This window comes from Streptomyces sp. NPDC006463, assembly GCF_042870715.1.
Taxonomy (GTDB): domain Bacteria; phylum Actinomycetota; class Actinomycetes; order Streptomycetales; family Streptomycetaceae; genus Streptomyces.
Genome location: NZ_JBIAHP010000017.1, coordinates 57672 through 112178, shown reverse-complemented (window position 1 = coordinate 112178; position 54507 = coordinate 57672). Strand labels below are relative to the sequence as shown.

At 71.0% G+C, this 54507-nt stretch carries 53 protein-coding genes and 2 tRNA genes (2 of these 55 running past the window's edge); 16 read left to right on the top strand and 39 right to left on the bottom strand.

Annotated features, from left to right (window positions below; all coding sequences use genetic code 11):
• Positions 1 to 63, top strand: a tRNA-Leu gene (locus ACFYOB_RS28065) (it extends 21 nt beyond the left edge of the window).
• Positions 64 to 123: 60 nt separating this feature from the next.
• Here the strand turns inward: ACFYOB_RS28065 and rdgB are convergent.
• The 4 genes from rdgB to ACFYOB_RS28045 all read right to left on the bottom strand — a co-directional run bounded on the left by rdgB (position 124) and on the right by ACFYOB_RS28045 (position 2341).
• The gene (gene rdgB / locus ACFYOB_RS28060; protein ID WP_388564029.1) at positions 124 to 738 is read right to left on the bottom strand and encodes an RdgB/HAM1 family non-canonical purine NTP pyrophosphatase; all 615 of its coding nucleotides are present in this window, start codon (positions 736 to 738) and stop codon (positions 124 to 126) included.
• A gap of 31 nt (positions 739 to 769) precedes the next feature.
• Positions 770 to 1150: a hypothetical protein gene (locus ACFYOB_RS28055; protein ID WP_388564027.1), complete on the bottom strand. Its 381-nt coding sequence runs from the start codon at positions 1148 to 1150 to the stop codon at positions 770 to 772.
• A 131-nt stretch (positions 1151 to 1281) separates the two neighbouring features.
• The gene (rph, locus tag ACFYOB_RS28050; protein WP_030717976.1) at positions 1282 to 2007 is read right to left on the bottom strand and encodes a ribonuclease PH; all 726 of its coding nucleotides are present in this window, start codon (positions 2005 to 2007) and stop codon (positions 1282 to 1284) included.
• A 100-nt stretch (positions 2008 to 2107) separates the two neighbouring features.
• Entirely contained in the window at positions 2108 to 2341 is a 234-nt protein-coding gene (locus ACFYOB_RS28045; protein ID WP_388564025.1) for a glucose PTS transporter subunit EIIB, read from the bottom strand.
• Positions 2342 to 2594: 253 nt separating this feature from the next.
• Here ACFYOB_RS28045 and ACFYOB_RS28040 point away from each other — a divergent pair, with 253 nt between their 5' ends.
• Together ACFYOB_RS28040 and ACFYOB_RS28035 are read left to right on the top strand one after the other, a co-directional pair.
• Positions 2595 to 3896 (top strand): PTS transporter subunit EIIC, encoded by a 1302-nt coding sequence (locus tag ACFYOB_RS28040; protein ID WP_388564023.1) that lies wholly within the window; start codon positions 2595 to 2597, stop codon positions 3894 to 3896.
• A gap of 345 nt (positions 3897 to 4241) precedes the next feature.
• The gene (locus ACFYOB_RS28035; RefSeq protein WP_388564128.1) at positions 4242 to 5453 is read left to right on the top strand and encodes a PTS transporter subunit EIIC; all 1212 of its coding nucleotides are present in this window, start codon (positions 4242 to 4244) and stop codon (positions 5451 to 5453) included.
• Positions 5454 to 5552: 99 nt separating this feature from the next.
• Here the strand turns inward: ACFYOB_RS28035 and ACFYOB_RS28030 are convergent, their stop codons facing one another.
• Positions 5553 to 6305 carry an MBL fold metallo-hydrolase gene (locus ACFYOB_RS28030; RefSeq protein WP_388564022.1) on the bottom strand — a complete coding sequence of 251 codons (753 nt, stop codon included), beginning with the start codon at positions 6303 to 6305 and terminating at the stop codon, positions 5553 to 5555.
• A 205-nt stretch (positions 6306 to 6510) separates the two neighbouring features.
• Here ACFYOB_RS28030 and ACFYOB_RS28025 point away from each other — a divergent pair, with 205 nt between their 5' ends.
• Positions 6511 to 6930: a hypothetical protein gene (locus ACFYOB_RS28025; RefSeq protein WP_388564020.1), complete on the top strand. Its 420-nt coding sequence runs from the start codon at positions 6511 to 6513 to the stop codon at positions 6928 to 6930.
• Positions 6927 to 7274 carry a DUF488 domain-containing protein gene (locus tag ACFYOB_RS28020; protein ID WP_388564018.1) on the top strand — a complete coding sequence of 116 codons (348 nt, stop codon included), beginning with the start codon at positions 6927 to 6929 and terminating at the stop codon, positions 7272 to 7274. Before ACFYOB_RS28025 ends, ACFYOB_RS28020 begins: the two co-directional genes overlap by 4 nt.
• A 134-nt stretch (positions 7275 to 7408) precedes the next feature.
• Here ACFYOB_RS28020 and ACFYOB_RS28015 read toward each other — a convergent pair whose 3' ends face one another.
• The 7 genes from ACFYOB_RS28015 to clpS all read right to left on the bottom strand — a co-directional run bounded on the left by ACFYOB_RS28015 (position 7409) and on the right by clpS (position 12108).
• Positions 7409 to 8359: a PLP-dependent cysteine synthase family protein gene (locus ACFYOB_RS28015; protein ID WP_388564016.1), complete on the bottom strand. Its 951-nt coding sequence runs from the start codon at positions 8357 to 8359 to the stop codon at positions 7409 to 7411.
• Complete coding sequence (locus ACFYOB_RS28010; protein WP_376680119.1) at positions 8359 to 8646, bottom strand: MoaD/ThiS family protein; 288 nt, start codon at positions 8644 to 8646, stop codon at positions 8359 to 8361. Before ACFYOB_RS28010 ends, ACFYOB_RS28015 begins: the two co-directional genes overlap by 1 nt.
• 89 nt (positions 8647 to 8735) lie before the next feature.
• Positions 8736 to 8843, bottom strand: a complete 108-nt coding sequence (locus tag ACFYOB_RS28005; protein WP_388564014.1) for a putative leader peptide — start codon at positions 8841 to 8843, stop codon at positions 8736 to 8738.
• Positions 8844 to 8920: 77 nt separating this feature from the next.
• Positions 8921 to 9343 (bottom strand): M67 family metallopeptidase, encoded by a 423-nt coding sequence (locus ACFYOB_RS28000; RefSeq protein WP_328925924.1) that lies wholly within the window; start codon positions 9341 to 9343, stop codon positions 8921 to 8923.
• A 77-nt stretch (positions 9344 to 9420) separates the two neighbouring features.
• The gene (locus tag ACFYOB_RS27995; protein ID WP_388564011.1) at positions 9421 to 10863 is read right to left on the bottom strand and encodes an amino acid permease; all 1443 of its coding nucleotides are present in this window, start codon (positions 10861 to 10863) and stop codon (positions 9421 to 9423) included.
• 319 nt (positions 10864 to 11182) lie between these two features.
• Entirely contained in the window at positions 11183 to 11794 is a 612-nt protein-coding gene (locus tag ACFYOB_RS27990) for a DUF2017 domain-containing protein (RefSeq protein ID WP_388564009.1), read from the bottom strand.
• The gene (clpS, locus tag ACFYOB_RS27985) at positions 11794 to 12108 is read right to left on the bottom strand and encodes an ATP-dependent Clp protease adapter ClpS (protein ID WP_328925927.1); all 315 of its coding nucleotides are present in this window, start codon (positions 12106 to 12108) and stop codon (positions 11794 to 11796) included. Before clpS ends, ACFYOB_RS27990 begins: the two co-directional genes overlap by 1 nt.
• Before the next feature lie 80 nt (positions 12109 to 12188).
• Between clpS and ACFYOB_RS27980 the strand changes: the two genes are divergently transcribed.
• Positions 12189 to 13517, top strand: a complete 1329-nt coding sequence (locus ACFYOB_RS27980; protein WP_388564007.1) for a nicotinate phosphoribosyltransferase — start codon at positions 12189 to 12191, stop codon at positions 13515 to 13517.
• Positions 13518 to 13606: 89 nt separating this feature from the next.
• Positions 13607 to 14200, top strand: coding sequence for an isochorismatase family protein (locus ACFYOB_RS27975; protein WP_388564005.1), 594 nt, complete (start codon positions 13607 to 13609; stop codon positions 14198 to 14200).
• Here the strand turns inward: ACFYOB_RS27975 and ACFYOB_RS27970 are convergent.
• A complete protein-coding gene (locus tag ACFYOB_RS27970) occupies positions 14197 to 14511 on the bottom strand; it encodes a hypothetical protein (RefSeq protein ID WP_388564003.1) in 315 nt (104 codons plus the stop codon). The genes ACFYOB_RS27975 and ACFYOB_RS27970 overlap by 4 nt on opposite strands.
• Before the next feature lie 112 nt (positions 14512 to 14623).
• Positions 14624 to 16978, bottom strand: a complete 2355-nt coding sequence (locus ACFYOB_RS27965; protein ID WP_388564126.1) for an immune inhibitor A domain-containing protein — start codon at positions 16976 to 16978, stop codon at positions 14624 to 14626.
• Between the two features lie 473 nt (positions 16979 to 17451).
• Between ACFYOB_RS27965 and ACFYOB_RS27960 the strand changes: the two genes are divergently transcribed.
• On the top strand, positions 17452 to 17799 hold the full coding sequence (locus ACFYOB_RS27960) for a hypothetical protein (protein ID WP_388564001.1): 348 nt from the start codon (positions 17452 to 17454) through the stop codon (positions 17797 to 17799).
• Between the two features lie 13 nt (positions 17800 to 17812).
• Here ACFYOB_RS27960 and ACFYOB_RS27955 read toward each other — a convergent pair whose 3' ends face one another.
• On the bottom strand, positions 17813 to 18526 hold the full coding sequence (locus ACFYOB_RS27955) for an RDD family protein (protein WP_388563999.1): 714 nt from the start codon (positions 18524 to 18526) through the stop codon (positions 17813 to 17815).
• 99 nt (positions 18527 to 18625) lie between these two features.
• Positions 18626 to 20125 carry an RDD family protein gene (locus ACFYOB_RS27950; RefSeq protein ID WP_388563997.1) on the bottom strand — a complete coding sequence of 500 codons (1500 nt, stop codon included), beginning with the start codon at positions 20123 to 20125 and terminating at the stop codon, positions 18626 to 18628.
• A 256-nt stretch (positions 20126 to 20381) separates the two neighbouring features.
• Between ACFYOB_RS27950 and ACFYOB_RS27945 the strand changes: the two genes are divergently transcribed.
• Positions 20382 to 20861 carry an SsgA family sporulation/cell division regulator gene (locus ACFYOB_RS27945; RefSeq protein WP_388563995.1) on the top strand — a complete coding sequence of 160 codons (480 nt, stop codon included), beginning with the start codon at positions 20382 to 20384 and terminating at the stop codon, positions 20859 to 20861.
• Between the two features lie 5 nt (positions 20862 to 20866).
• On the opposite strand, the gene ACFYOB_RS27940 is transcribed toward ACFYOB_RS27945, so the two are convergent.
• Entirely contained in the window at positions 20867 to 22249 is a 1383-nt protein-coding gene (locus ACFYOB_RS27940) for an FAD-binding oxidoreductase (protein WP_388563993.1), read from the bottom strand.
• A 96-nt stretch (positions 22250 to 22345) separates the two neighbouring features.
• On the opposite strand from ACFYOB_RS27940, the gene ACFYOB_RS27935 reads away from it, so the two are divergent.
• Positions 22346 to 23893 (top strand): tetratricopeptide repeat protein, encoded by a 1548-nt coding sequence (locus ACFYOB_RS27935; RefSeq protein ID WP_388563991.1) that lies wholly within the window; start codon positions 22346 to 22348, stop codon positions 23891 to 23893.
• 45 nt (positions 23894 to 23938) lie between these two features.
• Here ACFYOB_RS27935 and hppD read toward each other — a convergent pair whose 3' ends face one another.
• The gene (hppD, locus tag ACFYOB_RS27930; protein WP_388563989.1) at positions 23939 to 25084 is read right to left on the bottom strand and encodes a 4-hydroxyphenylpyruvate dioxygenase; all 1146 of its coding nucleotides are present in this window, start codon (positions 25082 to 25084) and stop codon (positions 23939 to 23941) included.
• Positions 25085 to 25217: 133 nt separating this feature from the next.
• On the opposite strand from hppD, the gene ACFYOB_RS27925 reads away from it, so the two are divergent.
• From ACFYOB_RS27925 to ACFYOB_RS27910, 4 genes are all read left to right on the top strand, one after another.
• On the top strand, positions 25218 to 25703 hold the full coding sequence (locus tag ACFYOB_RS27925; RefSeq protein ID WP_388563987.1) for an Lrp/AsnC family transcriptional regulator: 486 nt from the start codon (positions 25218 to 25220) through the stop codon (positions 25701 to 25703).
• Positions 25704 to 25720: 17 nt separating this feature from the next.
• Positions 25721 to 26221, top strand: a complete 501-nt coding sequence (locus ACFYOB_RS27920; RefSeq protein WP_388563985.1) for a hypothetical protein — start codon at positions 25721 to 25723, stop codon at positions 26219 to 26221.
• Between the two features lie 110 nt (positions 26222 to 26331).
• Positions 26332 to 26934 carry an ArsR/SmtB family transcription factor gene (locus ACFYOB_RS27915; RefSeq protein ID WP_388563983.1) on the top strand — a complete coding sequence of 201 codons (603 nt, stop codon included), beginning with the start codon at positions 26332 to 26334 and terminating at the stop codon, positions 26932 to 26934.
• Positions 26931 to 28226, top strand: coding sequence for an MFS transporter (locus ACFYOB_RS27910; protein WP_388563981.1), 1296 nt, complete (start codon positions 26931 to 26933; stop codon positions 28224 to 28226). Before ACFYOB_RS27915 ends, ACFYOB_RS27910 begins: the two co-directional genes overlap by 4 nt.
• On the opposite strand, the gene ACFYOB_RS27905 is transcribed toward ACFYOB_RS27910, so the two are convergent.
• From ACFYOB_RS27905 to ACFYOB_RS27880, 6 genes are all read right to left on the bottom strand, one after another.
• Positions 28156 to 28953, bottom strand: a complete 798-nt coding sequence (locus tag ACFYOB_RS27905) for a PDZ domain-containing protein (RefSeq protein ID WP_388563979.1) — start codon at positions 28951 to 28953, stop codon at positions 28156 to 28158. The genes ACFYOB_RS27910 and ACFYOB_RS27905 overlap by 71 nt on opposite strands.
• A 145-nt stretch (positions 28954 to 29098) precedes the next feature.
• A complete protein-coding gene (locus tag ACFYOB_RS27900; protein ID WP_069920456.1) occupies positions 29099 to 29740 on the bottom strand; it encodes an IclR family transcriptional regulator in 642 nt (213 codons plus the stop codon).
• Between the two features lie 316 nt (positions 29741 to 30056).
• On the bottom strand, positions 30057 to 31841 hold the full coding sequence (locus ACFYOB_RS27895) for a DEAD/DEAH box helicase (protein ID WP_328925942.1): 1785 nt from the start codon (positions 31839 to 31841) through the stop codon (positions 30057 to 30059).
• A 149-nt stretch (positions 31842 to 31990) separates the two neighbouring features.
• Entirely contained in the window at positions 31991 to 32362 is a 372-nt protein-coding gene (locus tag ACFYOB_RS27890) for a type II toxin-antitoxin system death-on-curing family toxin (RefSeq protein ID WP_388563977.1), read from the bottom strand.
• On the bottom strand, positions 32359 to 32556 hold the full coding sequence (locus tag ACFYOB_RS27885) for a plasmid mobilization protein (protein ID WP_365921590.1): 198 nt from the start codon (positions 32554 to 32556) through the stop codon (positions 32359 to 32361). Before ACFYOB_RS27885 ends, ACFYOB_RS27890 begins: the two co-directional genes overlap by 4 nt.
• A gap of 32 nt (positions 32557 to 32588) precedes the next feature.
• Entirely contained in the window at positions 32589 to 34052 is a 1464-nt protein-coding gene (locus ACFYOB_RS27880; protein ID WP_388563974.1) for an MFS transporter, read from the bottom strand.
• Between the two features lie 171 nt (positions 34053 to 34223).
• On the opposite strand from ACFYOB_RS27880, the gene ACFYOB_RS27875 reads away from it, so the two are divergent.
• A tRNA-Cys gene (locus ACFYOB_RS27875) sits at positions 34224 to 34295 on the top strand.
• 81 nt (positions 34296 to 34376) lie between these two features.
• On the opposite strand, the gene ACFYOB_RS27870 is transcribed toward ACFYOB_RS27875, so the two are convergent.
• The 12 genes from ACFYOB_RS27870 to ACFYOB_RS27815 form a co-directional block, all read right to left on the bottom strand.
• On the bottom strand, positions 34377 to 35045 hold the full coding sequence (locus tag ACFYOB_RS27870) for a hypothetical protein (RefSeq protein WP_388563972.1): 669 nt from the start codon (positions 35043 to 35045) through the stop codon (positions 34377 to 34379).
• A 118-nt stretch (positions 35046 to 35163) separates the two neighbouring features.
• The gene (locus tag ACFYOB_RS27865) at positions 35164 to 37479 is read right to left on the bottom strand and encodes a hypothetical protein (RefSeq protein ID WP_388563970.1); all 2316 of its coding nucleotides are present in this window, start codon (positions 37477 to 37479) and stop codon (positions 35164 to 35166) included.
• 8 nt (positions 37480 to 37487) lie between these two features.
• The gene (locus ACFYOB_RS27860; protein ID WP_388563968.1) at positions 37488 to 37910 is read right to left on the bottom strand and encodes a hypothetical protein; all 423 of its coding nucleotides are present in this window, start codon (positions 37908 to 37910) and stop codon (positions 37488 to 37490) included.
• Between the two features lie 48 nt (positions 37911 to 37958).
• On the bottom strand, positions 37959 to 39137 hold the full coding sequence (gene mycP / locus ACFYOB_RS27855) for a type VII secretion-associated serine protease mycosin (RefSeq protein WP_388563966.1): 1179 nt from the start codon (positions 39135 to 39137) through the stop codon (positions 37959 to 37961).
• A 21-nt stretch (positions 39138 to 39158) separates the two neighbouring features.
• Positions 39159 to 40571, bottom strand: a complete 1413-nt coding sequence (locus ACFYOB_RS27850) for a hypothetical protein (RefSeq protein ID WP_388563964.1) — start codon at positions 40569 to 40571, stop codon at positions 39159 to 39161.
• Positions 40571 to 41095 (bottom strand): hypothetical protein, encoded by a 525-nt coding sequence (locus ACFYOB_RS27845; protein ID WP_388563962.1) that lies wholly within the window; start codon positions 41093 to 41095, stop codon positions 40571 to 40573. The genes ACFYOB_RS27850 and ACFYOB_RS27845 overlap by 1 nt, the downstream gene beginning before the upstream one ends.
• Before the next feature lie 184 nt (positions 41096 to 41279).
• Positions 41280 to 43580 carry a xanthine dehydrogenase family protein molybdopterin-binding subunit gene (locus tag ACFYOB_RS27840; RefSeq protein ID WP_388564124.1) on the bottom strand — a complete coding sequence of 767 codons (2301 nt, stop codon included), beginning with the start codon at positions 43578 to 43580 and terminating at the stop codon, positions 41280 to 41282.
• A 35-nt stretch (positions 43581 to 43615) separates the two neighbouring features.
• Positions 43616 to 45631, bottom strand: coding sequence for a 2Fe-2S iron-sulfur cluster-binding protein (locus ACFYOB_RS27835; RefSeq protein WP_388563960.1), 2016 nt, complete (start codon positions 45629 to 45631; stop codon positions 43616 to 43618).
• Positions 45628 to 46518, bottom strand: a complete 891-nt coding sequence (locus ACFYOB_RS27830; protein WP_388563958.1) for an FAD binding domain-containing protein — start codon at positions 46516 to 46518, stop codon at positions 45628 to 45630. The genes ACFYOB_RS27835 and ACFYOB_RS27830 overlap by 4 nt, the downstream gene beginning before the upstream one ends.
• Before the next feature lie 247 nt (positions 46519 to 46765).
• Positions 46766 to 48496 (bottom strand): beta-N-acetylhexosaminidase, encoded by a 1731-nt coding sequence (locus ACFYOB_RS27825; protein WP_388563956.1) that lies wholly within the window; start codon positions 48494 to 48496, stop codon positions 46766 to 46768.
• Positions 48497 to 48641: 145 nt separating this feature from the next.
• Positions 48642 to 48923, bottom strand: coding sequence for a DUF3039 domain-containing protein (locus tag ACFYOB_RS27820; RefSeq protein ID WP_328925954.1), 282 nt, complete (start codon positions 48921 to 48923; stop codon positions 48642 to 48644).
• A gap of 28 nt (positions 48924 to 48951) precedes the next feature.
• Positions 48952 to 49512, bottom strand: coding sequence for a YqgE/AlgH family protein (locus tag ACFYOB_RS27815; protein ID WP_388563953.1), 561 nt, complete (start codon positions 49510 to 49512; stop codon positions 48952 to 48954).
• Between the two features lie 263 nt (positions 49513 to 49775).
• Here ACFYOB_RS27815 and murA point away from each other — a divergent pair, with 263 nt between their 5' ends.
• Positions 49776 to 51122, top strand: a complete 1347-nt coding sequence (gene murA, locus ACFYOB_RS27810; RefSeq protein ID WP_328925956.1) for a UDP-N-acetylglucosamine 1-carboxyvinyltransferase — start codon at positions 49776 to 49778, stop codon at positions 51120 to 51122.
• A gap of 295 nt (positions 51123 to 51417) precedes the next feature.
• On the opposite strand, the gene ACFYOB_RS27805 is transcribed toward murA, so the two are convergent.
• From ACFYOB_RS27805 to ACFYOB_RS27795, 3 genes are all read right to left on the bottom strand, one after another.
• Positions 51418 to 51699: an HU family DNA-binding protein gene (locus ACFYOB_RS27805; protein WP_007264399.1), complete on the bottom strand. Its 282-nt coding sequence runs from the start codon at positions 51697 to 51699 to the stop codon at positions 51418 to 51420.
• 400 nt (positions 51700 to 52099) lie between these two features.
• Positions 52100 to 53503, bottom strand: a complete 1404-nt coding sequence (locus ACFYOB_RS27800; protein ID WP_328925957.1) for an NAD-dependent malic enzyme — start codon at positions 53501 to 53503, stop codon at positions 52100 to 52102.
• Between the two features lie 436 nt (positions 53504 to 53939).
• Positions 53940 to 54507 carry the end of a HelD family protein gene (locus ACFYOB_RS27795; RefSeq protein ID WP_388563950.1) on the bottom strand. The gene runs 1739 nt beyond the window's last position, so 568 of the gene's 2307 nt are visible here — the last part of the coding sequence; the start codon falls outside the window, past its right edge; it ends in the stop codon at positions 53940 to 53942.

The window sequence follows — 54507 nt, the reverse complement described above, 5'->3', positions numbered from 1 at the left end:
GTCACGCTTGGTTTAGGTCCAAGTGGGGTAAAACCCGTGGGGGTTCGAGTCCCCCCAACCGCACGTCAACGCCGAGGGCCCCGTACGCAGCCGTGTACGGGGCCCTCGGCGTGGCGGTCGGCGTCAGCCCAGCAGTTCCCGGACCACCGGGACGAGGGCGCGGAAGGCCTGGCCTCGGTGGGAGATGGCGTTCTTTTCCGCCGGGGTGAGCTCCGCGCAGGTGCGGGACTCGCCCAGCGGCTGGAGGATCGGGTCGTAGCCGAAGCCGCCCGTGCCCGACGGGGTGTGGCGCAGGGTGCCCAGGAGGCGGCCCTCGACGACGCGTTCGGTGCCGTCCGGGAGGGCCAGGGCCGCCGCGCAGAAGAAGTGGGCTCCGCGGTGCTCGTCGGAGATGTCCGACAGCTGGGCGAGGAGGAGGTCCAGGTTCGCCTTGTCGTCGCCGTGGGCGCCCGCCCAGCGGGCCGAGAAGATGCCGGGGGCGCCGTTCAGGACGTCCACGCACAGGCCGGAGTCGTCGGCGACCGCCGGGAGGCCGGTGGCGCGGGCCAGGGCGTGGGCCTTGAGGAGGGCGTTCTCGGCGAAGGTGACACCGGTTTCCTTGACGTCCGGGATCTCGGGGTACGCGTCCGCGCCGACCAGCTCGTGCGGCAGGCCGGCGTCGGACAGGATGGCGTGGAGTTCGGCGATCTTGCCCGCGTTGCGGGTCGCGAGGATGAGGCGGCTGGGCGTGGAGGTCATGGCCCCCATTATTTCCGGCCCGGCGGCCGCGTCAGCCCGGGGTGCAGACCTTGGAGATCTCGCTCGCCGCGTCGGCGACCGGCTGGATGTCCGGGGTGGCGTCGCCGTTCTGGATGGCGGTGCGGACGTTCTTGACCGCCGTGTTCATCGAGTCGATGGCCTTGCCCAGGTCGGCGTTGTCCGTCTGGTCGCCGATCTTCTTGAGGTTCGTCTCGATCTGGTTGAGCGCGTTCTGGGCGTCCTGCGGGCTGTTGCCCGCCTGGGAGACCGCCTGCTGGAGGTCGTTCGCGCCGTCCGTGATGGCCACCGCCGTGTTCGCGCAGTCCATCGCCGTGGAGATCGCGTCACAGGAGGTCAGGGCCGGGACGGTGAGTACGGCCGCCACGGCTACGGCGGCTATGCGGAGCTTCATTCGGGTCCCCCAGGAAGACGTGGATGCGTGGATCGTGACTGCGTGCATGCGTGGAGCGAGGACGGGCGCACGGCTTCGACACCGTGCGCCCGTACCAGGACGGACGCGAATCCGCGCGCCGCGGTTGCCGCTTACAGTTCCAGCGCGCCCAGCTGGATGGCTTCCAGGTCCGCGCAGCCGCCGGCGGCGAGGTCGAGGAGGGCGTTCAGTTCCTTGCGGTCGAAGGGCTCGCCCTCGGCGGTGCCCTGGACCTCGACGAAGCGGCCGTCGCCGGTGCAGACCACGTTCATGTCGGTCTCGGCGCGCACGTCCTCCTCGTAGCAGAGGTCGAGGAGCGGGACGCCGTCGACGATGCCGACGCTGACGGCGGCGACGGTGCCGGTGAGCGGCTTGCGGCCGGCCTTGATGAGCTTCTTCTGCTGGCCCCAGGCGACGGCGTCGGCGAGGGCGACGTAGGCGCCGGTGATCGCGGCGGTGCGGGTGCCGCCGTCGGCCTGGAGGACGTCGCAGTCCAGGACGATGGTGTTCTCGCCGAGGGCCTTGTAGTCGATGACGGCGCGCAGGGAGCGTCCGATGAGGCGGGAGATCTCGTGGGTGCGGCCGCCGATCTTGCCGCGGACGGATTCGCGGTCGCCGCGGGTGTTGGTGGAGCGGGGCAGCATCGAGTACTCGGAGGTGACCCAGCCTTCGCCGCTGCCCTTGCGCCAGCGCGGGACGCCTTCGGTGAAGGAGGCGGTGCAGAAGACCTTGGTGTCTCCGAAGGAGATGAGGACGGAGCCCTCGGCGTGCTTGCTCCATCCGCGTTCGATGGTGACCGGGCGGAGCTGTTCGGGCGTACGGCCGTCGATGCGAGACATGGTTCCGAGCCTAGCCCCTGGAGGAGTACGCGAAGACCCCGTCCGGGTGTATCCGGAACGGGGTCTTGTCGTTCGGCGGGCGAGCCTTGTGGGGCTCAACTCACATCATGTCTTCGATCTCGCCGGCGATCGGGTCGGCGTCGGTGCCGATGACGACCTGGATCGCGGTGCCCATCTTGACGACGCCGTGGGCGCCGGCGGCCTTCAGGGCGGCCTCGTCGACGAGGTCGGGGTTGTGGACCTCGGTGCGCAGGCGGGTGATGCAGCCTTCGACCTCGTCGATGTTGTCGATGCCGCCGAGCCCGGCGACGATCTTCTCAGCCTTGGTGGCCATGTGTTTCTCCTTGGGGGTCCCCCCGGACGGAGTCTGGGGGAGTTACGAAGAACGAGTCTCGGCAGTCGTATCCGGATGCCCACCTGCGTGATCCGCTTTGCCACGGTAACGCACGGTTGGCCCATCTATGCGAGCGCATGACTGCCGTCTGCCGAATCATGACGATCAGCAGCAGCCTGCCCCACGACTGGTCTACACCAGTGTGCCGCACGTGCCGCAACTGCCAAAAACGGGCCGGTCAGGGAGGACGTCGATGAGCGCGAGCAGCGCTGCAGCAGCGCCGCAGCCGAAGTGGTGGAACGGGGTGTTCCAGGGGCTGCAGAAGATGGGGCGGAGCCTTCAGCTGCCGATCGCCGTACTGCCCGCCGCCGGCATCCTGAACCGCCTGGGCCAGCCCGACGTGTTCGGCGCGAAAGGCCTCGGCTGGACGGACGTCGCCAAGGTGATGGCGGGCGCGGGCGGGGCGCTGCTGGATCCCGACCTCGGGCTGCCGCTCCTCTTCTGCATCGGCGTCGCGATCGGCATGGCGAAGAAGGCGGACGGTTCGACGGCGCTGGCGGCGGTGGCGGGCTTCCTCGTCTACCGCGGGGTGCTGCACGCGTTCCAGAAGCCCTGCCCGGCGGGGACCAAGGACATCGGGGGCGGCTGCCTGGGTCCGAACGACACCTTCGTGTCGTACACGTACCAGAATCCCGGGGTCTTCGGCGGCATCATCATGGGCCTACTGGCGGCCTGGTTCTGGCAGCGCTACCACCGGGTGAAGCTGGTGGACTGGCTGGGCTTCTTCAACGGGCGCCGGCTGGTCCCGATCATCATGTCGTTCGTCGCGATCGGGTTCGCGGCCCTGTGCCTGTGGATCTGGCCGCCGGTCGGTGACGCGCTGGAGAGCTTCTCCGACTGGCTGGTGGGGCTGGGTTCGTGGGGCGCCGGGGTCTTCGGTGTCGCGAACCGGGCGCTGCTGGTGATCGGCCTGCACCAGTTCCTGAACGTGCCGGTGTGGTTCCAGTTCGGCAGCTACACCACGCCGGACGGCAAGGTGGTGCACGGCGACATCAACATGTTCCTCAACGGCGACCCGGAGGCCGGGCAGTTCCTGTCCGGGTTCTTCCCCATCATGATGTTCGCCCTCCCGGCGGCGGCACTGGCGATCACCCATTGCTCGAAGCCCCGTCGGCGCAAGGAGGTCGGCGGCCTGATGCTGTCCGTCGCCCTGACGTCCTTCGTCACCGGGATCACCGAGCCGCTGGAGTACTCCTTCCTGTTCGTGGCGCCCGTGCTGTACGTGATCCACGCGCTGCTGACGGGCGCCTCGATGGCGGTGACGTGGGCGCTGGGTGTCCACGACGGTTTCAGCTTCTCGGCCGGCCTGATCGACTACGTCATCAACTGGGGCCTGGCGACGAAACCGGCACTGATCATCCCGATCGGTCTGTGTTTCGCGGTGGTCTATTACGCTATCTTCCGGTTCGCGATCACCAAGTTCGACCTGGCCACCCCGGGCCGGGAGTCGGACGAGGAGATCGAGGCGATGGAGAAGGACGTCATCAAGGCGTAGGCCCCGCCCGGCCGCACGCCGGCCGACCCCGGCCCCCTCGGCCCGCTTCCCCACGGCCCTCGGATCACCGGATCCGGGGGCTTCGGGCATGCCCAAAGCATGCCCAAACCTCTTGTGGCGTAGACCACAGGAAATCGAAGGTTCCTTATCTAACCCTCACCGTGTTACAACTGGTCTACACCATCAATTGGTGTAGACCACGTGGGCCTGTCTGCGCTCGCGTTCCCCCCTTTTACGAGACGTCGCCGTCCCCCGGCTCACCCCCTGGCGGCGCCTTGCCCACTGGAGGAAGTTGTGACCACGGCTACCGCCCCCGCGGCGGAGAAGAAGAAGGGCGCTGGCGTGATGGCCGTCATGCAGCGCATCGGCCGGAGCCTCATGCTCCCCGTTGCGGTGCTGCCCGCCGGCGCCCTGCTCATCCGCCTGGGCCAGGACGACATGCTCGGCAAGGCGTCGCTGCCCGACTTCGTCAACAAGATCGCCACGTACATGGCGGCCGGCGGAGAAGCGATCATCGTCAACATGGCGCTGCTGTTCGCCGTCGGTATCGCCATCGGCTTCGCCAAGAAGTCCGACGGTTCGACCGCACTCGCCGCCGTCACCGGCTACCTGGTCTTCTCGAAGGTCCTGGCCACCTTCACGGACCCGAGCCTGCCGCAGATCGAGAAGGTCGTCGATCACAAGGTCGCCCTGGTGGACGCCCCCGTCGACGCCAAGGTCCTCGGCGGCGTCGTGATGGGCATCGTCGTCGCGCTCCTCTACCAGCGCTTCTACCGCACCAAGCTGCCCGACTGGGCCGGCTTCTTCGGCGGCCGCCGTCTGGTCCCGATCCTCTCCGCTTTCGCGGGCCTGTTCATCGGCATCCTCTTCGGCCTGATCTGGCCGGTCCTCGGCACGGGTCTGCACAACTTCGGTGAGTGGCTGGTCGGTTCCGGCGCCGTCGGCGCGGGCATCTTCGGTGTCGCCAACCGTGCGCTGATCCCGGTCGGCATGCACCACCTGCTCAACTCCTTCCCGTGGTTCCAGGCCGGCGAGTACAACGGCAAGAGCGGTGACATCGGCCGCTTCCTCGCCGGTGACCCGACCGCCGGACAGTTCATGACCGGCTTCTTCCCGATCATGATGTTCGCCCTCCCGGCGGCCTGCCTCGCGATCGTCCACTGCGCCCGTCCCGAGCGCCGCAAGGTCGTCGGCGGCATGATGTTCTCCCTCGCGCTCACCTCCTTCGTCACCGGTGTGACCGAGCCGATCGAGTTCACCTTCATGTTCATCGCCCCGGTGCTCTACGCGGTCCACGCGGTCCTCACCGGTATCTCCATGGCGCTGACCTGGGCCCTGGGCATGCGTGACGGCTTCGGGTTCTCGGCGGGTCTGGTCGACTACCTGCTGAACCTGGGCATCGCGGAGAACCCGCTGGGCCTGGCCGCCGTCGGCCTCTGCTTCGCGGTCGTCTACTACTTCGTCTTCCGCTTCGCGATCACCCGGTGGAACCTCCCCACCCCGGGCCGCGAGTCCGACGAGGAGCTCGCCGAGCTGGCGAAGGCCGAGGCCAAGTAGGCCTCTGGCCTCACCGCCTGTGACACACCGGAGCCCCCGCTCTCCCGGAAGGGAGGACGGGGGCTCCGGCGTACCCCGGATACGCCGGGGCCCCGGACCTCAGACCTCGTACACGGCGCCCGCGTACGCCAGGTCGATCGGGCCGTCGTAGACCGACCGGGCGTCGGCGAGGTTCTGCTCGGCGTCCGTCCACGGCGGGATGTGGGTGAGGACGAGGCGGCCGACCCGGGCGCCGCGCGCGTACTCCCCGGCCTCGTGGCCGTTGAGGTGCAGGCCGGGGATGTCCTCCTTGCCGTGGGTGAAGGAGGCCTCGCAGAGGAAGAGGTCGGTGCCCTCGGCGAGCAGGCCGAGCTCCGGGCAGGTTCCGGTGTCCCCGGAGTACGTGAGCGAGCGGCCGCCGTGCTCGATGCGGATGCCGTACGCCTCGACGGGGTGGCTGACCCGCTCGGTGCGGACCTGGAAGGGGCCGATCTCGAAGCTGCCGGACTTCAGGGTGCGGAAGTCGAAGACCTCGCTCATCGAGCGCTCGTCGGGCACGTCGTCGTAGGCGGTGGTCAGGCGCTTCTCGGTGCCCTCGGGGCCGTAGACGGGGATGGTGCCGCAGCGGCCGCCCTCGTGCCGGTAGAAGCGGGCCACGAAGTACGCGCACATGTCGATGCAGTGGTCGGCGTGCAGATGGCTGAGGAAGATCGCGTCGAGGTCGTAGAGACCGATGTGGCGCTGGAGCTCGCCGAGGGCGCCGTTGCCCATGTCGAGGAGCAGCCGGAAGCCGTCGGCCTCGACGAGGTAGCTCGAACAGGCCGATTCCGCGGACGGGAACGACCCCGAACAGCCGACGACGGTGAGCTTCATGGAGCGTGAACCTCCGTGGACGGTCCGTGGACGGAATGCGGGCCGTGCGTGCGTCGAGCGTAAGGCGCGAAACGGCCCGTCGCTCCTCCACGGCGGGCCGTTGTGGGGGGAATCACCTGCACTGTCACCCGGGGGAGCGACGGTGGGCGCGGGCGTTGCCAAAGGTTGTCATGCCGGGGCGTTCCCGCGCGGCTACGGTCGAAACATGGACACGTCCTGGTGGCCCGCGGTGGCCGCGGTCGTGGCCGTGGCACTGGTGATGCTGCTCGCCGGAGCGCGGCTGGGGCTCCCCCGCCGGGCCCCGCCCGCGCACGGCCCCGGGCCGCCGCCGATGCCGCGGCCCGGTGAGCTGTGGTCGCTGACGGACGGCCGGGTCTGTCTGGTTCTGGCGGTGGCGCAGGTACGGGGCCACCGGGCGCGGGTCGCGTGGATCACCGGGAAGTACGACGACCGGCGGGCCGGGGTGGTCCCGCTGCCGCCGGGGACGGTGGGGGCGCAGGGCCGGGCGAGCTTCCTGGAGGCGGACCGGCCGGCGGAGGTGTCGCTGTGGGAGTTCCGTGGCCGGCTGGGGATGCTGGACCCGGCGGTGTGGGACGAGATCAAGGGGCTCGGAGGTGGCCGGTGATCCGTTTGCGGCGTGTGTACGACCCGCCGGAGCCGGAGGAGGACGGTGTCCGGGTGCTCGTGGACCGGCTGTGGCCGCGGGGCCTTTCGAAGGCGGCGGCGGGGGTGGACGAGTGGCCGCGGGCCGTTGCCCCGTCGAGCGAGCTGCGGAAGTGGTTCCACGGGGGCGGCTCCGCCGGTGAGTTCCGGCGGCGGTACGAGGCGGAGCTTGCCTCCGCCGACGCGCTGGCGGAGCTGGACCGGCTGCGCGCGTTGGCCGCGGCGGGGCCGGTCACCCTCCTGACCGCCGTCAAGGATCCGGAGTCGAGCCACGCGGCGGTGCTCGCGGAGCTGCTGCGCGGCTAGGAGCCATCGCCTCGTGCGGGCTCCGCCCCGGCCCCTCCCCCGGACTGGAGTCCTGGGGGACTTCCGGGCGGGGCCGGATGTGGCGGAGCCCCCGCGGCGCCGCATCCGCCCGCCGGGCAGCCCTCAGGGTCCGGCTACGCCCAGAGCTGGCCCTGGAGGACCTCGATCGCCTCTTCCGTCGTCGCGGCCGTGTAGACGCCGGTCGACAGGTACTTCCAGCCGCCGTCGGCCACGACGAAGACGATGTCCGCCGGTTCACCGGCGGCCACCGCCTTGCGGCCGACGCCGATCGCCGCGTGCAGGGCGGCGCCGGTGGAGACGCCCGCGAAGATGCCCTCCAACTGGAGGAGCTCCCGGGTCCGGGTGACCGCGTCCGCCGAGCCCACCGAGAAGCGGGTGGTGAGGACGGAGGGGTCGTAGAGCTCGGGGACGAAGCCCTCGTCCAGGTTGCGCAGGCCGTACACCAGGTCGTCGTAACGCGGTTCGGCGGCAACGATCTTGATGCCTTCGACGTTCTCGCGCAGGTAGCGGCCGACGCCCATCAGGGTGCCGGTCGTGCCCAGGCCCGCCACGAAGTGGGTGATCGAGGGGAGGTCCGCCAGGATCTCGGGGCCCGTCGTCGCGTAGTGCGCGCCCGCGTTGTCCGGGTTGCCGTACTGGTAGAGCATCACCCAGTCGGGGTGCTCCGCCGCCAGTTCCTTGGCCACCCGTACCGCGGTGTTCGAGCCGCCGGCGGCGGGCGAGGAGATGATCTCGGCTCCCCACATGGCGAGAAGGTCCCGGCGCTCCTGCGAGGTGTTCTCCGGCATCACGCAGACGATGCGGTAGCCCTTGAGCTTGGCCGCCATCGCCAGGGAGATGCCGGTGTTGCCCGAGGTGGGCTCCAGGATGGTGCAGCCGGGGTACAGCCGGCCGTCCTTCTCGGCCTGCTCGACCATGTGGAGCGCGGGGCGGTCCTTGATCGAGCCGGTCGGGTTGCGGTCCTCCAGCTTCGCCCAGATACGGACCTCGTCCGAGGGCGACAGCCGGGGCAGCCGGACGAGCGGCGTGTTGCCGACCGCGGCCAGCGGGGAGTCGTAGCGCATTACTTCGATCCGCCGGCGACGGCCGGGAGGATGGTGACGCTGTCGCCGTCCTTGAGTTCGGTGGTGATGCCGGCGAGGAAGCGGACGTCCTCGTCGTTGAGGTAGACGTTCACGAAGCGGCGCAGCTCGCCGCCCTTCGACTCGTCGACGATGCGCTCGCGGATGCCCTTGTGGCGGGTCTCCAGGTCGGTGAACAGCTCGTCCAGGTTCGCGCCCTCACCGGACACGGCCTTCTCGCCGTCGGTGTAGGTGCGGAGGATGGTGGGGATGCGGACCTCGATGGCCATGGCTGGCTCCAGTCGTGAAGGATCGTGAGGGAGGGCGAGAACGTGAAGCGCGCGGTTCGTCGGCCCCCCGCGCAAGAGGGCTCTGGTGCTCAGAAGGCAGGACAGATGGCGCTGGCGAGGCGGCACAGGTCGACGTGCAGCCGCGCCACGAGCAGCAGCCTGCCGGGCGTCTCGATGCTCACGTCTTGGGGAACCATGCGGTCATGTTAACGATTCCCGCTCCCCGGTTTGGAGTGTGATCCCGCATCTCGGACGCCCATTGCTCACATACTGGTCAGTAGGCCTCGACGACCTGCACTTCTTCCTCGGTGATCACACCGTCGACGATCCGGTACGAGCGGAACTGGAACTCCCCGAGGCCGTCCTTGTCGGCCGTCGAGACCAGTACGTAGTGGGCGCCGGGCTCGTTCGCGTAGGTGACGTCCGTGCGCGAGGGGTAGGCCTCGGTCGCCGTGTGCGAGTGGTAGACGATCACCGGCTCCTCGTCGCGGTCGTCCAACTCGCGGTAGAGCTTCAGCAGGTCCTTCGAGTCGAACTCGTAGAACGTGGGCGAGCGGGCCGCGTTGAGCATCGGGATGAAGCGCTCCGGGCGTCCGGTGCCCGCCGGACCGGCCACGACACCGCACGCCTCGTCGGGGTGGTCCTGGCGGGCGTGCTCGACGATCTGGTCGTACAGGGCCTGGGTGAGGGTCAGCATGAGCGACAGGATAGACAGACGGGCCCTCCCGTACCGAGGCGTGGTACGGAAGGGCCCGAATGCTGGACAGGACTGGTTCAGGAGGCCTTGTTGAAGGCTGCTCCGGCCGGATTGCGGGCCTTGAGGACCAGGTAGGACACGCCGAGGATGAGGCCCCACAGCGGGGCGCAGTACAGCGAGACGCGGGAGTCCTTGTCGATGCCCATCATCACGATGACCATGCCGATGAAGAGCAGTGCGAACCAGCTGGTCCACGGGGCACCGGGGGCGCGGAACGCGGACTGCGGGAGCTGGCCGCGGTCGGCCTTGGCGCGGTAGCGGATCTGGCAGACCAGGATCATGATCCAGGCCCACATGCCGGAGATGGTGGCGAAGGAGACGACGTAGTCGAAGGCCTTGCCCGGGGCGACGTAGTTGATCCAGACGCCCACCAGCATCAGCGCGGCGGAGAAGGTGGTGCCGACCAGCGGGGTGCCGCTCTTGGTGAGCTTGGTGAAGACCTTCGGGCCCTGGCCGTTGAGCGCGAGGTCGCGCAGCATGCGGCCGGTGGAGTACATGCCGGAGTTGCAGGAGGACAGGGCGGCGGTCAGGACGACGAAGTTGACGATCGCGGCGCCGACGCCGAGGCCCATCTTCTCGAAGGCCAGCACGAAGGGGCTCTCGCCCGCCTTGAAGTTCGACCACGGAATGACCGACATGATCATGATGAGCGCGCCGACGTAGAAGACGGCGATGCGCCACGGCACGGTGTTGATGGCCTTGGGCAGGGTCTTCTCGGGGTCCTTGGACTCGCCGGCGGTGACGCCGACCAGCTCGACCGCGAGGAAGGCGAACATCACGATCTGCAGCGTCATCAGCGTCTCGCCGATGCCGTTGGGGAAGAAGCCGCGGTCGCTCCACAGGTTGGAGACGGAGGCGGTGGCGGCGGCGTCGGAGAAGCCGATCGTGAGGATGCCGGCGCAGATCAGGATCATGCCGACGATGGCCGTGACCTTGACCATCGAGAACCAGAACTCCAGCTCACCGAAGAGCTTCACGGAGATCAGGTTGGCGGCGTAGAGGATGACGGTGAAGATCAGCGCGTATGCCCACTGCGGGAAGCTGTCGTGGGTCCAGTACGACATGTACTTGGCGGCCGCGGTGACCTCGGTGATGCCGGTGACCACCCAGAACAGCCAGTACGTCCAGCCGGTCGCGTAACCCCAGAACGGGCCCAGGAACTCGCGGGCGTAGTCCGAGAAGGAACCTGAGACGGGGCGGTACATGAGCAGCTCGCCCAGCGCCCGCATGATGAAGAAGATGACCAGGCCCGCGATGGCGTAAGCCAGGATCAGGCTCGGTCCGGCCTTGGAGATGGCCTTGCCCGCGCCCAGGAAGAGGCCGGTGCCGATGGCTCCGCCGATCGCGATCATCTGGATCTGGCGGGCGCCGAGCGCGCGGTGGTAACCCTCGCCGTCCCCGTCGTCCGAAGTGCCCTCGCCGGGCGTCCTGCCGTGCTGCTCGACCTGCACAGAGGTCATGTCTTGGTGCGCCTTTCTCCACGCCGATCCGCGCCTTCTGCAGGCCGCGGATCGGGTCCTCGATCCCCCCGGATACGGATGGAGTTGCACCCGGCGGTCAGCCGGTTCAAGCACGCCGCGGGACATGGGTGGCGTCCCGTCGGCGGTCGTGAAGATCTATCACGTACTCACGGGTGAACGAGGGCGGGAAAAGTGGCACAGGTCACGGCTATTCCAGGACAAAGGTCCAGAAACGAATCAGATCACCGTATGACGGTGATCTGATCGTTATCCGGATTTGAGCGTCCGCTGAGCGAACGGCACTCGCCCTTGAGGAAGCTCAGAGGCTGTCGGCGAGCGTCTCGACGAGGGTCTCCTGGAGACCGCCGAGCCAGAGGTACGCCATCACCATCGGCTTGCGCGGATCGTCGTCCGGAAGCCGGAAGAGCGCCTCGCTCTCGTCGTCCTCGGTGACGTCGAGGCGGGCCGCGAGGGTCAGCCGCAGGTCGTTGAGGGCGCCGAGCCAGCGCAGCGGCAGCTCCCCGGTCAGCTCCAGGACCGCCACCCCGTCCCCGGCCGGGGTGAGTGCGTCCAGGCTGCGTACGACCGCCAGCGCGTCCTCCCGCTTGCGGGTGCGCAGGTCGTTCTCGGTGAAGCGGCGGAACTCCGCCGACCGGGCGCGCAGCTCCTCGGGGTCCTGCGCGGGCTCCGCGCCCGGCCCCCCGTACGCGTCGGGGAAGAGCCGGGCCAGCGCCGGGTCGGACGGGGGCTCGGTCGGGCCGTCGTTGGCGAACAGCACGGCCAGCGGGTCGGCATCCGCGGCGGGCTCCGGCTCGCCCGGTCCGATCAGCTCGAGCAGCTGGACCGCCAGGGACCGCAGGATGGAGATCTCGATCTCCTCCAGCGCCACGGCGGCGCCGCCGCCCTTGAGGGGCTGGAACGTGCCGCCCATCAGTTGCGGTCCTGGGAGAGGGTCGCCCACAGGCCGTAGCCGTGCATCGCCTGCACGTCGCGCTCCATTTCCTCGCGGCTGCCGCTGGAGACGACCGCCCGCCCCTTGTGGTGGACGTCGAGCATCAGTTTGTGCGCCTTGTCCTTGGAATAGCCGAAGTACGCCTGGAACACGTACGCCACATAGCTCATGAGGTTGACCGGGTCGTTGTGCACCAGGGTCACCCACGGGACGTCGGGTTCGGGGACCGCGAAGGTCTCTTCGGCCGATTCGGTGCGTTCGATCTCTACAGGAGCAACACTCACTCGTCCCATGCTGCCACTGTGACGGGCCCGTCGCACAAACGGGCCCTACATCTCGTCACTCTGACGAAATGTGCGCTAGCATCCGTGACATGAACCCTGCGGACCTGGGCCTGCCGGTGGACGTGCCGTCGACAGCGCTCTTCACGGACCATTACGAGCTCACGATGCTGCAGGCCGCCCTGGCGAACGGCACCGCCGACCGCCGCTCGGTCTTCGAGGCCTTCACCCGGAGGCTGCCCGAGGGGCGCCGGTACGGCGTGGTGGGCGGCACCGGCCGGGTGCTCGACGCGGTGGAGAACTTCCGTTTCGACAGCGCGGTGCTGGAGTTCCTGCGCGAGCGGGCCGTCGTCGACATGCGGACCCTGGACTGGCTGTCCTCGTACCGCTTTTCGGGCGACATCTGGGGCTACCCGGAGGGGGAGGTCTACTTCCCCGGCTCGCCGATCCTGCGGGTGGAGGGCAGCTTCGCCGAGTGCGTGCTGCTGGAGACCGTGGTCCTGTCGATCCTGAACCACGACTCGGCGATCGCGGCGGCCGCCTCCCGGATGTCCTCGGCGGCGGGCGGGCGCCCGCTGATCGAGATGGGCGCGCGGCGCACCCACGAGCTGGCCGCCGTGGCCGCCTCGCGGGCGGCGTACGTGGGCGGCTTCACCTCCACCTCGGACCTGGCGGCCGGATTCCGGTACGGCATCCCCACGGTCGGCACGAGCGCCCACGCCTTCACCCTGGTGCACGACAGCGAGCGCGACGCGTTCACCGCGCAGGTGGCCTCGCTCGGCGGCGGAACCACCCTGCTGGTGGACACCTACGACGTGGCCGAGGCCGTACGGACGGCCGTGGAGGTCGCGGGCACCGACCTCGGCGCGGTGCGCATCGACTCGGGCGACCTGCTGCTGGTGGCCCACCGGGTACGGCAGCAGCTGGACGAGCTGGGCGCGACCTCGACGAAGATCGTGGTCACCTCGGACCTGGACGAGTACGCCATCGCCTCGCTGGCGGCGGCGCCGGTGGACGCGTACGGGGTGGGCACGCAGCTGGTGACGGGCAGCGGGCACCCGACGTGCTCGATGGTCTACAAGCTGGTGGCGCGGGCGACGTCGGCGGACCCGAAGGCTCCGCTGCTGCCGGTGGCGAAGAAGTCCACCGGCGGGAAGACCTCGATCGGCGGACGCAAGTGGGCGGCGCGGCGCGTGGACGCGGAGGGCGTCGCGGAGGCCGAGGTGGTCGGGACCGGGCCGGTTCCGTCGGCCCTGGCCGACCACCAGCTGCTGACCCAGCTGGTCAAGGCCGGCGAGGTCGTCGCCCGCGAACCGCTGGAGGCCGCGCGCGACCGCCATCGCGCCGCCCGCGCGGCCCTGCCGCTCTCGGCGACCCAGCTGTCCCGCGGCGAGGCCGTCATCCCGACGGAGTACGCGTAGCCCCAGTTTCGGGAAGGGGCGGGACGGGGGAGGAGCCCCCGCAGGCCCTCCCGCCGCCGCACAATGGACACTGAGCCGAAGGACACGTCATGCACCGCGCACTGATCGTCGTCGACGTACAGAACGACTTCTGCGAAGGCGGCAGCCTCGCGGTCGCCGGCGGGGCCGACGTCGCCGCCGCCATCACCGAGCTCATCGGGCAGGCCACCCCCGGCTACCGGCACGTCGTCGCCACCCGCGACCACCACATCGACCCCGGCAGCCACTTCGCGCACCCCCCGGCCGAGCCGGACTACGAGACCTCCTGGCCCGTGCACTGCGTCGCGGGGACCGAGGGCGTCGGGTTCCACCCGAACTTCGCCCCCGCCGTGGCCTCGGGCTCCGTGGCGGCCGTGTTCGACAAGGGCGCCTACGAGGCCGCGTACAGCGGGTTCGAGGGGGCCGACGAGAACGGAGCGGGCCTCGCCCAGTGGCTGCGGGACCGGCACGTCACCGAGGTGGACGTGGTCGGGATCGCCACCGACCACTGCGTGCGGGCCACCGCCCTGGACGCCGCCCGCGCCGGCTTCGCCACCCGCGTGCTGCTCGACCTGACGGCCGCCGTGGCCCCTCACACCGCCGAGAGGGCGCTGGAGGAGCTCCGGGCGGCCGGAGTGACCCTGATCGGCGGCAAGGCCTCCTAGGTGCCCAGCAGGGCCCGGATGGGGTGCCAGAGCTCCTGCGCCCGGTCGGGTGCGCCGCGCCACAGCAGGCCGTCCGGGTGGTGCAGGACGGCCGTGACCTCGTCGGGGGTCGGTGGCTGCGCGTTGCCGCGCAGGTACACCGCACGCATGCCGAGGTTCCGCAGCCTGGTCAGGGCGCGGGCCCGGTTCGCGGCGTGTACGAGGACGCGGACGTTTCCGTCGTCGCCGCCCTCACCGAGTGACGGCCTCGGCAGTGTGAGCGCGACCACCACACTGCCGCCCGGCAACCTGACGAAACCTCCACCTGGCATGGATGTCATCTCCCCCGTCAATAAGAAACTCGTACCGCGCATCTAAACGCGATCGGCCGCCGCCCGCTAGAGGGCGACGGCCGATCATGCTTTGACCTGCGGTTTTACCGAATTACTTCGAGGAGGGGCCGACCTCGACCGTCATGACGAGACCGTCGTAGGTCTCCTTGGCGATCTTGATCTTGGTGTTGGTGTCAGTGACCTTCACCGAGCCGGTCGGGTTCTCGTCGTAGTAGTACTTGCCCTTGTGGTCGTCGAAGACCAGCTGGGCGGGCTTCGGCTTCAGGAACAGCGCCTCGCCGTTCTTGTGCAGCGTGAACGCGTCCGTGGAGTACGCGCTGAACGCGGCGTCGTACGGCTGGATCTTGTTCCGCAGCAGGGTGCCGTCCGCCCACTTCATGGGCTTGGCGTTGGCGTCGATCGGAAGGATCAGACCCTGGCCCGGGTGCTGGCTGGTGTTGTTGTCCTTCTGGGAGGTGTCCCACTGCCAGATGAGCAGGCCGTCCTGGTACGGGTAGTGCTCGACCCAGTTCGGCTTGGTGTTGCCGAAGCCGAAGTTGTACGGGCCGACCTGGAGGGTCTTGTCGTACGAGACGTAGCGGCGGTTCTCGGCCAGGTAGTACTGCGCGTACTCCTTGGTGAAGCCGCCGCCGATGCGCGAGAAGCCCTTGCCGGTCCAGCCGTTGTCGCCGTTCTCGGCGCCGTCGGTGAACAGCGCGGAGCCGTCCGCGGTCAGGGTGACGGCGTCGGCCGTGAAGCCCTTGCCGCCCGCGCCGCCGTCCGTCTGGTAGCGGAAGCGGAGGTCGACCTTCTTGCCCGCGTAGGCGTCGAGCGGGAAGTTCAGCGACTTCCAGGCGCCGGAGACACCGGTGAGCGACGGGCTGCCGGAGGCGTCGGCCGGGATGGCCGTGCCGTCGGCGGTGCCGGCGAGGGCGGTCCAGGTGGCGCCGCCGTCCGTGGACACCTCGGTGTAGAGGAAGTCGTAGTCGGCCTCGATGTCCCACCAGCCCTTGAGGGACAGTGCGGCGGACGTCTTGCCCGTCAGGTCGACCGACCGGGTGAGGGTGTTCTTGAGGTCGTCACCCATGTTGCTCCACCACTGCGAGGAGCCCTCGGCGGGAGCGACGACGTCGGTCTTGACCTGCTTCTTCGGCAGCTCGACGACCAGCGCCTGCTTGTCGCTGGTGTTGTACTCCGAAACGCCCAGCTTGTGGGTGGACTTCGTCGCGGCCTTGGCCTTGTCGTAGTTCAGCCAGCCCAGCTGGAGCTTGTCCCAGGCGGTCATGTCGCCCGGGAGGTCGCCTATGGAGTCCTTGCCGTTGCCGAGCCAGGAGCCGGCCGACATGAGGGACCAGAAACCGACCGAGTTCTCGCCGCCACCGGAGGTGTCGTAGAGGTCCGGCAGACCGAGGTCGTGGCCGTACTCGTGCGCGAAGACGCCGAGGCCGCCGTTCTCCGGCTGCATCGTGTAGTCGCCGACCCAGATGCCGGTGTCGCCGATCTGGGTGCCGCCGGCCTTGTTGTTCGCCGGGCCGGTCTTGCCGACGTCGGTGCCGTAGGCGTACCAGCGGTGCGCCCACAGCGCGGTCGTGCCCTGCACGCCGCCGCCGGCCGACTCGTCCTCGCCCGCGTGGACGATCTGGAAGTGGTCGATGTAGCCGTCGGGCTCGTTGAAGTTGCCGTCGCCGTCGAAGTCGTTGCGGTCCCACTGGTCGTACTGGGCCAGCTGCGCCTTGATCTGCGCGTCGGTCTTGCCGGCCTTCTTCTGGGCCGCGGTCCACGCGGTGACGCCGTCCTTGACGGTGTCCCACACGTTGGAGCAGTTGGTCTGGCCGCAGTAGTTCGAGCCGTAACGGCCTTCGTTGTACGGGACCTTGACCCAGTCGGCGACCTCGCCCTCGACCGAGTAACGGCCCGAGGAGGTCTTCTCGTAGTAGGTCTTCAGCGAGTCCTTGCCCTGGCCGGTACCGAAGTACAGGTCCTGGAAGTACTCGCGGCTGAAGTCCTTGCGCCAGGCGGTGCTGTTGTTGTTCGCGCGGTCGGGCTCCGCGATCGTGTTGTGCAGCGGACCGGGGGTGCCGCCGTACTTCGGGACCGCCGGCTTGGGGCCGGGGCCGTCCGGGTCGAACGTGGTCGTGTTGTCGACCTGGTCGCCGAACTCGACGAGGATCGTGAAGATCTTGTCGGTCTTCTCGCGGCCGAGCTCGACGTACTTCTTGTCGTCGAGCTTGACGACCTTGGAGGCGCCGTGCTGCTCGACGTCCTTCTTGCCGCTCAGCACCTGCTCCAGGGCGGCCTTGCGCTGCTGCGCCTGCTGCTCGCTGAACGGGCCCTTGAGGTCATGCTCGACGACCTTGGCAGGAGCGGTCGGGTCCTGCCGGTCGGCCGCCGGGACCCCGACGGGACCGGGGTTGGCCTGGGCCGCGGTAACGGTGAAGAAGGTGGCGCTGGTCGCACAGGCGGCCATGGTCACGGTGACGGCGGCAGCACGAAGCGCACGCCGACGGGCGGAATTGCTGGTCACTTGATGTCGTTCCCCTCCCGCGGCCGCAACGTAGGTCGGAACGTCTCCATAGGAGCGGGGGGTTCCGCGCGGCGCGCGTCTCAAGTGACGACATTTGACCGGAGAGTCGAGAGAAAAGACAGACCTTGACTTGTTCCTTACAACTGCACTATGCGGTCAGCGAGTTCCGCTATTCGGACGTTCGACTGCCATTCGGGGCGAAGGGTGCTTCCCGGCTGTCCCTCACGTGCTTCCGGGACGGCATTTCGGGCATGGTACGGCGCAAGAAGTGACCCCGTGCGCCCCCCGTGCTGCGGCACCGTGGGTTAGGTCACGCTTACTGGCGGTTCCCCTCGGGCATTCCCCCTCGTAGAGTCACTTGACGCGCGACCTAGTTGAGCCGACTCCCCCTCCCCTCCCTGAGGACGGATATCGCCATGCCGCGTCCGACTGCCGCACAGCTGGCTTACGGGTCAGCCACCGTCGTCATCTCGACGATCGCAATGCTGCTGCTCTCACGGACGAGTACGGGGTTCGGGATCGCGGTCATCTCCGCGGCCGCCCTCGGGCTCGGTCTGCTCGTAGCCGTCACCGTGCCCCACCCTAGGCGCAGAGGCCGCCACGCGGCCCGTACGGGCGCTCCTGCGGCCACCGCGGCCCCCGTCCCGGTCTCCGCCCCCGCCCTGCCGCCGTCGCCGGCCCACGTCCCGTACGCGGACGCACCGACGGCCGCCCGGGTACCGGAACCCCGAACGGCCGCCGCCGAACACCCCGTTCACCACTGAGCCCCTGCGGGCGTCAGGTCGTCTGGACGACCACCGTCCTGGCGACCTTGTCGTGCAGGCCCTGCTTGTACGGCTTGTCGACGAGGATCGAGATCACCAGCGCGATCGGCCAGAGGCAGAAGCAGCAGAGCAGCGTCGGCAGCCACAGGACGGCGGCGCGGGAGAGGGACGCGTTCGACTGCGGGACGCTGCCGTCGTTGAGCATCGCGACGCGCAGGCCCATCGCCTTCTTGCCGACGGTCTGGCCGCTCTTCTTGGTGAACCACCAGTCGTAGCCGACGTACGCGACGATCGAGATCAGCGTCATGACCAGGCCGCTGCCGCTGTAGGACTTGGTGATGACCTCGGTGACGTCCTCGCCCTTGCTGGTCTCGACGGTGTACCGGTTCGGGCCGAAGGCCAGCTGGATGAGGAACAGCGGCACGGCGATGATCAGCACGTCGATGATGCGGGCGGCGAGGCGCTTGCCGAAGTCGGCGAGCGGGGGCATCCCGGCGAGCGGATCGGGCATGCCGTAGCCGCCGCTGCCGCCGTAGGGGTCGCGTCCGGCGTCGTACGGGGGCGGCGGTGGCGGATATCCGCCACCTCCACCGCCACCTCCGCCCGCGCCCCCGGGTGGCGGTGAGTCGTACGGCGAACCGCCCGACGGAGGCGTCGGTTCCTGGGGCTTCTTGAGGAACGGGTCTTCCTCGGGCGGCTCGCCGGGCGGCGGCTGATCGGTACTCATGGCCCGAGTCGAACCCGGCTCCGTCAGCCCCGCAACGTGGGGGCGTCCGATCGGGGGGGGCCGCCCGTCCCGGGCGGCCCGGGACGGGCTCTGCGTGGCTCAGCGGGCCACGTACGTCCCCGCTGCCCTGTCGTGCCAGGCCCGGCGTCGCGGGCGGTCCACGAGGCACCAGAGGCTGCCCGGGAGGCCGAGGAGGACGAACACCAGCCAGCGGCGCAGGGCCGCGCCGAAGGTGGGCGGGCGCAGGGTGGCGGCCGCCAGCACCCGGACCCCGAGCAGCTTCTTGCCGGGGGTCCGGCCCCAACGGGCGGTGGGCAGGGCCTCGTAGAAGACGCCGAAGAGCAGGACCGCGCCGAAGACCAGGCCGAGCTGGCCGGCGATGGTGCCGTCCAGCAGCCAGACGGTGGTGGTGCGGCCGGTGGTCCGGGCGGCGTCCACCTTGTCCTGGATGTGGGCGGTGGCGGCGGGCAGGAGGGGCCGGGCGGCGGCCGCGGCGACCGCCGCGAGGACGAGGGTGTCCAGGGCGCGGGCCACGGCCCGGCGCACAAGCCCGGCGGGGCGTACGGCCCGATCGGCCATCTGCTCGAACACGGCTCTGGGCGTACGCGTCCCCTCGGACCGGGGCTCGGGCCGGGACTCGGACCGGGGTTCGGGCCGGGACTCCCGGGGCTCGGACCGGGACTCGGGCCGCGGCTCTGCCGGAGCCGCCGTCCCCCTCGCCGGCAGCGTGGGACGGGCTCCGCCGGTCCGGGGCTGCCAGGGCTCGAAGCGGGACGCCTCGGCGGGCGGGGCCTCGGCGGGGTCGCCGGGGCCGGGCCAGGAAGGGGCAGGGGCCGGGATCGGGGAGCGGCGTACGGGCGCTTCCCGCGGGGCCGGCTCGGCCGGGGCGGCGGGCGCGGCGCGCCGGGTGCTCGGCCGCGCCGGGGCCTCCTCCGCCTCGGGCCAGGAGGAGGTCAGGCCGGAACCGCCGGAGCCGCTGCCACCAGGGGCGTCGGGCCATGCGGGACCCGGGACCGGCTCGGGGGCAGGGGCAGGAGCCGGAGTCGGAGCCGGGGCCGGTGCGGCCGCCGCCGGGGAGCGCGCCGACAGGATCCCGGCCGCCGCCTGGGCCGGGAACCGCGGGGCCGGTGCGGCCGCCGCCGCGGCGGACGGCGTACGAGCAAGGGAGATCCCGGGGCCCGGGGCCGCCGGGGGCTCCGCCGGGCTGCCCCACGAGACGCGGTGGTCGCGCGGCCCGCCGAAGCCGGCCTGACGAAGGGGATCGGCCTGCCACACCGCCTGCTCGGCCCCACGCTCGGCGGGCCGCTCGGCCCCACGCTCGGCGAGCGGTTCGACGACCGCCCGGAGCACCGGCTCCGGTCCCGCCTCCGGTTCCGGTTCCGGTTCGGGCTCCGCCGGCTCCCCCGTCACCGAGGTCCGGTCCAGGAACACCGGCCCCGTCTCCTCGACCGGCGCGGCGGGTGCAGGGGCGGGGGCAGGGCGGCTCGTACCCGGAACCCAGGCGGCGCCGTTCCAGTACCGGACGTACCCGGGGATGGAGGGATCCGGGTAGTAACCCTCGCGGGCCGCGTGCTCGCCGTCACCAGGGGAGGCCGTCAATGTCCCCAACTCCGATCGTGGCTTGAGGCATGTGCAGGGGAGGACCATAGCCAAGAACCGCCCTCCGACAGGTCCGGTAACGGGAGATTGTCAACCTTCGAGCGAAACTGGTGTATGCGGCTATTTCCGGTCACCCGACAGAATCCGGCCAACCTTCGGTTCCTCGCCCGAAGTCGCGTCATACCCGGGTACACCGGAGCTCTCTCCGGGTGTGGGGCGCTATCCGGCCCCACGCACCGACCGAAGTGAGGCCGTCATGCACCACCCCGTCATCGAGCGCGAGCTGGAACTGAAGCTGGTCCTGTCCCCCGAGCGCAGCATCCCCGTACCCGCCCGGCTCCTCTACCTCACCGACGACCCGTACGCCGTCCACATCACCTTCCACTCCGGCTCCAGCGCCCCCGTCGACTGGACCTTCGCCCGCGAACTGCTGGTCGAGGGCGTGTTCCGCCCGTGTGGAAACGGCGACGTCCGGATCTGGCCCACCAAGATCGACAACAAGGCCGTGCTCTGCGTGGCCCTCAGCTCGCCCGACGGCGACGCCCTGCTGGAGGCCCCCGCCGCCTCCGTGTCGGCCTGGCTGGAGCGCACCCTGCGCATCGTCCCGCCCGGCACCGAGGCCGAGCGGCTCGGCCTGGACGCGGCCCTGGCCGAGCTGCTCGCCCCGACCCCGGCGGACGAGCTGTGGCTGCGCGACCCCTGGCCGTCGGACGAGTCGGCTGACGGGGAGCTGTGATGCCGTCAGAAGAGCTTGCCGGGATTGAGCAGCCCCAGCGGGTCGAAGGCCTGCTTGACGGCGCGCTGCATCTCCAGGCCCACCGGCCCGAGTTCGCGGGCCAGCCACTCCTTCTTCAGGACCCCGACGCCGTGTTCGCCGGTGATCGTGCCGCCCAGTTCCAGCCCGAGCGCCATGATCTCGTCGAAGGACTCGCGGGCCCGCCGCGTCTCGTCCTCGTCGGCCGGGTCGAAGCAGACCACGGGGTGGGTGTTGCCGTCGCCGGCGTGCGCGCAGACCCCGATGAGCAGGCCGTACGAGCGGGCGACGGCGGCCGTCCCGTCCAGCATCTCGGCGAGCCGGGAGCGCGGTACGCAGACGTCGTCGATCATCGTGGCGGGCCGGAGCGTCTCCAGCGCGGTCAGCGACATCCGGCGGGCCTGGAGCAGCAGTTCGGACTCGGCCTCGTCGTCGGCGGGCACGACCGCGGTGGCCCCGGCGGCCGTGCACAGCTTGCCCACGGCCGCGAGGTCCTCGGGGGCGTGCGGGGTGTCGAAGGCGGCGAGCAGCAGGGCCTCGGTGGTCTCGGGCAGCCCCATCTTCCCGAGAGCGTTGACGGCCCGCACGGTCGTACGGTCCATCAGCTCCAGCAGAGAGGGCGTCAGTCCCGCCTCCATGACGGCGCAGACGGCCGCGCAGGCGGCCGCGGCGGAGGGGAACTCGGCGGCCAGCGCGAGCTGGCGGGGCGGCGCGGGCCGCAGGGCGAGGACGGCCCGGACGACGACGCCGAGGCTGCCTTCGGAGCCGACGAAGAGCCGGGTGAGGTCGTATCCGGCGACGCCCTTGGCAGTACGCCGGCCGGTGCGCAGCAGCCGTCCGTCGGCCAGGACCACGTCGAGGCCGAGGACGTACTCGGCGGTGACCCCGTACTTGACGCAGCACAGCCCGCCGGAGGCGGTGCCGATGTTGCCGCCGATGGTGCACTGCTCCCAGCTGGAGGGGTCGGGCGGGTAGTGCAGGCCCTGTTCGGCGACGGCCCGCGAGAGGACCGCGTTGACGACGCCGGGTTCGACGACGGCGATCCGGTCGACGGCGGAGATCTCCAGGATCCGGTCCATCTTGACGAGCGAGAGCACGATGCAGCCGTCGGAGGCGTTGGCGGCGCCCGACAGACCCGTGCGGGCGCCCTGCGGGACCACGGGGACCCGTAGCGCGGTGGCGGTGCGCATCACGTGCTGGACCTGTTCGACGGTCCGGGGCAGGACGACGGCGGCCGGTGTGCCGGCGGCGCAGAAGCTGGCCATGTCGGTGGCGTAGGAGGCGGTCACCTGGGGATCGGTGAGCAGGGCCTCGGCGGGGAGCCCCTGCAGCAGGCGTGCGCGCAGACGTGCGAAGAGATCGTCATCCATGGAGCCAGCGTGACAGCGGGGGCCATGCGTGTGAACACGGCCGCGACCGGCTTCGGACATCTCGGCGAGCTCTTCATATTGACGCACAGTGAGCCCATGGACCGTATCGACCGATTCGACGAGGCATCGCAGACCCCGGCCCCGCCGGTGACCTTCACCGGCCGAAAGACGCTCGTGGCGGCCGCGGTCGCGGTGGTCCTGATCGCGGGGGCCCTGCTGATCCGGCCCGCCCGCGGCGGTGACGACGCCCGCCCGCCGGGACCGAGCGAGCGGGCCGCGGCGGCGGTCGGCATGGGCGCGCCCGCGGCGGCGGTGGACCTGGCGGCGCTGGTCGCGGACCGGGAGAAGTGGGTCGCGGCGCACCCGGACGACGAGGCCTCGTGGGCCGTCCTCGGCGCCGCGTACGTGGAGCAGGCGCGGCGCTCGGCGGACTCGGGCTGGTTCCCGAAGGCGGAGAAGGCGCTGAAGCGTTCGCTGGAGGCCCGCCCGGCGGAGAAGGGCAACCTCGACGCGATGACGGGCATGGGCGCGCTGGCCAACGCCCGGCGGGACTTCGGGACCGGGAAGAAGTGGGGCGAGCTCGTACGGGCGCAGTCGCCGAAGCGGTGGGCGGCGTACCCGGTGCTCGTCGACGCGTACACGGGCCTGGGTGACTACAAGGCCGCGCAGAAGGCGATGGAGCAGCTGATGGAGCTCCGGCCGGGCCTGGCGGCGTACGTCAGGGCCTCGCAGGTCTACCGGGACCGCGGCTGGCGCGAGGACGCGGCGATGTCGATGGAGCACGCGGCGGGCGCGGCGAAGGCGCCGGCGGAGAAGGCGTACGCGCTGTTCCGGCTCGGGGAGCTGGCCTGGGAGCGGGGCGACCCGGCGGAGGCGCTGGGGCAGTACGAGGGCTCGCTGCGGGCTGATCCGGCGCAGGCGGAGGCACTGGGCGGCCGGGCCAGGGCGCTGGCGGCGCTGGGGCGGACCGGGGAGGCGGTACGCGACTACCGGCTGGCGCTGGGGCGGACGCCGGTGCCGCAGCTGGCGAGGGAGCTGGGCGAGCTGCTGGAGTCGCTGGGGCGGGATCAGGAGGCGCGCGTGCCGTACGACATGCTGGGCGCGCTGGCGGCGCGGGACAACACCAACGGTGTGGACGACGACGTGGTCCTCGGCCTGTACGAGGCGGACCACGGGGATCCGGCGGCGGCGGTGCGGCGGCTGGAGGAGGAGTGGTCGCGGCACAAGAGCATGCCGGTCGCCGACGCGCTGGGCTGGGCGCTGCACAAGGCGGGCGAGGACGAGGCGGCGCTGGAGTACGCGAAGAAGGCGACGGAACCGGGGCTGCGCAGCGCGGACTTCGCCTATCACCGGGCGATGATCGAGCGTGGCATCGGCGACGAGGCGGCGACCCGGCGCCATCTGCAGGAGGCGATGCGCACGAACCCGTACTTCTCGCCGCTGCGGGCGCCGCTGGCGAAGGAGGCCCTGGCGGCGATCGGCCAGCCGCCGCCGGGCGGCCCGGAGCACCTGCAGCCGACCGCTCCGTGGGTGGCTCCGGAACTCCCGAAGGCCGCCAAGCCGAAGCCGACGGCCCCGCCGGCCGATCCGAAGCCGAAGCCGCAGCCGTCCGCGTCGGCCACGTCGGCCGCATCGGCCGCGTGACGGGCCGGCCCCCCGGCCGGAGCCGAGGGGGCCGGCCGTGGCGTCCTACAGGTTGCCGCGCTTCTCCTGCTCGCGCTCGATCGCCTCGAACAGGGCCTTGAAGTTGCCCTTGCCGAAGCCCATGGACCCGTGGCGCTCGATGATCTCGAAGAAGACGGTCGGCTTGTCCTGGACCGGCTTGGTGAAGATCTGCAGCAGGTAGCCGTCCTCGTCGCGGTCGGCGAGGATCTTCAGCTCGCGCAGCTCGTCGATCGGCACGCGGGTGTCGCCGACCCACTCGCCGAGCGTGTCGTAGTACGAGTCCGGGACGGACAGGAACTGGACGCCCGCGGCGCGCATGGTGCGGACCGTCGCGACGATGTCGTTCGAGGCCAGCGCGATGTGCTGGACGCCGGGTCCGTTGTAGAACTCCAGGTACTCGTCGATCTGCGACTTCTTCTTCGCGATCGCCGGCTCGTTGATCGGGAACTTGACCTTCTTCGTCCCATCCGCGACCACCTTGGACATCAGCGCCGAGTACTCGGTCGCGATGTCGTCGCCCACGAACTCCTTCATGTTCGTGAAGCCCATGACCTTGTTGTAGAACGCGACCCACTCGTTCATGCGGCCGAGCTCGACGTTGCCGACGCAGTGGTCGATGGCCTGGAAGGTGCGCTTGGCCGGGGGCTCCACGATCGGGTCGGCGGCCACGTAGCCCGGCAGGTAGGGGCCGGTGTAGTCGCCGCGCTCCACCAGCGTGTGGCGGGTCTGGCCGTAGGTGGCGATCGCGGCCAGCACGACCGTGCCGTGCTCGTCCTTGACCTCGTACGGCTCGTCCAGGCCGCGCGCGCCGTGCTCGACGGCGTACGCGTAGGCCGCCCGCACGTCGGGGACCTCGATGGCCAGGTCGATCACGCCGTCGCCGTGCTCGGCGACGTGCTCGGCGAGGAAGCGGCCGTGGTCGGTCGTCGCCTTGATGACGGAGGTCAGCACGAAGCGCGCGCCGCCGTTGGTCAGGACGTAGCTGGCGGTCTCGCGGGCGCCGTTCTCCGGTCCGCAGTAGGCCACGAGCTTCATGCCGAAGGCGGTCGAGTAGTAGTGCGCGGCCTGCTTGGCGTTGCCGACGGCGAAGACGACCGCGTCCATGCCCTTCACCGGGAAGGGGTCGGCCTCACGCGCGGTGTGCGGGGTGGTGTCGAGGGTCTCAGTCATGAGCGCAGAGTCCCGCCGATCCACAAGCTGCGCAATAGTTTCCTGTTTGACTGTACAAACTGCCCAGCTGCGCCGGAGGATGGTTGAAACATCTGTGCACTATGACCACCTCTGAGGACCCCGGAGCGTACTCATGGGAATCGACGACCTCGACGGCCGGCTGATCGTCCTGCTCGCCCGCGAGCCGCGGATCGGGGTGCTGGAGGCATCGCGCCGCCTGGGGGTGGCGCGCGGGACCGTACAGGCCCGTCTGGACCGGCTCCAGTCGAACGGGGTCATCCGCGGCTTCGGCCCGCAGGTCGATCCGACGGCCCTCGGCTACCCGGTGACCGCCTTCGCCACGCTGGAGATCAAACAGGGGCAGGGAGCCGACGTACGGGCCCACCTGGACGGGGTGCCGGAGGTGCTGGAGCTGCACACCACCACGGGGCACGGGGACATGCTGTGCCGGCTAGTGGCCCGGTCCAACGCGGATCTCCAGCGGGTGATCGACCGCGTTGTCGGTTTCGATGGCATCGTGCGGGCTTCGACGGCGATCGTCATGGAGAATCCCGTACCCCTGCGGATAATCCCGCTGGTCGAACAGGCCGCGGAGGACGACAGCCGCGAGGTGTACTGACCATTCTGGGTCTGGGCATGGCACTGCCGTCCGCGGTGGGAGTGACCCCCGCGCACGCCCAGGCGCAGCTGGAGATCACCAAGACGCACAGGGGTGACTTCGCCCGCGGCGGGCAGGGCACCTACATCATCACCGTCAGCAACACCGGCAATCAGCCGACCAGCGGCACGGCCGGGTACATCGACACGTTCCCGGAAGGGTTCGTCGTCCGGGCGGAAGGGCCGACCGTCACCTCGTCGACCGGGGTGGGTGCGCACTGCACCTTCAATGAGGAAGAGATCAACTGCGGCAGCGAGACGCCCATCCCTGCCGGTGGCGGTTTCACGGTCGAAGTGACCGTCCTCGTCCACACCGACGCTCCCTGCAGCCTCACCAACACCGTCACGGCGGAGGATGCCACTGAGGTTGATGGGGAGGATGGATCCGCCGTTCCCGTCCCCTGCACCGCCGTTGCCGCACTCGCCGCCGGTGATGGGCAGACACGCCTTGACGCAGTAGGCCAACACGTCCGGCCTTGACGGGCGCCGGCCGGACCCCCACTCAGATCGCCCCGCCCGCACGGGAGTTACAAAGAAGAGGTTGCAAATAAATCGTTGCAGAGACTTCTTTGCAACTCTAGGCTCGGGGCATGCCCGAGACGAACGCAGCGTCCCCCGACCCCTCCGAACCCAACGCACGGGTACTCGACGCCCGCTCCCTGCGGGGCCTCGCCCACCCGCTGCGCATCCGCCTGCTGGCCACCCTGCGCCACGACGGCCCCGCGACCGCCTCCCAACTCGCCCAGCGGCTGGGGGAATCCAGCGGGTCCACCAGCTATCACCTGCGCCAGCTCGCGGCGCACGGGTTCGTCGAGGACGCACCCGAGCACGGCAAGGGCCGCGAGCGGTGGTGGAAGGCCACCCACGACGGCACGGTCTTCGACGAGAAGCTGATCTACGACGAGGACCCGGCCACGCGGGGCGCGGCGGACCTCTTCCTGCACGAGATCGCGACGATCCACACGCAGGAGATGAGCACCTGGCTCGGCAACGCCCACACCTGGTCGCAGGAGTGGCGGCGCGGCTCGGACATGAGCGATTTCACCCTGCGTCTGACGGCCGCGCAGAGCCTCGAACTGATCCGCAAGATGCACGAACTCGTCAACGGCTACCGCGATCTGCCGCCGGAGGATGGCATGGAGCAGGTCCGTGTCCACACCCACGTCCTCCCGCGCGGGGGCGAGGCAACATGAGCCGGCGGCCCCTGACGGCGGTCCTGGCCGCCAACACGATCTCCATAGCCGGAAGTTCTCTCACCCTCATCGGTGTCCCGTGGTTCGTGCTCCAGACCACGGGCAGCGCCGCGCGGGCCGGGGTCGTCGCCTTCTGCGCCACCCTGCCCGTGATCGTGGCGGCCCTCGTCGGCGGGCCCGTCATCGACCGGATCGGCCGCCGGCGGGTCTCCGCCGCCTCCGACCTGATCTGCGCCCTGTCCATCGGCGCGATCCCGCTGCTGCACCATGCGGGCGTGCTGGAGTTCTGGATGCTGTGCGCACTGATGGCCGTCGGCGGCCTCGTCCACACCCCGGGCCTGACCGCACGCTCCGTCCTGCTGCCGCATCTCGCCGAGCACGCCGGCACCACAGTGCTGCGGGCCGCCAGCCTCTACGACGCGGTCTCGCGCGGAGCCCGGATGCTCGGGGCCGCGGTGGCCGGCCTACTGATCGCGGCGTTCGGCGCGGAAACGGTACTGCTGCTGGACGCGGCGACCTTCGGGGCGTCGGCCCTGCTGGTCACCGCCTTCCTGCGCGGCATCCCGGCCGCCGAGCCGAGGCGCGCGGCGGGGAAGGTGTCGTTCGCGGCCTACCGGGCCGAACTGGCCGAGGGCTGGGCTTTCCTGACGCGCACGCCGCTGCTGCTGGGCATCACCCTGATGGTGATGATGACCAACGGGCTGGACCAGGGCTGGTCCTCGGTGCTGCTGCCCGTGCACGGCCAGGAGACCCTGGGCGGCCCCGCGGCGCTCGGCCTGATGATCTCGTTCTTCGGCGGCTTCGCGCTGCTGGGCGCCCTGCTCTACGGGGTGTGGGGCGAGCGCTTCCCGCGCAGGGCGGTCTTCGCGGCCGCGTTCCTGATCACCGGGGCGCCCCGCTACGTGGCGGCCGCCGTCACGGACACGCCGCTGCCGCTCGCGGTGACGATGGCCCTGTCCGGGCTGGGCGCGGGCATGCTCAACCCGGTCCTGACCACGGTGATCTACGAGTACGTGCCGGAGGAGTTGCGCACCCGCGTCTCGGGCGTGACCACGGCGGGCTGCGAGCTGACCATGCCGCTGGGCGGGCTCGCGGCGGGCCTGCTCGTCGACGGGTTCGGCGTGTCGACGGCGCTGCTGCTGTTCGGCGGCACGTACCTGCTGACCACTCTGGCGCCGCTGGTGTTCCCGGCGTGGCGCGGCATGGACGGCGTTCCTTCCGTCAGCAGGACGGAACAGGCTCTCCCCGGTTCAGCGCCCGAAGGGAGTTCACGGCTTCCGTCAGCGAGGTGACGGGGACCAGCCGGAGCCCTTCGGGGAGTTCCGACCGCGCGTCCGAGCACTCGGCCTTCGGTACGAGGAACACGCTCGCCCCGTCGCGCCGCGCGGCCTGGGTCTTCAGGGCCACTCCGCCGACCGCGCCGACCTTGCCGTCCGCGTCGATGGTGCCCGTACCGGCGATGGTGCGTCCGCCGGTGAGATCGCCGCCGCTGCCGTCGCCGTCGAGCTTGTCGACGATGCCGAGGGAGAAGAGGAGCCCGGCGCTGGGACCGCCGACGTCGGCGAGGTTCAGGTCGACCTTGACGTCCTTGGGGTCCTTGTGGAGGTAGCCGAGCGCAGCCTGCGAGGCCGTCGACTGGGACTTGGCCATCTCCTCCAGGTTGTGCTCCTCGATCTCCTTGTCGGTTCCGCCCGACGAGTAGACGGCCTCCTTGGGCAGGACGGCCCGGGAGGTGTCGAACCAGTTGTCGAGGAGTTCGGGGAGGTTCACCGTCGCGGAGGGGCCGGTGGCCTGGATGGTGGTCATGCGGAGCTGGCCCGTGGTCTGCCGGGCCGGGGCGCCGGTGACCGCGATCACGGCCTTGCCGTCCCGCTCGCCCAGCACGTCGGCCGTGAGCCCCGGCTGGGCGATCACGAAGGGCAGAGGCGCGAAGACCGCGACGGCGAACAGCGCGAGCACGGGCACGGCGCAGACGGCCAGGGCGGCGGGACGCGGCAGACGTGTGAGACGAGAGAGCACCCGCCCAATCTAGCTGGCCGCCCCGCGGCGCCACTCAGCCCCGCCGGGCAGCCCGGCCCGGCCCTGGGCACGGCTGCCGGCACCGGCTCCCGGCGACGGCGCCGCACCCGACGCCGCACCGGCACCGGGTGACCCGGCCCGCGGCTCAGCGAAGGGCGTCCGCGACCTCACGCGCCGCGTCGACCACCCGCGGACCGACCCGCTCGGGCACGGCGTCGGCCAGCATCACGACCCCGACGCTGCCCTCCAGCCCGGTGATCCCCACGAGCGGCGCGGCGGCGCCACTGGCTCCTGCCTCCAGCTCCCCGTGGGTCAGCGTGTACCCGGGCTCGATCAGCGCGCCCTGACGGGCGGCCAGGATGGCGCGCCCGGCGGCCCCGCGGTCCAGCGGGTGGCGGAAGCCGGCCCGGTAGGCCACGTGGTAGTCCGTCCAGGTCGGCTCCACGACGGCGACGGCGAGCGCCTCGGTGCCGTCGACGAGGGTCAGGTGCGCGGTGGCGCCTATGTCCTCGGCGAGGGACCGCAGCGCGGGCAGGGCGGCCTCACGTACGAGCGGATGCACCTGCCGGCCCAGCCTCAGCACTCCGAGCCCGACCCGGGCCCGGCCGCCGAGGTCACGGCGGACCAGGGCGTGCTGCTCAAGGGTGGCGAGAAGCCGGTAGACCACGGTGCGGTTGACACCGAGGCGGTTGGAGAGCTCGGTGACGGTCAGACCGTGGTCGGTGTCGGCGAGCAGTTTGAGGACTCTGAGCCCTCTGTCGAGAGTCTGGGAGGTTTCCGCGGTCACGACGCCTCTCCCTCTTTCGGTGAGCGGCGGTGACTCTCTGGGCGGCACGCCGCCGGTCCCACGGCGGCGCACGGAGAGGCCGCCGGTAGCGGCCATTGCACCGGCTGCGCTCCCGCGGCGGCGCTGCCACGGTGCGTTCGATGCGGGGACATTAGCGAGCAGGTCCGCTCAGCGGAAGGGCTCGTCCAGAATCCGGGCGCACACTACCCCTTTATGCCGTTTCCTGACCGCCCTTGACGTCGTTTCGTGACCCGGGATCTCCGCGGGGGCCGTACGAAGCTCCGTACGGCCCCCGGCTCACGCCTGTGGGAACAGATCACCGCATACGGGTGGCCCACTCCTGCACCTTCTTGATCCGCTCGCGCAGCTGGCCCGCCGTCGCCTCCGCGCTCGGCGGCCCGCCGCACACCCGGCGCAGCTCCGTGTGGATGACGCCGTGCGGCTTGCCGCTCTGGTGGACGTACGCGCCCACCATCGTGTTCAGCGACTTGCGCAGCTCCAGCAGTTCCTTGTGCGAGACCACGGGCCGCCGGTCGGCCGGCAGCTCCAGCAGGTCCGCGTCCGCGTCGGGCTTGCGCCGGCTGTGCGCGATCTGCCGCGACTGGCGCTTCTGCAGCAGCATCTGCACCTGGTCCGGCTCCAGCAGCCCGGGGATGCCGAGGTAGTCCTGCTCCTCCTCGCTGCCCGGGTGCGCCTGCATGCCGAACTCGGCGCCGTCGTAGAGGACCCGGTCGAATACCGCGTCGGACTCCAGCGCCTCGAAGGACATCTGCTCGTCCTCGCCGGTGTCCTCGTCCTCCTGCCGGTTCGCCTCGTCCATCTCCTTCTCGGACTCGGCGTACGGGTCCTCCTCGCCCTGCTTCTTCGGCTTGTCGAGGACGTGGTCGCGCTCGACCTCCATCTCGTTCGCGAAGCCGAGGAGGTAGGGGATGGTCGGAAGGAACACGGACGCGGTCTCGCCACGTCTGCGGGATCGCACGAAGCGGCCGACGGCCTGGGCGAAGAACAGCGGGGTCGAAATGGTCGTGGCGTACACCCCGACGGCCAGTCTGGGCACGTCGACGCCCTCGGACACCATCCGGACCGCGACCATCCAGCGGCTGCCGTCCGCGCTGAACTCGTCGATCCGCTTGGACGCGCCGGTGTCGTCGGAGAGCACCACGGTCGCCTTGCTGCCCGTGATCTCCCTGAGCAGCTTGGCGTACGCGCGCGCCGAGTCCTGGTCGGAGGCGATGACCAGGCCGCCCGCGTCCGGGATGCCCTTCCTGACCTCCGTCAGCCGCTGGTCGGCGGCGCGCAGCACGTTCGGCATCCAGTCGCCGCGCGGGTCCAGGGCCGTACGCCAGGCCTGCGAGATGGCGTCCTTGGTCATCGGCTCGCCGAGCCGGGCTGCGATCTCGTCGCCCGCCTTCGTCCGCCAGCGCATGTTCCCGCTGTAGGAAAGGAAGATGACGGGCCGGACGACGCCGTCCCCGAGCGCGTTCCCGTACCCGTAGGTGTAGTCGGCGGACGACCGCCGGATCCCGTCGTTCCCCTCTTCATAGGTCACGAAGGGAATGGGATTGGTGTCGGACCGGAAGGGCGTGCCCGTCAGGGCCAGGCGCCGGGTCGCCGGGTCGAAGGCCTCCAGGCAGGCCTCGCCCCAGGACTTCGAGTCGCCGGCGTGGTGGATCTCGTCGAGGATCACCAGGGTCTTGCGCTGCTCGCAGCGGTTGCGGTGCAGCATGGGCCGCACGCCGACACCCGCGTACGTGACGGCGACGCCGTGGTAGTCCTTGCTGAGCGGCCCGGCGGAGTACTCGGGATCCAGCCGGATGCCTATCCGCGCCGCCGCCTCCGCCCACTGCTTCTTCAGGTGCTCGGTCGGTGCGACCACCGTCACCTGCTGGACGACGTGGTGGTGCAGCAGCCAGGACGCGAGGGTCAGCGCGAAGGTGGTCTTTCCGGCGCCCGGCGTGGCGACCGCGAGGAAGTCCCGCGGCTGGGTCTGGATGTAGCGGTCCAGCGCCCCCTGCTGCCAGGCACGCAGCGCGCTGGCGGTGCCCCAGGGGGCACGGCCGGGGAAGGCGGGTGAGAGGTGGTGGGAGGCGGTAGTAGTCACGGTCTCCGGTTCGGGCTCTCGGCGTACTCGCGTACTGGTACGGGCAGTCGTACGTAGGACAACCGGGCCACCTTACCGGGACGGGCCCGCCCCTCGCGGAGGGACAGGCCCGTGACCTCGGCGGGTGCGGCGAGCGTCACACACGGGTCTCAGCGTGCGAACCTCTGGAGCTGCGCTGCGATCTTGGGAACGTCGAGGGCCCCCTGGCACACGTCGAGCACGAACTGCTCGGCCTCGTCCACGTCGAACTCGGCATCGAGCGGATGTCCGTTCATGTGGAGGAAGACCCAGGTGGCGTACCAGGCGATGCGCTTGTTGCCGTCCACCAGGCAGTGATTGCGGGCGAGCGACTCCATCAGGGCGGCTGCCTTCTCCCAGATGTCCGGGTAGGCATCCTGACCGAAGACGCTCGACCGGGGGCGGGCGAGCGCCGAGTCGAGCAGCCCGTAGTCGCGCACCTCGCTGGTCCCGAGCCGCTCCGCGAGGTTCAGCACCTCGGGCAGGGTCAGGTACCGGGTCACGCAAGCCTCCGGTTCAGCTCACCGCTGACCTTCAGGACGTGCTCGGCCGCCTCGTTGAAGAGCCGGGAGTGCTCGTTTACGGCTTTGATCACCGCCTCGTGCGCAAAGGACTGCATGCTGCGGCCCTCCGCCTCGGCGCGCTCGCGCAGGGCGTCCAGCTCTTCTTCGGTGAACCTGACGTTGAGACCAGCCATAACGCCACGGTACCGCGTGGTACCAGCTGGTGTCAGCCGGATTCCGGAGCGGGATCCAGCCGGGTCGCGACCCACGCCCCCAGCAGCGCCACGCACGCCATCGGCAGGAACACCACCACGAACGCGGCCGGGTGCGAGGCGGCCGCCCCCTTCGCGGCAGCACTGTGCGCCGCCCCCACCGCGCCCCCGCCCAGCGCGGCGAACGCCGCCCCGCCACCGGCGAGCAGCACCACATTGGCCAGCGCGTCCGAGATCTGCAGCGCGGCGGAGTTCGCCCCCGCCTCCTCCGGCGCCGACAGCTTCAGCAGCAGCACGCTCGTCGAGCCGATGACGAGCCCCATCCCCAGGCACCCCACGGCCCAGGCCAGCGCCAGCGTCCACACCGGCACCGACTCGATCAGCACGGCCGGCGCGGCCGCGATGGCGAAGGCCACCATCACCATCCCGCCGACCATCAGCCGTTCCCGGTACGGAGCCATCCGCCCCTTCGACTGCACCCACGAGCCGCCCGCCCAGGTCAGCCCGCCCAGCGCGAGCGAGAAGCCGGCCAGCGTCGGGCTCAGCCCCCGTTGGGTGACCAGCATCAGCGGTACGAAGCTCTCCGCCGCGATGAACGACCCCGCAGCCACCCCGCGCAGCAGCACCACCGACGGCAGCCCGCGCCGCGCCCGGTAGGTGCCGCGCGGCAGCAGCCCCCGCACGGCGGGCGCCAGCAGGGCCACGCCCGCCGCGCCCGGGAGCAGCGAAAGCCACCGCAGGTCCTGGGCGGCGTACTGCAGCAGCCCGGCGCCGACGGAGATACCGAAGGCCAGCCGGATCCGGCGCCGGTCGAACGCCACCGGCGGCGCGTCCGGGTCCACCGGCCCCGACGCGGTCCGCCGTATCGCCGGCAGCGCGATGACGAGCGGTATGACGACGAGGGCGGGTATCCCGAGGAAGACCCACCGCCACCCGAGGTGCTCGGTGACCGTGCCGGAGGCGAGCGGGCCGACGATCGAGGGGACCACCCAGCTGGCGGCGAAGGCCGCCATGATCGCGGGGCGCAGCCGCTCCTCGTAGGCTCGGCTGACGACCACGTAGAGGGCGACGATGACCAGCCCGCCGCCGAAGCCCTGTATCGCCCGGCCGATGACGAAGACCCACATGGCGCCGGCGGTTCCGGCGACCACGAGCCCCGTGGCGAACGAGGCGATCCCGACGGTCAGCGGCCGCAGCGGCCCCTGGCGGTCGGCCCACTGGCCGGACAGGACCATGCCGAAGAGGCTGGTCGTGAAGTAGGCGGAGAAGGCGAAGGCGTAGAGCCCGATCCCGTCCAGCTCCCGCGCGGCGACGGGCATGGCCGTGCCCACGGCGGTGGCCTCGAAGGCGATCAGGAAGATGACGGAGATGATCCCGATGCTGAGCGTCCGGTACGCGGGTCCGAGGATGCCGGCGCCCGACGGCGGCGGGGGGACGGGTGCGGTCTTCTCGGGCACGCGGGGTTCGAGGGCGCTCATCGCCCCAGAGTAAGGGGCGTACCCCCGTCTGGTCCCTGTCAATTCGGCGGATCCCGCCTCGGCCGCCGGACCTAGGTCCATGAACGCGGCATGGCAGTCGCATTGCAGCCGCCGCGCAGCCCTTCCGGGGCCCCGAAGCCCCCCGTACGGTCGTGCACATCACCACCCCACAGCCGTGTGCCCGAGTGGTTGAGGGACTCGCCTGCAAAGCGAGTTACGCCGGTTCGATTCCGGTCACGGCTTCAGCGGAAGGCCGCTCAGGGACAGGAGCTCCCCTGGGCGGCCTTCTCTCTGCGTCCGGGAGTAACCGGCCCACGCCATACGTCACGGCTTCGGGAGATCAGAGGCCCCATCGGGTAGTCCACCGTTGTTCTCGCATCCCAACTCTTTGGCGATCGCAAGCGCGCCGGAGTGGGCAAGGACCAGGTAGTCCTCACCGAGCACGGCGTCTCCCCTGCTGCTTTGGTACCGGTCCTTGTAGAACGCCGTGATCCGCAGCGGCATGTCGCGTGTGGAGCCGACACGGGTACTCACGCAGTCGAAGGCCACACCTCGCTCTTTGTCGGCGCGCGTCACGCGGACACCCGTCTGGTCGGTTCCTGGGGCGCCGACGTTCCTGTTCTCGGCGGCGAGACCGATCTCCCCTACCCGCTTCCCCCTGCCCACGATTCCGGTGACGGTGCACGCAGGAACGACAACATCCTGGGCCTTCGGCGCCTCGCGGTAGGCCTCCTCCAGAGCCTTGCCCATGGCCGTGACGCCGACGGTCTGCGCATCGTCGTTGACCAGATGCGAGGACTGCAGCACGTGCATCAGTGCCTCACCGGCGGCATCCGTGATCAACCCGGGACATGCCGCCGTCAGGTCCACTTCCGGGCTCTTCACCGAACGCGACGCCTTGGGCTCGGGACCTGACGTGGTACATCCGGCGCCCAGGGCCACCAGCACCCCGAGTGCCACGATGCGGGCGGTGGAAACCATCAGCGCGCGCACTTCGGCTCCTTGTGGGGGAAGTCCTGGTCGTCCTTCACCAGGTGAACGTACATCGGCCTGACCTGCGAGCGGCCCGGGTGCGGCGCGCCGTTGGCTCGCCCTGGCCTCGGCACGGACATCAGGAAGCCCCCTTCGAGCTGTCCACCAAGTCCCGGCCGACCGAATGAGCGACCGCCGACTCCTTGGACGCCACACCAGCGAGAGTGTTGATGTCCTTCTCGGACAGGCCCGAGCCGGCAGCTGCGTGCAGCACGGCCCTACTTGCCGCGTCGCTCGTCTGGCCTTCGGCCTCTGCGTACATCTTCGCCACAGCCTCTTCGGTGTTGGCAGTCCTCTCCTTGCCCTTCTCCTTGGCGTCCTCGACGAAGAGCTCGGTGATGTCCTCCTGGACCCATTCCACGACGTCACCGGCGATCGGCACCATTTCGAGGTACTTGCCGCCGGCGGCCGTGATGCCGCGATTGATCCACTTGGCGCCGTCCTCAACGCCCTTCACGTACTCCTCGTTCGTGTGAGCCGTCTCGGCGTGCATGCCCTGCGCGCGGGCCTCCGTCATCATGCCCGCGATCTGGCCACCGGGCTGTACGGCGTTCTCCACGGCCGCGTCGAGGAGGCCGCTGTCGCCACGGTGCTGGACCACGTCGGTGACGAGGACCGCCGTGAACGCCTGGTTGGCATTCGTGATGGCACCGTAGGCCTCCGGATCCTGGCCGACCGCGCCGAGGAAACGAGACATCGTCGCCTTGTTGAACTCAGCCATGTCCCCCTCGACCTTGATCTGGTTCCCGCCGTTCTCGGCGGCGGCCTGGAGGTCCGGGATGTATTCCGCCGCCATGTTGCCGAGGTGCCCGGCCATGGGGCCCAGACGCGGCTTCTTGTCCTCGTCGTCCGGGTCCTGCGCCACCAGCGACGGGTCGTCGCCGACCTTCTGGACGACGTCTTCCATGATCGCCGCCATTTCCTTGGTGTGCGGCACCGGCTTCGCGTCCTCGTCGCCCGGCACGCGGCCCGAGACCGCCGCTTCGAGCGCGCCACCGAGGGCCTCCTGGGCCGGGCCGGCCTCGCCGTAGGGGTGGGATGGGCTCCGGTCGAAGCCGTCGGCCCACGACTCCTTGTCCAGCATGTAGTCGACCATGCCCCGGGCCTTGCCGTGTTCCCCGTCCACGGCCTTGTCGGCCAGGGTGACGATGCCGTCGCCGTTGCTGTCCTGGCGGACCGGTTCGGTGAAGAAGGCCGTCGCCGCGTCCGGGTTGTGGGACATCGCGTCCATCAGGCCCGTCAGCGGGTAGAAGCCCCGGCTGCCGTCCTTGCCCTGGCTGAGCACCGTCTTCGGGTCGTACGGGGACCCGTGCTCCCAGGCCTTGGGGTTCTCGCGGTCGAACGCGACCATGTCCCGGCCGACCGAGGTCAGGAAGTCCTTGTCGTACTTGCCCTCGTGGAGCAGCGCGCCCAACGCCTGGTAACCGTAGATCTTGCTGGTCAGATCACCGGTGACCTGCATCTCCTTACGACCGGCCTTCATCAGGTCGGTCGTCCACGCCGCATCCAGGTGGTTCGGCGAGTCCTTCTGCGTGGCGAGCCCCAGCATCGCGCCCATGTCGTTCTGGATGTTGCCGACCATCGCCAGACGGTCCTTGCCCGCCTCACCCAGGGTCGACGCGTCGATGGACAGTTTCGCGTACGCCTCAAGCGTGCCCTCGGGGCCGAGCTTGCGGTAGAAGTCCGTGGAGAAGTCGGCTTCGTTGCGGTTGTCGTCGAGCAGGTCCTCCAGCTCGCGCAGCGCCTCGGGGTTGCGGGCCACGCCGCCCTGTTCCTTGCTGAGCTTCTTCATCAGCTCGGCCGCCCTGTCGGCCTGTTCGCCGTCCAGGGTGGTGTACTTCGGCGCGGTGAAGTTGTGGTCGTCCGAGACGTTGGCGCGCAGTGCGCGGGCCAGGGAGTCGTCGGCGTCCGCGCAGTCCTCGACGAGCCGGTCCACCCGCGCCTGCCAGGCCTTGCGGTTCTCCTCCTGCTTGCGCAGGAACTCGGGGTAGTCCGGGTCGTGCCTGGCCGCGTACTGGGTCTTCGGGTCCATCGGAACGGCCGAGACCTTGCCGGTCGCGTCCACCCGGAACCCGGCGGCCGGGGCCTCCTCGTCGACGGCCTTCTTCAGGGCGTCCCGGGCCGTCTTGATGGTGGTGTGGCCGTCACTGAGGAGCTGGTGGACGCCCTTGGCCTCCTTGGCGGCGTCCTCGAACTCCTTGGCCGTCTTGTCGACGAACCCCCGCCCCACACTGGCGGTGACCCCGCTCCACTCGGCCTTGTCGGCCTTGGCCTTCATCCCGTTGCGCGCCGCTTCGGCCAGCTCGTCCAGCTTGTCGACGAGCGCCTTCCAGTCGGTGACTGCCGTCTGGAGCTTGTCCAGCGGGGCGTTCATCACGTTCTCGTACGTCAGCATGCGGGCGCCTACTTGAGGTATTTGTCGAGGGCGGAAACGGTGAAGTCGGCGTGGAGCTCCTGCTCGTCCTTGGCGTGGGAGGTGAGCGAGTAGTTCAGCCCGTTGGAGATGTTGGCGCAGGCGGCCACGAGGGTCTTCACCTGGCTCTCCCAGGTGGTGTTGACCTTGAGCAGCGCGGCCCCGCTCGCGAAGCTCTCCTTCGTGAGCGCGCCCGCGGCCTCAGCGGTCGCGGTGGAGGCGTGCTTGCCGTCGGTCAGCAGACGGGTGTGCAGCTTGTACGCCTCGGAGCCGATGGCACCGATGTGGTCCTGGTTGAGATCGAGGTCGCCGCCGCCACCGCCACCGGGTTCTACGGGTACGTGGTTGAGCCGCATGGAGACGTTGGCGGCGGCCGTGGCGCGTGCCGCCGACCATTCCTCGTCGAACGACATCGCGTAGAACTCCCCTGTCAGATCCGGTAGTGGTTCAGCGGCCAGCGGTCAGCGGTTACGGCGCACCACGACCGCGGTGACGGCTCCGCCGATCAGCAGGCAGGCTCCCAGACCGAGACCGATCCAGGGAAGCAGGCTGCCGTCCTTCTTCTCCTCGGCCTGCGGCACCGGCTTGGGCGCCGCCGACTCGGGGGCCTTGCCGTCCGGGGAGGCCGAGGGCTTGTTCGCGGCGTCGGCCGCTGCGAGGTCGGGCAGCGGGTAGACGTCCGCCGGGCCGGGGTCGCCGGGGGTGGGCACCGCGATGCGGGGGCGGACGACGCCGTAGCCGACGAAGTCGTTGCGCTGCGAGCCGTCGGTTGGCTTGCCGGCCGTGTTCAGGAGGACGCGGAGGACCTGGTTGTTGGTCCAGTCGGGGTGGGCGGACCAGAGGAGGGCGGCGGAGGCGGAGGCGAGGGCGGTGGAGTCACTTGTGCCGTGGTTCTTGCAAAGACCGGTCTTGCTCCCGCAGGCCGTAACGATGTCGATACCCGGGGCAGACATGTCAATCTGCGGGCCGTGCTGCGACTCCTTGGTCGCCTCGCCTTTGGCATCCACAGCGCCGATCGCCACCACTCCGGGGGTAGCGGCCGGATAGAGGATCTTGTTGGTCGTATCCCCATCATTGCCGGCGCCTGCGAAGATCAACTTTCCCTTGGAAAGCGCATACTTCACCGCTGCAGTTCGCGCCTCGTCGTCCTTTGGTGTGCTCTGCAAGGCCAGCGAGATATTAATAATCTTGGCGTCCGAGTCCGCCGCATACCTGATGGCGGCGACCCACGACGGAGTTGCCATGTTCACCTCGTGAGGCACGCGGATTGGAAGAATCTTGGCACCAGGTGCAAGTCCAAAGCCGCCATCACCGCTCGGGTGTTTGCCACTACCGGCAATGATTGCGGCCATGGTGGTGCCGTGGCTGCTGATGTCCGTGCGTTCGTCACCCTCGGTGGCCTCCGGTTCGAAGTCCTTGCCGGGGAGGACCTGCCCTTCGAGTTCCGGGATGCGGTCGACGCCGCTGTCGATCACCGCGACGGTGATGCCCCTACCTGTGCTGATCTTCCAGATGTCGTCGGCCTTCATCGCGTCGAGATGCCACTGCTGCGAACGAATCGTCTCCGCATGGGCCGGGGTCGCGGCGACCCCGGCCAGCAGCAGACCCACCAGGGCCGAGGTCGCCTTACGCATGCGCATCCCGTGCAATGTCCGTTCTGCTCAGTCGATCACTGGTGGAACAACACGACGGTTGCCCTGCCAGGTCTCTTCGTCCTCGGCCAGGTAGTCGGGGCGTTCGCCGGCCTGGTCATCGCGTCGGCCGCCCTGAGTGCGCGCACCCGCGCCGATACCACCGGCGTTGTTCCGCACGAGGCCCGAGCCGCCCTGAGTGAACGGCGCCGAGTGGCCGCCCGTCGCAGGCTGACGCCCGCCGACGATACCTCCCGGCTCCGAGGCCAGACGACGGCCTGCCGGGATGCCGCTCTGGCCGCCGTGGGAACCGCCCATGCCGTGGCCCATACCGCCGCCCATCATGCCGCGGCCGGCCTGCGTGCCTTCGGTGCCGATGACCGTGCCGCGCGGGATACCCGAGCTGGGGCCGGTGGAAGTCACCTGGCGGCCACCCATGATCCCGGTGTCCCGCGGGGGCATGCCTGGCATACCGAGCTTGCCGAGAGGACCGCTCGTGCCCGGGATCGGACCGCTGGGCGGGAAGCCCACGGGCCCGATGCCGGGAATCGTCTTCATCCCGCCGAACGGCAGCGGAGGCACAGGCGGAACGAGGCTGACGGGGTTGGGACCGCTGGGGCCGGTGGGCAGCGGGCCGACTGGCGTGGTCGTCGGAGGCAGGGTCGGGTTGGGCAGCGTGGTGACGGTGTCGAGGGCCACGTCCACGTTGCGGTCCGGGGTCACCGGCACCGGCCCGGTCGTCGGAGGCAATGTGTTGTCCAGCTGAGGCTGGTGTCCAGGGATCCAGCCCGGCTCGTTCGCAGCACCGCTACCGCCGGGTGCCGACGATCCATATGAGGAGCTTCCCGAACTCCCAGGTGCGGAACTGCCTCCCGGGCGAGCGATAGCACCTTCGCCATCGACGTGCTCTGGCACGAAGGCCTGCGGCGGCTCCGGGAACGTCGGAATCGGCGCCTTGTCCATCTCCCCCGCCGACAAGCTGTACGACTCGGAGAGCTTCTTCAGCGCGTCCACCGCCCGCGTGTGGTCCCCGCTCAGCTTTGACCAAGCCTCCTGGCCCAGCTTCTGCGCATCCGGCTCGTTGTGGTACTTCCGCGCGGTCGCGAGGTCTTCCTTGAGCTCGGCCTCTGCCCCGGCGTCGTACGTGGGCATGTGGATCTCGGACATGGTCTGGGCAGCCAAGGTCATCCAATGGCCGCCCGTGGCGCTGTAGTCGGCAAGTACCAGCGTTGCGCTGCCCGCGCGGCTCACCCATTCCTGGAACTTGACGGCTGCTTCACCCTCCCAGCCCTCGACCTTGTGGTCCTTGAGCTTCTGCCCGATCTCTTTGATCGCCTTGGAGGCTTCGGTGAGCTGCGTACCCCGCTGCGCCACCGTCTTGGAGTCGAGCGAAGCGACCATCGCGGCCAGCTGCGCGTGCGAGTAACCCTCGAAATCCGTCATCAGATCACGCCGCCGTTCGTCGCACCGCCGTGAGCGCCCGGGCTGTTCGGCGCGTCGCCCTTCTTCTTCGCGTACGGATCACGTTCCGCGCGGTAGTTCTCGCGGGCTTCCTTGGCAATGGCCAACATGCGCCGCTTGGTGTCGTCGTCCACCTGGCCGAAGTCCTTGCCCGCCGTCAGGATCGCGATGCCCAGGGCCTCGATCTGGTCCGCGAGGCCCTTCGAGAGCTTCTGCAGCTCGGCGTGAACGGTGTTGTACGACTTGAAGAGGGCGTCGGCCTCCGGGAAGCCCGTGCCCAGCACACCCGCCGGCAGCGTGCCGTGGGACAGCTTCCCGTGCTCCGCCGGAGACTCCTCCAGCGACGTCAGGAGGCCGTCCACCAGCTTCTTGTAGTCCTTCAGCGAGTCGTACTCGATCCGCAGTGCAGCCGCCTTCGCCTGCGCGTCCGCCTGCTTCCTGATCGAGTCCGCCAGACCTGCCGAAAGGTCCGTCCCAAACAGACCTGGCCCGTTCTCCGCTGCCACGATGGCCTCCCCGACTCCCCGTCTCCCCGTGGTCGCGGCGTGAGTTACCGCCGCTCCCCGTCCCCGTTCGCGCCTGTTCGCACCCGTTCGCACGCGCGCGTGCACGCTCTCACCGATCACTCTAGCGACCGGCACCGACAGCCCCAAGCCCGGGGTTGCACGTGCAATGCGGGTCACACGGTCACTAGTTGGGCGCCGCGACCGCCGCCGATGGCCGGATCGGGAGCCTGTTCACCGGGCGGCCCGTGGCGGCCCGGACCGCCGAGGCTACCGCCGCCGGAGCCGTCACCACAGGGATCGCGCTCGCCGCCTTCGCGCCGAAGGGGGCCACCACGTCGCGTTCCTCGACCAGTTTGACGATGCGCACCACCGGGGCGTCCAGCGACGTCGGCAGGGCGTAGCCCGTCAGGTCGGGGTGGCGGACCAGGCCGGAGACCGTGCGGAGGTTCTCCGTCAGGGCCGCGCCCACGCCCTGGGTCACGCCCGCTTCGATACGGGCCGCCAGCTGGCGCGGGTTGAGGACGCGGCCCACGTCCTGGGCCACGGCCAGTTCGACCACGCGCACCGAGCCCAGCTCGATGTCCACGTCCACCACCGCGCGGATCGCGCAGAACGCGAGGCCCACGAACGCGTCGCCCTGGCCGTCCCCGTCCAGGGGTTCCGTCGGATGCGGGCGGCACTGGGCCGTCGCCCAGAGTTCCTTGCCCTGCATCGCCTCCGTGACCGTCGTGGAGAACGCGCCGTCGTACGACGTGATCCGGCCGTCCGCGATCTGGAGGAGTTCCGTGGACATGCCGAGCTTGTGCGCCATCGGCTGGAGGAGCTGCGTGCGGACCATCTTCGCCGCCCGCTCCACCGCGCCGCCCGACACCCACGTGTGGCGGCCGTGCGCCGACGGGCCGGCCGGCGGCTGGTCCGTGTCGACCGGAGCCGTCGTCACATCGTCGACGCCCAGGACCTCCTGGACGATCTGACGGGCCAGCGTGGCGAAGCCCTGGCCCGTGTCGACCGCCGCGCAGATGACCGTCGCCACGCCGTTGACCACCTTCACGGTGGCCGTGGCGACCTCGTCGGCGCCCTCCGCGCCCAGCATGTGCACCATGCCGACGCCGTAGCCGACCCCGCGCCGCACGGCGCCCGGCTCACCGGCGCCCTCCGGACCGCCCGGCAGCAGCCACTCGTCCTCCGGGGTGTCCTTCGGGAGCGACGGCAGCTCGGAGTCGCGGACCGCACGCAGGAGTTCCGCCACCGGGGCCGGGCACGTCACCGTCTGGCCCGTGGGGAGCAGGTCGCCGGTCGCCAGGACGTTGCGCATACGGAGTTCCGCGCCGTCGATGCCGAGCGCGGCGGCGAGCTTGTCCATCTGGCCCTCGTACGCCGCGCACACCTGCATGGCGCCCTCGCCGCGTACGTGGCCCGACGGCGGGTTGTTCGTACGGACCGCCCAGCCCTCGACGAAGGCGTGCGGGACGACGTACGGGCCGCAGGCGAAGGCCACGGCCGCCGCGAGGGATTCCGAGGACGAGTCCGCGTACGCGCCCGCGTCCATCAGGATCTGGGCCTCGACCTTGACCAGCCGGCCCTCCGCGTCCGCGTGGTGGCGGTAGCGCAGCAGGGTCGGGTGGCGGTGGGTGTGGCCGAGGAAGGACTCCTCGCGGGTCGCGGCCAGCTTGACGGGGCAGCCCGTGCGCAGGGCGAGGAGGCCGAGGGGGAGCTGGAACGCCGCGTCCTCGCGGTCGGCCGTCGCGCCCGGGACTCCGGTGACCACGACGCGCACACGGTCCGGTTCGAGACCGAAGCAGGCCGCCGCGAGGTCGCGGTCGGTGTGCGGGTCGGTGGAGGCGGTGTACAGCTCGACTCCGCCGTCGGGCCGCGGCACGGCCAGCCCGGCCTCGGCGCCGATGGGCGCGGGGTCCTGGCGGCCGATCCGGTACAGGCCCTCGACGACGACCTCGCCGGTGGCCTCCGGGTCGCCGTAGCGGAGCGGGATGTGCCGGATCAGGTTGCCGTCGGGGTGCAGGGCGGGCGCGCCGAAGGCCTGCTCGGGGTCGGTCACCGGGTCAAGCAGCTCGTACTCGACGGCGATCGCGGCCGCGGCGAGCCGTGCCGTGTCCGGGTGGTCGGCGGCGACGGCGGCGATGGGCTCGCCGTGGTGGCGTACGACGTCGTGCGCGAAGACCGGCCGGTCGGCGATGCGGCGGCCGTGCGTGGTGGCGCCGGGGACGTCTGCGTGGGTGACGACGGCGCGCACGCCGGGCATCTCCGCGGCGGCCGAGGTGTCGATGGAGAGGATCCGGGCGTGGGCGTGCGGGGAGCGCAGCACGGCGGCCCACAGGAGGCCCTCGGCCCACAGGTCGGCGGCGTAGGGGAAAGTGCCCTCGGTCTTGGCGCGGGTGTCGACGGCCGGGACGGAGGCTCCGATTCCGCGCGGTACCTGCTGCTCCGGGACCTCGGGGGCGGCCGAGGCCGTGACCGTGGCGTTCATGGTCGTCGTCGTGGCCGTCGCCGCGTCCTGCGCGCTCACACCGTGCCTCCGTGGTGGATGCCGCCCTCGCCGGGCTGTGCCTGATGCGGAATGCGCGGCTCAGGGAAACCCTGAGCCGGAACCTGACCGGCGGGCTCGGCCGCCGCCGAAGCCGCCGAAGCCGCCGAAGCCGACGCCGTCGCCTCGCGCTCGGCCACGACCTCGCGCACGGCGTCGATGACCCCCGCGTAGCCGGAGCAGCGGCACAGGTTGCCGCACAGGGCCTGACGGGTCTCCAGCTCGCTGGGGGCGTGATTGCCCTCCAGCAGGTCGTGGATGGTCATGGCCATGCCCGGCACGCAGAATCCGCACTGCACCGCGCCCGACCTGCACAACGCCTGCTGCACGTCCGAGAGTTCCCCGTTGGTCGCGAGACCCTCGACGGTACGGACCTCGCTCCCGGCGGCCGTCGCGGCCGGCACCAGGCAGGAGGCGACGAGCCGGCCGTCGACCTGCACCGCGCAGGCGCCGCATTCGCCCTGCGAGCAGCCGTCCTTGGCGCCGGCGAGGCCGAGGCGCTCGCGCAGCACGTAGAGCAGGGACTCGCCGATCCAGGCTCCGGTGACGGGCCGGTCGGCGCCGTTGACGCGCAGGACGTAGGAAGCCTGCGGGTGCTCGTGATGGGCGACGGCCTCGGCTGCCGCTGCTCCTTCTTCGTACGTCGGCCCCCCGGGCGGGAAACCTTCGGCGGTGTCCTCGGCCGGCGGTGCCACAGCGGTGTCGGCGGTGTCGCCGGTCGGCGTGGGCCCGGCCGGGATCCCGGCCGGTGCCGGGTCGGCTCCGGCGAAGCCGTGCCCGTCCGCGTCGGCCGGCTCCACGCCGGCCCGTTCCGCCTCGACCTCGTGCTCGGGTCCCGCGTCGGCCTCGGGCCCAGGCCCTGCCTCGGGCTCGGCCTCGGCCTCGGGCTCGGCCTCGGGAGTCGCCTGCGGCTCGTGCCCGAATGCCGCGAAGCCCCGTCCATCGCTACCGGCGGGCTCGGCCGCCTGCTCGAACCGCACGGGCTCGGACACCACGGGCTCTGACACCACGGGCTCGGCCTGCGCAGGCTCGGCCTGCACGGGTTCCGCCGCCGCCCCGGCCCGCACTCCGCCGAAGAGGTCCAGGCCGTCGGCGGCCACCTGCCGCTCCGCCGTCTCGGCCACCGGGTGCGGCCGCTCCCCCTCGACCTGCATCGCCGCCGTACCGTGCGCGGCCTCGATGTCGTGCGGGGCCGGGTGCACCGGCTCGCCCGCCTCCGGGAGCGGGGTGCCCACACCGGGGCCGCCCAGCACGCGCGGCCCGCGCGGCGGGGCGCCGACCCCGGGCCCGCCGAGCAGCCGCCCGGCGGCCGCCGCCGTGGCAGTGGCCGCCGCGGCCGAAGCCGCGGCCGCCTCGTCCGTACCCGGCAAGGTCCCCTGGTCCTGCTGCAGCGCCGCGAAGTCGGGGTGGTTCGCCCACGGGGCCGGGGCCCCGCCCGGCAGCGTCGCCGGAGCCTGGCTCCAGTCGGCGTCCAGCGCGCTCTGCCGGAAATCGGCGGGCTGCCCGGCGGAGTCCGCCACGGCCCACTGCCCGGTCGCCGAATCCGCGTCGGGGAAGCGCCACTCCGCCGTCGCCCCCGGATCGGGCTCCGGCTCCGGCTCCGCGAACGCCGCGGCCACCGACGCCGGGATCGGGATCGACGCCGGGATCGGCCCGCCGACCGGCGCCGGGGCGTGAGCCTGGGCGGGCGCCGAAGCCGGGTCCGCCTGGACCGGGGTCCCCGCCTCCGGCCACTGCACCGGAATCGACCACGTACCCGTGGCCGCCGGATCCGTGGTGGCCGAGCCGAGCGGCACGATCATCGGTGGCGGCACGTACCCGTGCCCGGGCGCGGCCAGGGGCTCCCCCGTGCCGAGCGCGTCCAGCATGTCCTGCGGCAGCTTGACGAAGGCCGTCGCGTCGGAGTCGTACTCGCCGCCCTGCGGGACCGGTTCCCAGCCCCAGCCCGCCGTACCGTTCCCCTGGGTCACGTTCTCGTTCTCGTTCTCGCTCATGAGGTCAGTGCCCTCCCGAGGGCCCTGCGTGCCAGCACGGCCACCGTCCGCCGCAGATGCAGTACACCGGGGGCCACGGGTTCGCCCTGGTCGGGCACGCAGGCGGCCGCGACGTACTCGCCGAAGGCATCCAGTGCCTCGGGGGCCAGGGTCCGCTCCCCGTCCCAGTCGATCAACGAGGCCACCCACTGTTCGGCCTCCAGCGGCCGAAGCGGCATCGGGGCCACCGCGCCGATCGCGCAGCGCACACCCCGGCGCGCGGGGTCCAGTACGAGCCCCACGGACGCCACCGCGCGCCCCGGCCCCGTACGCCCCGTGGCCTTGAGGAACACCTGGGGCGCGTGCAGCAGCGGCACCCGGACGAAGCCGATCAGGTCTCCCGGGCTCAGCATCTCGCGGCCGGCCAGCAGGTGGGACACGGGGATCTCGCGCGACCCGCCCGGGCCGACGATGACGAGTACGGCTTCCAGCGCGGCCAGCACGGGCAGGGCGTCACCCGTGGGCGCGGCGCTGGCGATGTTCCCGCCGAGGGTGCCCGCGTTGCGGATCTGCGGGGGACCGGCGGCTCGGGCGGCGGCCGCCAGCGCGGGGATCAGAGCGGCGAAATCCGGCCGCCCCATCCGCGCGTGGGTCAGACCGGCGCCGAGCAGCGCGTGCCCGTCCTGGTACTGCCAGCCGCGGATCTCGTTGATCCGCCCGAGGCCCACCAGCGCGGCGGGCCGCAGCAGTCCGGCGTTGACGGCGGCCATGAGGTCGGTGCCGCCGGCCACGGGCACGGCGGCGGGCATGGCGGTGAGCGCCGCCACGGCCTCGTCGAGCGAGGTCGGCAGCGTCACGGACTGCGCCGACTGCGGCCCCTGAACTGAATGCGGTGCGTGCGTGGTCAACCCAGCTGCCCCTTCCCGATGTCCCGGTCACGGCGCTCACGCCTGTCCGCCGTACGGTACGTGCTCACCGCCGGGACGTGGCAACTCTGGCACATCTTCCCGGCCGCCCCGCGCGAGGGTCGGCCCGGCGCCCCACGGCCGCCCCGCTGCCGAATTCCCTCTCCCGGGCGCGGTCCGGGCCTCCGCCCTCAACTGCCTGTTTTTCCCCGTATCACCAGAAATCCAGCCAGAGTTCCCGCTCGCGTTGTCACACGTTCGGGGGCGCTCCCTCGATCGGCCGCCCGACCACCCCCGGACGCCGCTGCCACGGCAGCGGGCCGCCCGGCGGCCGGTAGCCGACGCCCAGCGCGTCCAGCCGCGCGTAGTGAGCCGCCTCCATCCGGGCCTCGAAGCGGGCGAAGTCCCTTTCCCGCGGCTCCGCCAGCCGCGACCACACCACCTCGGCGAAGGCCGCGAGCCGCGGGAACACCTGGTAGTCGACGCGGCCCTGGTCCTCCATCACCTCGGTCCACACGTTGGCCTGCGCGCCGAGCACGTGCGCGGCCGCCTCCGCCGACAAATTCGGTGGAACCGGCTCAAACCGGTACACGTCCTCCAGCGAGCGCACGTACGCGATGGGCATCGGCTCCTCGGCGCCGCCCGCCTGTCGGTAGTCCAGGTAGACGTGCTGCTCCGGGCACATCACCACGTCGTGCCCGGCCTCGGCGGCGGCGATCCCGCCCCCGTACCCGCGCCACGAGGAGACGGCCGCCCCGGGTGCGAGGCCGCCCTCCAGGATCTCGTCCCACCCGATCAGCCGCCGCCCCCGCTCGGCGAGCCAGGTGTCGAAGTGGCGGATGAACCAGGACTGCAGCCCGTCCTCCCCGTCCACCCCCAGCTCCCGGATCCGCTCCTGGGCCGCCGCGGAGGCCTTCCACTGCGCCTTGGGGCACTCGTCGCCGCCCACGTGGACGAAGGGCGAGACCTCGGCGGGGAACAGCTCCAGCAGTTCCTCGAAGACCCCCTCGTAGAACCGCAGCACGGCCTCGGTCGGCGCGAGCACGTTCTCGCTGATCCCCCAGTCGTCCCAGACCTCCGGCGGCCGGGCGCCGGCCACGTCCGCGTTGCCCAGCTCCGGGTAGGCGGCGATCGCGGCCTGCGAGTGCCCCGGCAGGTCGATCTCGGGGACCACCCGGACGTGCCGCTCGGCGGCGTACGCGACGATCTCGCGGATGTCGTCCCGCGTGTAGTAGCCGCCGTGCGGGGTCTCGTTCCACAGCGGGGAGGCACGGTGGCCCCGCCTGCTGCGCGCCCGCCACGCGCCGACGCCGGTCAGCCGCGGGTAGCGCCTGATCTCGACCCGCCAGCCCTGGTCGTCGGTCAGGTGCAGGTGCAGCACGTTCAGCTTGTGCGCGGCGAGCAGGTCGATGTACCGCAGCACCCCGTCCTTGGGCGTGAAGTGCCGGGCGACGTCGAGCATCATCCCGCGCCACCCGAACCGGGGACCGTCCTCGATCCCGGCGTACGGCAGGCTCCACGCGCGGCCGGGCAGCGGGGCCTTGCGGTACGCGTCCGGGCCCAGCAGCTGACGCAGCGTCTGGGCGGCCCAGAAGAGTCCGGCCCCGCTCGCGCCGACCAGCAGCGCCCCCGCGGCGTCGACGGTGATCCCGTACGACTCGGGCCCCGCGCCCGCACCGTCCGGCGCCCGGTCCCCCGCGCCCGCACCGTCCGGCGCCCGGTCCCCCGCGCCCGCACCGTCCGGCGCCCGGTCCCCCGCGCCCGTCCCCCGCTCCGGGTCGACGCGCAGCCGGATGTCCGCGGCCCGGCCGGGCCCCGCGGCCGGCAGGCTCCAGCCGGTGGCGGCGCCGAGCTCGCGGCGCAGCCAGCGGGCGACGCCCTCGCCACCCGGCCCGGCTTCGAGCGTCGGCTCGGGCCCGAACTCGAAGCGGAGCCCGTCCCCGTGGAAGACGGCGGCCCGGGGTGCGGGAATCAGGTCCATGCGTCAGCCCTTCGCAGCAGCCTGTTGCGCCCTGCGCAACGCGCGTTCCGCAGAGTGCTCGTCGCGGCGACCCTAGTACGCCGAAGGCCCCCTGGATACGCCGTTGCGTACCCAGGGGGCCTTCGTGCAGCCGTGGAGGGCGGGACTACTTGTCCTTGCCCTTGTCCTTGTCCCCGCCGGGGCCCATGGACTCGTAGATCTCCTTGCACATGGGGCAGACCGGGTACTTCTTCGGGTCCCGGCCCGGTACCCAGACCTTGCCGCAGAGCGCGACGACGGGGGTCCCGTCGAGGGCGCTCGCCATGATCTTGTCCTTCTGGACGTAGTGGGCGAAGCGCTCGTGGTCGCCGTCACCGTGGGACACCTGCGGCGTCGGCTCTACGAGGGTCCCCGTGCCAGTCCCGCGCTCGGGCTCAAGAGTGCTCATGCCACCAGGGTACCGATCCCCGTGCGCGTCAGTTCAGCGACGGGTCGTCCGGATAGGTGGCAACCATCGCGAGTTCGTTGCGCTGGCGGCGCAGCACCGCCCGCCAGAGCCGCTCCGGGTCCGGGAAGGACACGTCACCGGGCTCCGACTCCACCACGTACCAGGCTCCGTCGCCCAGCTCGTCCTCCAGCTGGCCCGGGCCCCAGCCCGAGTAGCCGGCGAAGATGCGCAAGGACCCCAGCGCCGCGGCCAGCAGTTCCGGCGGCGCCTCCAGGTCGACCAGGCCGATCGCCCCGTGCACCCGGCGCCAGCCGAGGGGACCCTCCTCGCCCGGGATGACGGCGATGCCCAGGGCCGAGTCCAGCGCGACGGGCCCGCCCTGGAAGACCACGCCCGGATCTCCCGCGAGGGGCGCCCACGGCAACAGGACGTCACCGACGCCCACCGGGGTCGGCCGGTTGAGCACGACGCCGAGCGAGCCCTGCTCGTCGTGGTCGAGCAGCAGCACCACCGCGCGGTCGAAGTTCGGGTCCGCGAGGGCGGGGGTGGCCACGAGCAACCGCCCTGTGAGGGAGGACACCTCGGTCATGCCGCCATGATCCCCCACATTCGCCTTCCGCGGGGAGCGCGCGGGGGGATCGGATCTCACGCAGCTCAGGGCGCACGGCAGCAGGAGGGAGGGCGCGCGGGCGGCGCGACCGGAATGCGACACTCCGCCATGAGGTGGATACGGAGGGTGTTGTGCGGAATTGATGACAGTCGGATGGCCGCGTCAGCCATGCGAACAAAGGGGTGATGGCCCTTACTCTTTTCTCTGGCCCCCTGCCCACCCCACTCCGGAACGCGAGATTCATGACCGGCACAGTCAGTGACGATGTACTGCTTGTCCACGGCGGTACCCCGCTTGAGGGCGAGATCCGTGTCCGCGGTGCGAAGAACCTCGTGCCCAAGGCCATGGTCGCCGCTCTGCTCGGCAGCGAACCCAGTCGGCTGCGCAACGTTCCCGACATCCGTGACGTCCGGGTCGTGCGCGGTCTGCTCCAGCTGCACGGGGTGACGGTCCGTCCCGGCGAGGAGCCGGGCGAGCTGGTGCTCGACCCCACCCACGTCGAGAGCGCGAACGTCGCCGACATCGACGCCCACGCGGGCTCGTCGCGCATCCCGATCCTGTTCTGCGGCCCCCTGCTGCACCGCCTCGGCCACGCCTTCATCCCGGGCCTGGGCGGCTGCGACATCGGCGGCCGGCCGATCGACTTCCACTTCGACGTGCTCCGCCAGTTCGGCGCGACCATCGAGAAGCGCGAGGGCGGCCAGTACCTGGAGGCCCCGCAGCGCCTCCGCGGCTGCAAGATCCGCCTCCCGTACCCGTCGGTCGGCTCGACCGAGCAGGTGCTGCTGACGGCCGTCCTGGCCGAGGGCGTCACCGAGCTCAGCAACGCCGCGGTGGAGCCGGAGATCGAGGACCTCATCTGCGTACTGCAGAAGATGGGCGCGATCATCTCCGTCGACACCGACCGGACCATCCGGATCACGGGCGTCGACCGCCTCGGCGGCTACAACCACAAGGCGCTCCCGGACCGCCTGGAGGCCGCCTCCTGGGCTTCCGCGGCCCTGGCGACCGGCGGCAACATCTACGTGCGCGGCGCCCAGCAGCGCTCGATGATGACCTTCCTGAACACCTTCCGCCGGGTCGGCGGGGCGTTCGAGATCGACGACGAGGGCATCCGCTTCTGGCACCCCGGCGGCCCTCTGAACGCCATCGCGCTGGAGACGGACGTGCACCCCGGCTTCCAGACCGACTGGCAGCAGCCGCTCGTGGTGGCCCTGACGCAGGCCTCGGGCCTGTCGATCGTGCACGAGACGGTCTACGAGTCCCGGCTCGGATTCACCTCGGCGCTCAACCAGATGGGTGCTCACATCCAGCTGTACCGCGAGTGCCTGGGCGGCTCGGCCTGCCGCTTCGGCCAGCGCAACTTCCTGCACTCGGCGGTCGTCTCCGGCCCCACCAGGCTGCAGGGCGCCGACCTGGTCATCCCCGACCTGCGCGGCGGATTCTCGTACCTGATCGCGGCGCTGGCGGCCGAGGGCACCTCGCGGGTCCACGGCATCGACCTGATCAACCGCGGCTACGAGAACTTCATGGAGAAGCTCGTCGAGCTCGGCGCGAAGGTCGAACTGCCGGGCGGCGACCTCGTCTGAGCCGTAACCGGCCGTCAGAAAGCCCCCCGGGCCCCGCAAGGGCCCGGGGGGCTTTCTCGTGGCCCCGGGGGGCGCACAGTGGCACACAGCGTCCCGTACGGGCCAACGGCGGCCCGGCCACGGCCCGGAGAGGCCCGGGACGGCCCAGGACAGGCCGAAGGGCGGCCGCCCCGTCCGGGGTGGCCGCCCTTCGCCGTTCCACGCTTCTACGCGCCTGCGCGGCCGTCCACGTGACCGGCGCGCGTACTACTCACCGTTCCAGAGACCTGCGCGGCCTCCGGCGCCGGGGGCAGGACTACTTGCCCTTGGCGGCTTCCTTGAGCTTGGAGCCCGCGGAGACCTTCACGCTGTAGCCGGCCGGGATCTGGATGGGGTCGCCGGTCTGCGGGTTGCGCGCGGTGCGAGCGGCACGGTGGGTGCGCTCGAAGGTCAGGAAGCCGGGGATGGTGACCTTCTCGTCGCCCTTGGCGACAATCTCGCCGACGGTCTCGGCGAGCGCGGCCAGAACGGCGTCGGCGTCCTTGCGGGTCACCTCGGCGCGCTCGGACAGAGCGGCCACCAGCTCACTGCGGTTCATGTTGTACTCCCGTGTTCAACTTGCCTTAGAGGCGTGAGATCGAAGCCGATGCTGCCAGGGCCCTCGGACAGTCCCCGGACCCGGGTCTGAACGTCAGACCCTCTCGCCCGGTTACGCATCCTGCCCCCACCAGCGGCGGGAAAGCCAATCCGGCACCCGCCGGGGTCACACGAAAAGCGCCACAGTCACGCCCCGGTGACCCTCCGTCCACGTCCTCGCTCAGACTCTGCTGCGGACCGCGGACCTCGCGGGCATCCCCGCAACCCTAGAGGCGGCCCGGCGGGCCTGCATCTCGCGACGCGCCGGGATCAGGCGACCGTGAGGGCGGTCACAGCGCCGCCGGACCGCCCTCACGGTGGCGGTCACACCCGGCGCTCGCGCCGGCCGTGACCGCCGGCCGTCACACCGCCGAGGCCGCCTTGCGGACGGCACCCGCGACCGCACCCGCGACCTTGTCGTTGAACACCGACGGGATGATGTAGTTCGCGTTCAGCTCGTCCTCGCCGACGACGTCCGCCAGGGCGGTCGCGGCGGCCAGCATCATGTCGGTGTTCACCGTCCGCGACTGCGCGTCCAGCAGGCCGCGGAAGACGCCGGGGAAGACCAGCACGTTGTTGATCTGGTTGGGGAAGTCGGAGCGGCCCGTGGCGACCACGGCGGCGGTCTGGCGGGCGACAGCCGGGTCCACCTCGGGGTCCGGGTTCGCGAGCGCGAACACGATCGCGCCCTCCGCCATCGCGGCCACGTCCTCGCCGGACAGCACGTTGGGGGCCGAGACGCCGATGAAGACGTCGGCGCCGACCACGGCTTCCTTCAGAGTGCCCGTGTAGCCCTCGGGGTTGGTGTTGTCGGCGATCCAGCGCAGCGGGGAGTCGGGGGCCGCGTCGACGAGGTCGGGGCGGCCCGCGTGCACGACACCGTGGATGTCGGCGCTGACGGCGTTCTTGACGCCCGCCGCGAGGAGCAGCTTGAGGATGGCCGTACCGGCCGCGCCGGCGCCGGACATGACCACCTTGACGTCCCCAACTGCCTTGCCCACGACGCGAAGTGCGTTGGTGAGCGCGGCGAGCACGACGATCGCGGTGCCGTGCTGGTCGTCGTGGAAGACGGGGATGTCGAGGGCCTCGCGCAGCCGCGCCTCGATCTCGAAGCAGCGCGGCGCGGAGATGTCCTCTAGGTTGATGCCCGCGAAGCCGGGGGCGATGGCCTTGACGATCTCCACGATGGCGTCGGAGTCCTGGGTGTCGAGGCAGATCGGCCACGCGTCGATGCCGGCGAAGCGCTTGAAGAGGGCCGCCTTGCCCTCCATGACGGGCAGCGCGGCCATCGGGCCGATGTTGCCCAGGCCCAGCACGGCGGAGCCGTCCGTCACGACTGCGACGGAGTTGCGCTTGATGGTGAGGCGGCGCGCGTCCTCGGGGTTCTCGGCGATGGCCATGCACACGCGGGCCACGCCCGGGGTGTAGATCATCGACAGGTCGTCACGGTTGCGGATGGGGTGCTTGGACGCCATCTCGATCTTGCCGCCGAGGTGCATGAGGAAGGTTCGGTCGGAGACCTTGCCGAGGCTGACGCCCTCGATGCCGCGCAGCTTCTCGACGATCTCGTCCGCGTGCGCGGTGGAGGTCGCGGCGATGGTGACGTCGATCCGGAGCTTCTCGTGGCCGGAGGCGGTCACGTCGAGGCCGGTGACCGAGCCGCCGGAGGACTCCACGGCGGTGGTGAGCTGGGAGACCGCGGTTCCGCTCGCGGGCACTTCCAGACGGACCGTCATCGAATACGAGACGCTGGGCGCCGTTGCCATGGCCGTGTTCCTCTTCTGTCCCTGGTTTTCGCTGTACACACAGGGCCCGGCACACGGCAGGTGTGGCAGGACCTGTTGTCCGATCGTCCCACCTACCCGCCGGTACAAGGTAACCAGCTACAAATTTCGGAAGAACACTTCCACCATACGAGATAGCTGAGGGCTGTGGAATGGTGGGTCCATACAAAACAGGTCCGCGCCCCCCGCTGAGCGGAGGGCGCGGACCTGGTGATGCACACGTATAAGACACCGACCCGCCATGCTCGCCTCGCGGCAAGTGGTCGCTCTAAGCGACGAAGGTTGGGCCCGGGGGCTTGGATCGAGTCGGTGCCTTCACCAGGCTAACAAAGGATCGCCGGATACGGTCCCCCTCCAGGCGGCCGGTTCTGCGCACCACGCTCCTGGCCGCGGACCATACGGCCGTACGGCCCGGGAGCTACGGAATCAGCAGCTCCGGCACCCCGTCCGCGCCGGGCCTGTCCCGGTCGCCCGAGACCACCGTGAGCTGCTGCGTGGCACGCGTCAGCGCGACGTACAGCACCCGCAGGCCCGCCGGGGACTCGTCCGCGATCTCCGCCGGGGAGACGACCACCGTGGCGTCGTACTCCAGGCCCTTGGCCTCCAGGCTGCCGAGCGCCACCGCCCGCTCGCCGAGGTCGGCGAGCCACCCCGCCGCCTCCGCGCGCCGGTCCATGGCCACGACCACGCCGACGGTGCCGTCCACCTGCTCCAGCAGCCTGCGGGTCTCCTCCCGTACCGAAGCGCCGAGATCGTCCCCGGCGGCCGTGAAACGGGGCTCCAGGCCCGTGGAACGCACCGCCGACGGCGGTTCCATGCCGGGCATCGCCAGACGCAGCACCCGGGAGGCGACCTCGGCGACCTCGGCCGGGTTGCGGTAGTTCACGGTCAGCGTGAACCGTCGGCGCGGCCGGGTCCCCAGGGCCTCGTCGCGGGCCGCGGCCGCCTCCTGCGGATCGGTCCACGAGGACTGCGCGGGGTCGCCG

Coding starts and splice junctions, on each gene's coding strand:
- rdgB (WP_388564029.1), bottom strand. CDS start 738: ATGACCTCCACGCCCAGCCGCCTCATCCTCGCGACCCGCAACGCGGGC.
- ACFYOB_RS28055 (WP_388564027.1), bottom strand. CDS start 1,150: ATGAAGCTCCGCATAGCCGCCGTAGCCGTGGCGGCCGTACTCACCGTC.
- rph (WP_030717976.1), bottom strand. CDS start 2,007: ATGTCTCGCATCGACGGCCGTACGCCCGAACAGCTCCGCCCGGTCACC.
- ACFYOB_RS28045 (WP_388564025.1), bottom strand. CDS start 2,341: ATGGCCACCAAGGCTGAGAAGATCGTCGCCGGGCTCGGCGGCATCGAC.
- ACFYOB_RS28040 (WP_388564023.1), top strand. CDS start 2,595: ATGAGCGCGAGCAGCGCTGCAGCAGCGCCGCAGCCGAAGTGGTGGAAC.
- ACFYOB_RS28035 (WP_388564128.1), top strand. CDS start 4,242: ATGGCCGTCATGCAGCGCATCGGCCGGAGCCTCATGCTCCCCGTTGCG.
- ACFYOB_RS28030 (WP_388564022.1), bottom strand. CDS start 6,305: ATGAAGCTCACCGTCGTCGGCTGTTCGGGGTCGTTCCCGTCCGCGGAA.
- ACFYOB_RS28025 (WP_388564020.1), top strand. CDS start 6,511: ATGGACACGTCCTGGTGGCCCGCGGTGGCCGCGGTCGTGGCCGTGGCA.
- ACFYOB_RS28015 (WP_388564016.1), bottom strand. CDS start 8,359: ATGCGCTACGACTCCCCGCTGGCCGCGGTCGGCAACACGCCGCTCGTC.
- ACFYOB_RS28010 (WP_376680119.1), bottom strand. CDS start 8,646: ATGGCCATCGAGGTCCGCATCCCCACCATCCTCCGCACCTACACCGAC.
- ACFYOB_RS28005 (WP_388564014.1), bottom strand. CDS start 8,843: ATGGTTCCCCAAGACGTGAGCATCGAGACGCCCGGCAGGCTGCTGCTC.
- ACFYOB_RS28000 (WP_328925924.1), bottom strand. CDS start 9,343: ATGCTGACCCTCACCCAGGCCCTGTACGACCAGATCGTCGAGCACGCC.
- ACFYOB_RS27995 (WP_388564011.1), bottom strand. CDS start 10,863: ATGACCTCTGTGCAGGTCGAGCAGCACGGCAGGACGCCCGGCGAGGGC.
- ACFYOB_RS27990 (WP_388564009.1), bottom strand. CDS start 11,794: ATGGGCGGCACGTTCCAGCCCCTCAAGGGCGGCGGCGCCGCCGTGGCG.
- clpS (WP_328925927.1), bottom strand. CDS start 12,108: ATGGGACGAGTGAGTGTTGCTCCTGTAGAGATCGAACGCACCGAATCG.
- ACFYOB_RS27980 (WP_388564007.1), top strand. CDS start 12,189: ATGAACCCTGCGGACCTGGGCCTGCCGGTGGACGTGCCGTCGACAGCG.
- ACFYOB_RS27975 (WP_388564005.1), top strand. CDS start 13,607: ATGCACCGCGCACTGATCGTCGTCGACGTACAGAACGACTTCTGCGAA.
- ACFYOB_RS27970 (WP_388564003.1), bottom strand. CDS start 14,511: ATGCCAGGTGGAGGTTTCGTCAGGTTGCCGGGCGGCAGTGTGGTGGTC.
- ACFYOB_RS27965 (WP_388564126.1), bottom strand. CDS start 16,978: ATGGCCGCCTGTGCGACCAGCGCCACCTTCTTCACCGTTACCGCGGCC.
- ACFYOB_RS27960 (WP_388564001.1), top strand. CDS start 17,452: ATGCCGCGTCCGACTGCCGCACAGCTGGCTTACGGGTCAGCCACCGTC.
- ACFYOB_RS27955 (WP_388563999.1), bottom strand. CDS start 18,526: ATGAGTACCGATCAGCCGCCGCCCGGCGAGCCGCCCGAGGAAGACCCG.
- ACFYOB_RS27945 (WP_388563995.1), top strand. CDS start 20,382: ATGCACCACCCCGTCATCGAGCGCGAGCTGGAACTGAAGCTGGTCCTG.
- ACFYOB_RS27940 (WP_388563993.1), bottom strand. CDS start 22,249: ATGGATGACGATCTCTTCGCACGTCTGCGCGCACGCCTGCTGCAGGGG.
- ACFYOB_RS27935 (WP_388563991.1), top strand. CDS start 22,346: ATGGACCGTATCGACCGATTCGACGAGGCATCGCAGACCCCGGCCCCG.
- hppD (WP_388563989.1), bottom strand. CDS start 25,084: ATGACTGAGACCCTCGACACCACCCCGCACACCGCGCGTGAGGCCGAC.
- ACFYOB_RS27925 (WP_388563987.1), top strand. CDS start 25,218: ATGGGAATCGACGACCTCGACGGCCGGCTGATCGTCCTGCTCGCCCGC.
- ACFYOB_RS27920 (WP_388563985.1), top strand. CDS start 25,721: ATGGCACTGCCGTCCGCGGTGGGAGTGACCCCCGCGCACGCCCAGGCG.
- ACFYOB_RS27915 (WP_388563983.1), top strand. CDS start 26,332: ATGCCCGAGACGAACGCAGCGTCCCCCGACCCCTCCGAACCCAACGCA.
- ACFYOB_RS27910 (WP_388563981.1), top strand. CDS start 26,931: ATGAGCCGGCGGCCCCTGACGGCGGTCCTGGCCGCCAACACGATCTCC.
- ACFYOB_RS27885 (WP_365921590.1), bottom strand. CDS start 32,556: ATGGCTGGTCTCAACGTCAGGTTCACCGAAGAAGAGCTGGACGCCCTG.
- ACFYOB_RS27880 (WP_388563974.1), bottom strand. CDS start 34,052: ATGAGCGCCCTCGAACCCCGCGTGCCCGAGAAGACCGCACCCGTCCCC.
- ACFYOB_RS27865 (WP_388563970.1), bottom strand. CDS start 37,479: ATGCTGACGTACGAGAACGTGATGAACGCCCCGCTGGACAAGCTCCAG.
- ACFYOB_RS27860 (WP_388563968.1), bottom strand. CDS start 37,910: ATGTCGTTCGACGAGGAATGGTCGGCGGCACGCGCCACGGCCGCCGCC.
- mycP (WP_388563966.1), bottom strand. CDS start 39,137: ATGCGCATGCGTAAGGCGACCTCGGCCCTGGTGGGTCTGCTGCTGGCC.
- ACFYOB_RS27850 (WP_388563964.1), bottom strand. CDS start 40,571: ATGACGGATTTCGAGGGTTACTCGCACGCGCAGCTGGCCGCGATGGTC.
- ACFYOB_RS27840 (WP_388564124.1), bottom strand. CDS start 43,580: ATGAACGCCACGGTCACGGCCTCGGCCGCCCCCGAGGTCCCGGAGCAG.
- ACFYOB_RS27835 (WP_388563960.1), bottom strand. CDS start 45,631: ATGAGCGAGAACGAGAACGAGAACGTGACCCAGGGGAACGGTACGGCG.
- ACFYOB_RS27825 (WP_388563956.1), bottom strand. CDS start 48,496: ATGGACCTGATTCCCGCACCCCGGGCCGCCGTCTTCCACGGGGACGGG.
- ACFYOB_RS27820 (WP_328925954.1), bottom strand. CDS start 48,923: ATGAGCACTCTTGAGCCCGAGCGCGGGACTGGCACGGGGACCCTCGTA.
- ACFYOB_RS27815 (WP_388563953.1), bottom strand. CDS start 49,512: ATGACCGAGGTGTCCTCCCTCACAGGGCGGTTGCTCGTGGCCACCCCC.
- murA (WP_328925956.1), top strand. CDS start 49,776: ATGACCGGCACAGTCAGTGACGATGTACTGCTTGTCCACGGCGGTACC.
- ACFYOB_RS27805 (WP_007264399.1), bottom strand. CDS start 51,699: ATGAACCGCAGTGAGCTGGTGGCCGCTCTGTCCGAGCGCGCCGAGGTG.
- ACFYOB_RS27800 (WP_328925957.1), bottom strand. CDS start 53,503: ATGGCAACGGCGCCCAGCGTCTCGTATTCGATGACGGTCCGTCTGGAA.